The organism is Acidovorax sp. JHL-9 (genome assembly GCF_000426205.1).
Classification (GTDB): Bacteria; Pseudomonadota; Gammaproteobacteria; order Burkholderiales; family Burkholderiaceae_C; genus Acidovorax; species Acidovorax soli.
In genome coordinates, this window is record NZ_AUEX01000015.1 from 55682 (window position 1) to 111560 (window position 55879).

The following is a 55879-nucleotide window of genomic DNA, read 5'->3' on the forward strand; positions in this document are numbered from 1 at the left end:
CGGGCATCAACGATGGCGCCGCTGCCGTGGTGGTGATGAGCGCCAAGAAGGCCGCCGCCCTGGGTCTCAAGCCCCTGGCCCGCATTGCCGCCTTTGGCACCAGCGGGCTTGATCCGGCCACCATGGGCATGGGCCCGGTGCCAGCTTCGCGCAAGGCGCTGCAGCGCGCGGGCTGGAACGCTGCCGACGTGGACCTGTTCGAACTGAACGAAGCCTTTGCAGCGCAAGCCTGCGCCGTCAACAAGGAACTGGCCATCGACCCAGCGAAGGTCAACGTGAACGGTGGCGCCATTGCCATCGGCCACCCCATTGGAGCGTCCGGCTGCCGTATTCTGGTCACGCTGCTGCACGAAATGCAGCGCCGCGATGCCAGGAAGGGCCTGGCGGCACTGTGCATTGGCGGAGGGATGGGCGTGTCGCTGGCGCTGGAGCGCTGAAGGCATCCGCACGCGGCCTGCAAAGGTACCCCTTCAGAAGCCGCGTAGCCACGCGGCTTTTTTGTTGCCGGTGGTGCTTGATGCTGCAGGCAGGGCGCGCGGGCGGGGGAAGATCGACGCAGCCTTGCAGAAAAAACGAATGTTTCGGTGTTTTTCTTCACCGCAGCGTATCAATTCTTGGGTAGAGTGGGTGCAGAGCACATCACAACCAGGAGAAATCAAATGAGCCAGAAAGTAGCGTATGTCACCGGCGGCATGGGCGGCATCGGCACCGCCATCTGCCAGCGTTTGCACAAGGAGGGGTTCACGGTCATCGCCGGCTGTGGCCCCACGCGAGACTTCACCAAGTGGCTCGATGAGCAAAAAGCGCTGGGCTACACCTTTTACGCATCGGTGGGCAATGTCGGCGACTGGGACTCCACCGTGGAAGCCTTCACCAAGACCAAGGCCGAGCATGGCTCGATCGACGTGCTGGTGAACAACGCCGGCATCACGCGCGACCGCATGTTCCTCAAGATGACCCGCGAGGACTGGGACCAGGTGATCGAGACCAACCTCAACAGCATGTTCAATGTCACCAAGCAGGTGGTGGCCGACATGGTGGAAAAGGGCTGGGGCCGCATCATCAACATCAGCAGCGTGAACGGCGAAAAAGGCCAGGCAGGCCAGACCAACTATTCGGCCGCCAAGGCCGGCATGCACGGTTTTTCCATGGCGTTGGCGCAGGAACTGGCGACCAAGGGCGTGACGGTGAATACCGTGAGCCCTGGTTACATCGGCACCGACATGGTCAAGGCCATTCGCCCCGATGTGCTGGAGAAGATCGTGGCCACCGTGCCCGTCAAGCGCCTGGGCGAACCCAGCGAGATTGCTTCGATCATCGCCTGGCTGGCTTCGGAAGAGGGGGGTTACGCCACCGGGGCTGATTTCTCGGTCAATGGCGGGTTGCACATGGGCTGACACCGGCCCCACGCCGGCAACAAAAAACCCCGCATTGCGGGGTTTTTTGTTGAGAGGAATAGGGATGAAGGAGCTGCTGCCGCGATGGTATGGGCGGCAACCGCGCCCTCAAAGGCGGGCCGGTGCGCGTTTGCGGTCGCGTTCGTCTTCGGGCCAGGCGGACAAGATTGCGGTGGTGTTCATACTGGAAAACTCCTGTGATGTACCAACAACGCGCTCGCTTGCGGCTTGGTTGACGTCCAAACGCAAAAAAATGCAACCGTATCACTCGCTATTTTCATGAGAAATTTTGCTTCAAAAATAATAGCTGCTGTTGCTGATACTGCTTGGTCTGAAGCTCAATAATTTCGGTGAAAAATTACAAGATTTTACGTATCAGGCGCTGGTGCTCGCACCCATTTCTTCCAGTTTGGCAGAAATTTCCAGCCAGCGTTCTTCCAGCCGTGCGGTTTCGTCGTGGCCGGTTTTCAGGCGCCGGCCCAGGTCGGCGATTTCCGCAGGCGGCAGCGCCTGGGTGAGGCGTGCTTCCAGGTCGGCCCGCTCGGCGACCAGGGCGGCCAGGCGCTGGTCAATCTGTTCGATTTCGCGTTTCAGGGGCCGCGTTTTCTCTGCCAGCTGTTGGCGTGCCTGGGCATCAAGCTTGCGCTGTTCCTTGGCATCCACGGCGGGTTTGGCCTCGTTTTGGCCTCTGGCGCTTGTCTGGTTTGTGCTGGCAGCTATGGAAACAGGAACGTCAACCGCCGCGGCAAAGGGCGCAGGCGCTGCGGCGGCCTTGAGTGCCGCGCTTTCTGCCGCCGCTTCGGTCTTGGCCAGTTCGCGCTGGCGCTTGGCTTCGTCGAGCAGGTAGCGCTGGTAATCGTCGAGGTCGCCATCAAACGGCCCCACGGCGCCACGCCCGACCATCCAGAACTCGTCGCACACGGCGCGCAGCAGGGCGCGGTCGTGGCTGACCAGCATGACGGTGCCTTCGAACTCGTTGAGCGCCATCGACAGCGCCTCGCGCGTGGCCAGATCGAGGTGGTTGGTGGGTTCGTCGAGCAGCAGCAGGTTGGGGCGCTGCCAGACGATCATGGCCAGCACCAGGCGGGCTTTTTCGCCGCCGCTCATGCTGCCCACGCTTTGCTTGACCATGTCGCCGGTGAAGTTGAACGTGCCCAGGTAGCTGCGCAGGTCTTGCTCGCGGCTGGATTCGCGGCTGTTGGGCCCCAGTTCGCGCGCCAGGCGGATCATGTGTTCCAGCGGGTTTTCGTGCGGGCGCAGCACGTCGAGTTCCTGCTGGGCAAAGTAGCCGATCGACAGGCCCTTGCCCTCGGTCACGGTGCCGGCCAGCGGCGCCATGGTGCGGGCGATGGTCTTGACCAGCGTGGATTTGCCCTGGCCGTTGGCGCCCAGGATACCGATGCGCTGGCCGGCCAGCACGCTGCGGCTGACGTTTTCCAGGATGGTGGTTTGCGTGCCATCTTCGGCGCGGTAGCCAAACGAGGCATCGCTGATGGCCAGCATCGGGTTGGGCAGGTTCTGTGGCTCCTTGAATTCGAAGGTGAATTCGGCGTCGGCCAGCACGGGGGCGATCTTTTCCATGCGGTCGAGCGCCTTGACCCGGCTTTGCGCCTGCTTGGCCTTGCTGGCCTTGGCCTTGAAGCGGTCGATGAACTTCTTGAGGTGGGCGATCTTTTCCTGCTGCTTGGCAAAGCTGGCCTGCTGCAATTCGAGCTGCTGGGCGCGCAGGTCTTCGAACTTGCTGTAGTTGCCGCCGTAGCGCGTGATCTGCGCGTTGTCGATGTGCATGGTGACGTTGGTCACGGCATCGAGGAACTCTCGGTCGTGGCTGATGACGATCATCGTGCCTTCGTAGCGCTTGAGCCAGGCCTCCAGCCAGACCAGGGCATCGAGGTCCAGGTGGTTGGTAGGCTCGTCGAGCAGCAGCAGATCGGACGGGCACATCAGCGCGCGCGCCAGCTGCAGGCGCATGCGCCAGCCACCCGAGAAGCTGTTGACGGGCTTGTCCAGCTCGGACACCTTGAAGCCCAGGCCCAGGATCAGCGCCTGCGCGCGTGGGATGGCGTCGTGGTCGCCGGCATCGGCCAGGTCGGTGTAGGCGTGGGCGATGGCCATGCCGTCGTCTTCGGCCTCGGCCTGGACCAGCTGGGCGCGCAACTCGACCAGGCGGGTGTCACCGCCGACGACGAAGTCGGTGGCGGACTCATCGGTTTCGGGCATGTTCTGCGCGACCTGCGCCATGCGCCACTGGGGCGGGATGTAGAAATCGCCCCCGTCTTCGTGCAGGGAGCCATTGAACAGGGCAAACAGGCTGGATTTGCCGGCGCCGTTGCGGCCCACCAGACCGACTTTTTCGCCGGGGTTGATGGTGGCGTTGACGCCATTGAGCAGCACCTTGGCGCTGCGGCGCAAGGTGACATTTTTAAGAGTGATCATCAGGAAGAGAAAAATGCAACCAAGGCCTGGCGTGTCACCAAAAGCACCTGGTCTTCGCCCGCGCTGGTATCTATCCAGTACACGGGCAGCTGCCCGAAGGCGGCTTCAAAGTGGGCGCGTTCGTTGCCGATTTCGAGAACGAGCACCGCATTTTCGCTCATGCGCGCGGGGGCGTCCTGCAGCAGCTGGCGAATGAAGTCCATGCCATCGGTGCCGCCCGCCAGGGCCAGGGCAGGCTCGGCCCGGTATTCGGCGGGCAGTTGCGCCATGCTGGCCGCGTTGACATAGGGCGGGTTGCACAGGATCAGGTCCCACGGGCCGGGCAGTTGGGCCAGGCCGTCCGACAGTTGCAGTGCGATGCGGTCCTGCAGGCCGTGCCGCTCCACATTGATACGGGCCACGGCCAGTGCATCGGGCGAGATGTCGGCGCCCGTGACCTCGACTTCGGGCCAGGCCATGGCCGCCAGCACGGCCAGGCTGCCGTTGCCGGTGCACAGGTCGAGCACGCGGCGCGTGTGCTCGCCCAGAAAATCATCGATGCTGCCATCGGCCAGCAGCTCGGCGATGAAGCTGCGCGGCACGATGGCGCGCTCGTCCACGTAAAACGGCACGCCCTGCAGCCAGGCCTCGCGGGTGAGGTAGGCAGCGGGCTTGCGGGTGCGGATGCGCTCACCAAAAAGTGCAGCCACCAGCGCCAGCTCATTGGGCGCTACAGGTCGATTTGCCACGGAACCAGGGCCAGCGTCCAGGTTGCTGTCGAGCGGCAGGCCCAGGCGCCACAGCACCAGCCAAGCGGCTTCGTCATGGGCGTTGGTGGTGCCGTGGCCGAAGGCAACGCCTGCGGCGGTGAGCAGATCGGCGCCGGACTGCACGAGTGCAGCCACGGTGGCACCTTGCAGCGCGGGCAGGGCGGCCAGGGCGGTGGCGCCGGTCATGCCGCGGCCGCCTGGGTGGCTGCGAGCGCCGGGTTGGCCAGCTGGTTCAGGTTTTCCAGGGTGCGGCGGTAGATGGCCTTGAGCGGTTCGATGTCGGCCACGACCACATGCTCGTCGATCTTGTGGATGCTGGCGTTGGGCGGGCCCAGTTCGATCACCTGCGGGCAGATCTGTGCGATGAAGCGGCCGTCGCTGGTGCCGCCGGTAGTGGACAGTTCCGTGGCCAAGCCGGTTTCGGCCAGGATGGCCTGCTGGACGGCCGTGACGAGATCGCCTGGCGTGGTCAGGAAAGGCTGGCCGCCCAGCGTCCATTGCAGGTCGTATTCGAGGCCATGGCGGTTGAGCAGGGTGTGCACGCGCTGCTTGAGCTTTTCGGCGGTGGATTCGGTGGAAAAACGGAAATTGAAGTCCACCACCACTTCGCCCGGGATCACATTGGTGGCGCCGGTGCCGCCGTGCATGTTGCTGATCTGCCAACTGGTGGGCGGAAAGAAGGCATTGCCCGGATCCCACTCGGTGGCGGCCATCTCGGCCAGCGCCGGCAGCGCCTGGTGGATGGGATTGCGTGCCAGCTGCGGATAGGCGATGTGGCCCTGGATGCCGCGCACGGTGAGCTTGCCGCTGAGCGTGCCGCGCCGGCCGTTCTTGATCATGTCGCCGGTCTTTTCGACGGACGTGGGTTCACCCACGATGCAGTAGTCGAGCGGCTCGCCGCGCGCCCGGAGTTGCTCCACCACCACCTTGGTGCCGTCCACCGATGGGCCTTCCTCGTCGCTGGTCAGCAAAAAGGCAATCGAGAGGTGCGGATCGGGGTGGGCGGCCAGGAATTCTTCCACCGCCACGACGAAGGCGGCGATGGAGGTTTTCATGTCGCTGGCGCCGCGGCCAAAAAGTTTGCCGTCCTTGTGCGTGGGCGTGAAGGGGTGGCTGCTCCACTGCGCCAGCGGGCCGGTGGGCACCACGTCGGTGTGCCCGGCAAATACGATGGTCTTTGCAGCCTGCTGCGCAGAGGGTGCAAGCGCTGCAGGCCGTTTGGCCCACAAATTGCTGACGCGGAAATGGTCGGGGCCGCTGTCCAGGCGTTCGCACACAAAACCCAGCGGGGCCAGGCGTGCCGCCAGCAGGGCAAGGCAGCCGGCGTCCTCCGGCGTGAGGGAGGGCAGGGAGATGAGCTGTTCGGCCAGGTGCAGGGTGCGGGACATCGGGGAGTTCAGGTGAGGCCGGCTCAGGCGGCTTTGACGTCCAGCACGATTTCGGTGAAAGAAGGCTGGTCGTCGGGGATGTCCCGCGCCTCTTTCTGGGCCCTGGCCGCGTTGGCAGCCAGGGCGAAGTCGTTTTGCAGACGCCACATGAGGTTGGTGGGCGAGTCGGCGTGGGCCAAGCCTTCCTTGCGGTCGATCTTGCCTTCCATGATGTGGTGGGCCAGGGCTTCCTCGAAGGTCTGCGAGCCTTCGGCCATGGATTTTTCCATGGCCTCCTTCACGCCCGAGAAGTCGCCCTTTTCCACCAGCTCGGAAACGAGCTTGGTGTTGAGCATGATTTCCACGGCGGGCACGCGGCCACCTGCCACCGTGCGCACCAGGCGCTGCGACACCACCGCCTTGAGCGCCGATGCCAGGTCACCCAGCATGGTGGGGCGCACCTCGACAGGGTAAAAGCTCAAAATCCGGTTGAGCGCGTGGTAGCTGTTGTTGCCGTGCAGCGTGGCCAGGCACAGGTGGCCAGACTGCGCATAGGCAATGGCCGCCGACATGGTTTCCCGGTCACGGATTTCGCCGATCAGGATCACATCGGGGGCCTGGCGCAGTGCGTTCTTGAGCGCCGTCTGCAGCGACTGGGTGTCGCTGCCGATCTCGCGCTGGTTCACGATCGATTTCTTGTTCTTGAACTGGTATTCCACCGGGTCCTCGATGGTGAGGATGTGCCCGGTCAGTTGTTCGTTGCGGCTGTCGATCATCGACGCCAGCGTGGTGCTCTTGCCCGAGCCGGTGGCGCCCACGACCAGGATGAGGCCGCGCTTTTCCATGATCAGTTCGCGCAGAACGGGCGGCAGACCCAGCGAACCGAGCTCGGGTATGTGCTGCGAGATGAAGCGGATCACCACCGCATAACTACCGCGTTGGCGCATGGCGCTGACACGGAAACGGCCCACACCGGTCAGCGGCACGCCCATGTTGAGTTCGCCGGTTTCTTCCAGCTCTTCGATGCGGTCCGGTGGCACCACCTCGGAGAGCAGGTTGCGCGGCGCGTCGGGCGGCAGGATCTGGTTGTTGATCGGCACGCATTCGCCGTTGATCTTGATCAGCGCTGGCGCGTTGGCCGACAGATAGACATCGGAGGCCTTCTTCTCCGCCATCAGGTGCAGGATTCGTTCCATCGTGCTCATGGTGTTTCCCTCTCGTTGTTCGTGTCGGCTGTGGCGGCAATTGCGCTGGCGTGGGCGGTCAGCCGCGCTCAGTCGCGCAGCAGGTCATTGAGGCTGGTTGTCGAGCGGGTCTTGGCATCCACCTTCTTGACGATGATGGCGGCGTACATGCTGTACTTGCCGCCTTCCTTGGGCAGGCTGCCGCTGATGACCACCGAGCCGGCGGGCACGCGGCCGTAGCTGATTTCGCCGGTGGAGCGGTCATAGATCGGGGTGCTCTGGCCGAGGTACACGCCCATGCTGATGACGGAGTTTTCTTCCACGATCACGCCCTCGACCACTTCGGAGCGGGCACCGATGAAGCAGTTGTCTTCGATGATGGTGGGGTTGGCCTGCAGCGGCTCGAGCACGCCGCCCAGGCCCACGCCGCCCGACAGGTGCACGTTCTTGCCCACCTGCGCGCAGCTGCCCACGGTGGCCCAGGTATCGACCATCGTGCCTTCATCGACATAGGCGCCGATGTTCACGTAGGACGGCATCAGGATGGCACCCTTGGCGATGAAGCTGCCACGGCGTGCCACGGCCGGGGGCACGACGCGCACGCCCGTGGCGGCCATTTCGTCGGCGCTGAGGTTGCCGAACTTGGTGGGCACCTTGTCGTAAAACCCCAGGTCGCCGGCCTCGATGAGTTCGTTGTCCTTGAGGCGGAACGACAGCAGCACGGCCTTCTTGATCCATTGGTGCACGGTCCATTGGCCCACGCCTTCGCGGGTGGCGACGCGCAGCTTGCCATTGTTGAGCTCGGAAATCACATGCTCGACTGCGTCCTGCACTTCTTTGGGAGCGGAGGCGGGCGAGAGGTTGGCGCGGTTGTCCCAGGCGTTGTCGATGAGGGTCTGGAGTTGTTGGGTCATGGTGTCAGGCAGTACGGGATTGGATGAATTGGACGATGCGCAGCGCGGCTTCCACGCATTCTTCGGTATCGGCCACCAGGGCCATGCGCACGCGCTGGGCGCCGGGGTTGCTGCCCTGGGCCTCGCGGGCCAGGTAGCAGCCCGGCAGCACGGTGACATTGTATTGAGCCAGCAAGGCCTGGGCGAACTCGGTGTCGCTCATGCCCAGGGCCTCGGGCACCCTGGCCCAGAGGTAAAAACCGGCGTCAGGCAAGGAGACATCCATCACGCCGGCGAGCAGGGGCGTGACCTGCGCAAACTTCTTGCGGTAGAGCGTGCGGTTTTCCAGCACATGCTGCTCATCGCTCCAGGCGGCGATGCTGGCGGCCTGCACCACCGGACCCATGGCGCTGCCGTGGTAGGTGCGGTACAGCAAGAAGGCCTTCATCAGGGCGGCATCACCGGCCACAAAGCCGCTGCGCAGCCCCGGCACATTGCTGCGCTTGGACAGGCTGGTGAAGGACACCAGGTTCTTGAAGTCGCTGCGCCCCAGTTGGGCGGCCGCCTGCAGCCCCCCCAGCGGGGGCTCGTCGCGGAAGTAGATCTCGCTGTAACACTCGTCCGAGGCGATGACGAAGCCATGGCGGTCGCTCAGCTCGAACAGCTTTTGCCATTCGGACAGCGGCATCACGGCGCCTGTCGGGTTGCCGGGCGAGCAGACAAACAGCAACTGCGTGCGCTGCCACACCGCTTCGGGCACGCTGTCCCAGTCCACCGCAAAATTGCGGGCCGGGTCGCTGGGGGCGTAATAGGGCGTTGCGCCGGCCAGCACGGCCGCGCCTTCGTAGATTTGATAGAACGGATTGGGGCAAACCACCACGGGCTGGCCTTGGGACGGGTCGATCACGGTCTGGGCAAAGGCAAACAGGGCTTCGCGCGATCCGTTCACGGGCAGTACCTGGGTGCCGGCATCCACGGCCAGGCTGTAGCGTTTCGACAGCCAGGCAGAAAACGCCTCGCGCAGGCGCAACTCGCCCGCCGTCGCTGGATAGCTGGCCAGCCCGCCCAGGCTGGCGCTGATGGCATCCTTGATGAACTGCGGCGTGGGGTGGCGCGGCTCACCCATGCCCAGGCTGATCGGACTCAAGGCCGCAGGGGGAGTAATCCCCGCAAAAAGCTGTCGCAGCCGCTCGAATGGGTAGGGCTGCAGATGGGAAAGCAGGGGATTCATGGGGCTGCATTATGGGCGATGCATTGCCCACGTTAACCGTGCCGCCACGCTGCAAAGAGGATCACCAAAGGAAAACCCATGAAGCCTGCATGTGTCAATCCGGTGTCAGTGGTGCTGTGTTGCCAATGTCTACCAGAGCCTGGCGGCCCGCTGAGGTGCCGCTATTTCGGCTGCAGCGGGGCGTGCAACACGCGCCTCATCGCGCGGCAGGGCCTCGCCGCTGCCGTGCGCGGGCCATGGCCGCTGCGATGGCGGCCTGGCGTGCCTCCTGCGCCGTCGAGACTGGCGAAGCCAGTGCAACGCCCGCACCAGAGAGGAGGGGCGTGCCATCATCTGGCCCGGCCTCGGGTGGTTCGGCTTCGGTCTGCGCCAGCCGCTGCTGGCGCGCGGTGTAGCGCTGGCGTGCGGCGTCGGCCTGGGCCTGGGTCCAGGCGGCCCAGCCGGTAGTGCTGCCACTGGCATTTTCCAACTGGATGCAGTCCACGGGGCACACCGGAATGCACAACTCGCAACCCGTGCAATGGGCTGGCATCACGGTGTGCATCAGCTTGTTGGCGCCCACGATGGCATCGGTGGGGCAGGCCTTGATGCACAGGGTGCAGCCAATGCACCAGTTCTCGTCGATGACGGCCACTGTGCGCGGGGCTTCCAGTCCGTGGTCTGGATGGAGCGGCTGCATGGCCTGGCCTGTGATGGCCGCCAACCGGGCCACCCCCTCCAACCCGCCCGGGGGGCACTGGTTGATGGATGCGACTCCTTCGGCAATGGCCTGCGCATAACTGGCGCAGTCGGGGTAGCCGCAGCGGGTGCACTGCGTCTGGGGCAGGGCCGCGTTGATGCGCTCTGCCAGTTCGTCCACGTTCAGCCGCAAGCCAGGCATCAGGCCTTGCGTGCTGTGGAGCGCTTGGCGCCAGGCGTTGCTGGCGCTGGCGCTGCGGTCGTGGCGATGGCGTCGCTGCCCGCAGGCTTCACCCACCGGGTGGCCACACCGGCCGGTGCCGGATTTGAGCGGGCTACCTCCGCGGCCTTGGGCGCAGCGGCCTTGGCAGGCCGCGGGGCAGGGGCCGACTTTGCGGGGCGAGCGCTGGTGGACTGCGGAGCCGCTTTGGCAGCCGCTTTCATCGGCGCGGCAGGTGCCACCTCGGGGGCGCTCGGTGCGGGTGCTGCGCTGACCGACATGGCAGGTTCGCAGGCCGGTGCGGGCGTGGAGGGTCGGGCCCGGGGTGTATCGTGCTGCTGGATGAAGGCGCGTACCTTGGGATACACGATCTCGCGCCAGCGGCGACCGCTGAAAATGCCGTAGTGGCCCGCACCCTTGACTTCGAGGTGGTGCTGCTCCTTGCGCTCGATGCCCGTGCACAGGTCGTGCGCGGCCTCCGTCTGGCCCGAGCCGGAGATGTCGTCGAGTTCGCCCTCTACCGTGAACAGCGCGGTGGTGGTGATGTCCTGCGGGCGCACGCGCTCGATCTTGCCTTCGGGCGAACGCACATCCCAGGTGCCGTTGACAAGGCTGTAGTCCTGGAACACGGTCTTGATGGTTTCCAGGTAGTAGTCCGCATCCATGTCCAGCACGGCGTTGTATTCGTCGTAGAACTTGCGATGGGCCTCGGCGCTGGCGTCGTCGCCCTTGATCAGGTCCTTGAAATAGTCGTAATGGCTGGTGGCATGGCGGTCGGGGTTCATGGCCACAAAGCCGGTGTACTGGAGGAAACCGGGGTACACGAGGCGGCCGGCGCCAGGCAAGTTGTCGGGCACCCGGAAGATCACGTTGTTTTCAAACCACTCGTAGCTGCGGTTCGTGGCCAGGTTGTTCACCGTGGTGGGCGACTTGCGTGCATCGATGGGGCCACCCATCATGGTCATGGTGATGGGGGTGGTCTCGCCCCGGCTAGCCATCAGCGACACGGCGGCCAGCACCGGCACGGTGGGCTGGCAGACACTGATCACATGGCAGTTGCCATAGATGCCCTGCAGGTGGCGAATGAACTCCTGCACATAGTTCACATAGTCGTCGAGGTGGAACTCCCCTTCGGACAGGGGCACCAGGCGGGCACTGCGCCAGTCGGTGATGTAGACCTTGTGGTCCTTGAGCATGGTGCGCACGGTGTCGCGCAGCAAGGTGGCGTAGTGGCCCGACAGCGGCGCCACGATCAGCACCACGGGCTGGGTCTTGAGCTTGATCAGCGTGGCCGGATTGTCCGAGAAGCGCTTGAAGCGGCGCAGTTCGCAAAAGGGCTTGTTGATCTCGACGCGCTCATGGATGGCCACGCCAACGCCGTCCACATCCACCGTGGGGATGTCGAAATCCGGTTTTTCATAGCCCTTGCCCAGGCGGTAGAGCAGGTCGTAGCCGGCAGAAACGCGCTGCGCGAGCGGCATTTGGCTCAGGAAAGAGGAGGGGTGGCTGTACAGCTTGGAGGCCGCTTGGGCAAATTCGGCAAAGGGCTCCATCAGGGAGCGTTGGGTTTCGTAGATCTGATAGAGCATGGGGTGAAACTCCGTTATGTTGCAGTGCAATATAACAGCAACTCGTTACGAGTGTCTGGAGTGAAACCACCAATCCGGAGTCACCTGGGCGACAAGCCGGTGACATGGGGGAATGGCCTGTTTTCTTTGTCTCTGATGCTATAAAAACTATAGCTTTATGTGCAATGCTGTTAATTGCCGACAGCAATTTTATTCTGGTTTTTTCGCATGCAACCTGGTGGCGCCGGGGCGCGCTGCTGTCTTTGCCTGGCTCAAGGGCTTCCGTGCTCCTGCAGCCAGGCTTCGAAGCTTTCCCGCGCCACGTTGCGCAGGGCCGGGCGGAACGCGGTGCTGTTACTGAGGTACAGGCAGTGGCGGATCACGGTGTAGGGGTTGAAGCTTCCCTGCGGGTTCTGTTCTTCAAAGTGCAGCTTGTAGCGCTTGACCACGGCAATGGTTTCACGCAGCAGCGCATTGAAACGCGCGCGCGTCATGCGGGGCGACCAGCTCTGGATGTCGTCCACGAAACTGTCCACCTTGTAGGGTTCGAACTCGAAATCCTTGAAGAAGTGGTTGGCAATCTTGAGGAAGGTGAAGGCGTTGAGCTCGCTGCCGGGGGGCGCTACCTTGTCTGCCACCTGCGCTCCGGCCTCCGGCAGGACTTCGGCGGTTTCGTCGGGCGCCTCCAGCAACTCGGCTGCGGTGGCGTCGCGGATCTGGCGAAACTCGCGGTCGGCCAGCTCGAACAGCGCCGACAGCACATTGATGCGGCGCTTGAGCTGGCCAGGAATCGATTTCTTGTACTTGATCTTGTGGTCCAGCACGCTCCACGAGTCCTGGATGATGGTGCGCACCTGCAACTCGAAAGCATGGTCCGCGCAGGCGGCATGCTCGGGCAATGCCCGCCGGGCAGCGTTGAGCCGCAGGTCCAGGTGCAGGCCCTTGTAGCCAAACGAGGCCTCGGTGCCTTCCACGGCCGCCACCTTGTCGGTGACATCCATCACGTCAAAGTGCGAGCGCACGAGGCGGGCCACCTTGTCGATCTCGTCTTCATACAGGCAAACCACGCGCACCCCGATCAGGTCGGTGATGTAGGGGGCAATCTCATAGGGCTGGTTGGCTTCTTCCAGCATCGGCCGGTACTTGCGTGTGAATTTACGGATGGACTCTTCCTTGTCCTTCACGCGCCCCTCGATCTTGGACACATCCACCTGCCCTGAGGGGGGCAGCAAGGCCGTGAGCAGGGCGACGAAGGACGCGCAGGCCTCCTGCAAACGGGGCAGATTCTGCGCATGGAAGGTATGGAAGCGGGCTTCTTCCCGTTCAAAGTCAAGCGACGGCATAGGGGGCTTTCGAATGCACCTGTACCCCGGATCGTAAGGCCCGCATGCCCTGTGTGGCTGTCGGGGGGGCGGATCTGTTGCCTTGTTTGCATATCGCCACAGGGCAGGGGCAATTCGCGGGGCGCAGACAAATACCTAGGGCCGCGAACTGTCAGCTTGCCCATAATGGCGCCAGGCAGTTTGGGCGTGTGCGCGCCACGGGAATCAGCGGACGGCCTGTCGTGCATTACAACCACCCATTTTTAGATCCATGAGTCAGCCCCACCAGCCCGGCAAGCTACCCGACACCGAAGGCCGCTGGCATCTGCTTGCACTGTTGGGCCCGGTGCTGGCGATTTTTTTGCTGGGGCTCACGTTCCTGTATTGGCAGGCCGCCGAGCGGGAGGCGGGGGCCAAAAGGCAGCAGGCGTTTACCGCCTCGGTGGCCCGCATCGTGGACAGCCTCAAGGACCGGATGGCCACCTACGAGTTGCTGTTGCGTGGTGTCAAGGGCTACTACGACGGCTCCAATGACATCGATCGCGACGAGTTCCAAGCTTATGTGGGGGCGCTGCGCCTGTCGGAAAGCCGACCCGGTCTGCAGGGCCTGGCGTATGCGCTGGACTTGCCGGCCGACCAGTTGGGCGTCCATACGGCGCAAATCCGCGCACGCGGCTCTTCTTCCTACACCGTGCATCCGGCGGGCGCACGCGCACGCTACACACCCCTCACCCACATCGAGCCCCAGTCCAGCGACAACCTCAAGGTGCTGGGGTTTGATATCTCCACCGTGCCGGCTGCCCGGGAGGCGCTGGACCGTGCACGCGACACCGGACAACTGGCGCTGACCTCCCGGCTCCAGCTGCAGCAGGATGTGGGCCGCGATGCCGTCACCGGGCTGGTCATGTACCTGCCCATCTACCAAGGGGATGCCGACCTGGCCTCGGTCGAAGGCCGCCGGCGTGGCATCGTGGGCTGGGTGTCGGCCCCTTTTCGCATGTCCGAGCTGCTGCGGGGGATGGCGCAGCAGCTGGACTCGGACATCGATCTTGCCATCTACGACGGCAACCCGCAGGCCGGGGGCGGTCTGCTGCACGGGCGCGCGAACCTCCCTGCCGCTCCGGAAGGCGCGCCGCCGGGCCTGCGTGCTAGCCGCACAATGGCGCTGGGTGGGCGCACCTGGACACTGGTGATGCAGCCGCTGCCGGCTTTCGAGCAGCGCTTTGAAGACCCGGACAACGGCCTGTTTGCCGCCATGGGCGCTGCCCTGAGTCTGCTGGTGGGCGGACTGATCTGGGTGACGGTTACGGGCCGCGAGCGTGCCATGGGGCTGGCCCGCAGCATGACGCAGGCGCTGCGCAGCACCCGAGACGACCTGGAAAGCATCCTCAACGCTGTTCCCGACCTGTTGTTCGAGGTGGGGCTGGATGGGTACATCCACCACTACCGCGCGGCGCATTCGGCGCAATTGGTTGCACCACCCGAGATGTTTCTGGGCCGGAAGATGGAGGAGTTCCTGCCGCCCGAAGCGGCTGCAGGGTGGCGGGTGGCACTGCAGGCGGCCCACGACACGGGCTATTCGACCGGCCACCAGTACCACCTCGAGCTGGGGCACCAGACCCACTGGTTCGAGCTGTCCATCGCCCGCAAGGAAAGCACCACACCGGGGCAGGAGCCACGTTTCATCGCCTTGTCCCGCGACATCACGCAACGCAAGCTGGCCGAAGCCCGCACGCACCAGCTCGCTTACTTTGACGCACTGACCGGCCTTCCCAACCGCCGCATGCTGCTGGACCGCATGGACCATGCCCTGGCCTCGGCACGCAAATCGGGGCAGGTGGGGGGCTTGTTGTACATCGATCTGGACGACTTCAAGCAGATCAACGACGCCCGCGGACATTCGCTGGGAGATGAGCTGCTCAAGCAGGTGGCGCAGCGCCTCACGCAGTTGCTGCGTCCCGGCGACACCGTCGCGCGCACGGGGGGGGACGAGTTCGTGATGCTCGTCAACGGCATAGCGACCGACATGGAATCCGCCGGGCGCAGCGCCCTGCTGGCGGCCGAGGCCGTGCGCAGGGCGCTGGAGGCGCCCTACACCATAGACACCCACCTGTACAGCAGCACGGGCAGCATTGGCATCACCCTTTTTCCCAAGCGCGGTGAGGAGGTCGAGGACCTGCTGCGCGAGGCCGACACCGCCATGTACCGTGCCAAGGATCTGGGGCGCAACCGCATCCGCTTTTATGAAGCTGACATGCAGGCCGACGTGCAGGAGCGCCTGGCGCTGGAGCAGGACCTGAAAAAAGCCAGCACCGAAGGCCAGCTGGCAGCCTTCGTGCAGTCGCAGGTGGACGCGTCGGGCGCGGTGGTCGGCGGCGAGCTGCTCATGCGCTGGAACCACCCGGTGCGGGGCAACGTGCCGCCCAGCCGCTTCATTCCGGTGGCGGAATCCTCAGGGCTGATACTGCGCCTGGGCGACTGGATGATCCTGCAAGCCTGCGAGACGCTGGCACGCCTGCACGCAGCGGGGCAGGATCTTTCGATATCGGTCAACGTGAGCGAGCGCCAGTTCCGCCAGGACGACTTCGTTGAGCGCGTGCGCGACGTGCTCGCGCAGACTGGCGCCCCTGCGGCCCAGCTCATTCTGGAAGTCACCGAAAGCCTGCTGATCGAACACCTCGACGACACCATCGCCCGCATGACCGAGCTGGGCCAGCTCGGCGTGCGCTTCTCGATCGACGACTTTGGCACCGGCTATTCCAGCCTGGCCTACCTCAAGCGCCTGCCCCTGTTCGAGCTGAAGATCGACAAGAGCTTTGTGCAGGACACCCCCGACGACCCGAGCGACACCGCCATCGTACAGTCCATCATTTCGGTGGCAAGGCACCTCAAGCTGCGCGTGGTGGCCGAGGGCGTGGAAACACGCGCCCAGGCCGACTTTCTGGTCAGCAGCCATTGCGACTGCCTGCAGGGTTACCTGTTTTCCCGGCCAGAACCTCTGCAAGGATGGCTTGCGCGCCAGCTGGGCGGCGTGTAGGAACAGGTTCCAGGTGCGCGGGATCAGGCCTCGACCGGGCTGGCGTGCGCCAGTGCCATCACTTCGTGCGGCGGCAGGCCCTTGAGGCGGTGGTCGCTCCACACCTGGCGCCAGCGGCGTGAGCCTGCCAGCCCATGGCGCAGGCCCAGCATGTGCCGGGCGATGCTGGCCCAGGGCGTGCCATGCGCAGCGGCCTCGCGCGCCATGTAGTCCACCATGGCGGCCTCCACGTCCTCGCGGGTGAGCGTGCTTTGCGGGGCGCCGTAGTACAGCGCATCCCAGCGCGCCAGCCACCAGGGGTTGTGATACGCCTCGCGGCCCACCATCACGCCATCAAGCCCCGCCAGCTGCTCCTGCACGGCCGCATCGGTGTTCAGGCCGCCATTGATGGCAAAGGTCAGGTGTGGAAAATCGGCCTTGAGCTGGCGCACCACCTCGTAGCGCAGCGGTGGCACTTCGCGGTTCTCCTTGGGCGACAGGCCTTTGAGCCAGGCATTGCGCGCATGCACGATGAACACCGTGCACCCCGCAGCAGCCACGGTGCCCACGAAGTCGCGCACGAAGCCGTAGCTCTCGTCCTTGTCGATGCCGATGCGGTGCTTGACGGTAACGGGCACCTGCACCACGTCCACCATGGCCTTCACGCAGTCGGCCACCAGCTGGGGTTCGTTCATCAGGCAGGCGCCAAAGGCCCCGCGCTGCACACGCTCGCTGGGACAGCCGCAGTTGAGGTTGATCTCGTCATAGCCCCACTGTTCGCCCAGCCGCGCGCAATGCGCCAGATCGGCGGGCTCGCTGCCGCCCAGCTGCAGCGCCACGGGGTGCTCTTCGGCGTTGAAGCGCAGATGGCGCTGTACATCGCCATGCACCAGCGCGCCCGTGGTCACCATCTCGGTGTACAGCAGCGTGTGCCGGCTCAGCAGCCGGTGCAGATAGCGGCAGTGGCGGTCAGACCAATCCATCATCGGCGCAACGGACATGCGCCAGGGGCTCAGTGTGGGTTCCACAGTCAAGACAGCAGGGGAAGGGGGGTTGCAGCGGCGCTTGGCAGGACACCATGCCCTGGCAAAGCTGCAGATGTGCAGATGAAAAGCCGTGATTATCCCACCGGTGCCGCGTGGGTGCCTGATGAGGGTTATGCATCAAAACGATCGCCAGTGCTTTATCCATGAGCACTGGCAGCTATCAAATTTGATGGCCGCTGTCAGCGCGATCCGAATTTCTGGTACATGCCCTCGATGGCTTCGGCGAAATGCACCACCAGGTTGTTGCGCTTGAGCTTGAGCGTTGGCGTCATGAAGGTGTTTTCAATCGTCCAGGGCGTGAGCGTCAGGTGCACCGCGCGTGGCACGGCGTAGCGGGGGAAGCTGGCGGTGTTTTTCTCCATGCGCGCCAGCACGGCCCGGTGCACGCTGGCGTGGTTCCGGCTGCCGGTGTCGTGCGGGTTCAGGCCCAGGTCGGCAGCAAGGCGCTGCCATTCATCTTGCTTGAGCACCGCCACGCAGGCGATGAAGGGGCGGTTCTCGCCCACCACAAAGGCCTGTTCCAGCAGCGGGTCGGCCAGCAGCGCCAGCTCCAGGTCGGCCGGGGGCACTTTTTCGCCGGTGGAGGTGACGATGATTTCCTTGATGCGGCCCTTGATGGTGATGCGGCCCTCCACGATCTCTGCCTGGTCACCTGTGCCCAGCCAACCATCGGGGCTCAAAACCCTGGCGGTGTCTTCGGGGCGTTTCCAGTAGCCCTGCATGACGATGGGGCCGCGCACCTGCAGCTCGCGGTTGTCGCCAATGCGCACCTCCACGCCGGGCAGGGCGCGGCCCACGCAGGCGGGGTCGTTGTCGTCGAGCGAATTGACCGATACCACGGGTGCGGTCTCGGTCATGCCGTAGCCCTGCACCAGGGGCAGGCCCAGGCCCAGAAAGCATTTGGCAATGGTGGGTGACAGCGGTGCGCCGCCACTCACGGCCACGCGCACGCGGCCGCCAAACTGCGCCAGCAGCGGCTTGGCCACCAGGGCCTGCAGCAGGGGCCAAGGCAGGGCGGCCATCCATCCGGCGGACTGGCTGCCGGCGTCCGGCGTTGGCGCCGGCAGTCCCTGGGCGGCACAGAACCGTGCCCAGCCCTTGTGCTGCGCGGCTTCATACAGCTGCATTTTCCAGGGCGTGGGCGACAGTTTTTCGAGCAGCCTGGCGTGGATGCGTTCATAGATGCGTGGGACCGACACCAGCACCGTGGGGCGCACGGTTTTCAGGTCTTCGACCAGCAGGGGCACCGAGCGTGCATAGGCCACGCAGCTGCCCGCGGCAATCGGCAGGTAGTAACCGCCTGTGCGTTCAAAGGTGTGCGAGAGCGGCAGGAACGACAAAAAAATGTCGTCCACTGTGGGGGCGATGCGTTCCAGCACCGCCTTCACGTCGCTGACCACGTTGCGGTGCGTGAGCATCACGCCCTTGGGTTTGCCGGTGGTGCCCGAGGTATAGACCAGGGCGGCCAGGTCCGCAGGGCCGGGCGGCGTGGGGGGCGGCGCCTTGGCGGCCAGCTCCGCACCGGCCAGCCATTGCGCCAGCGAGCCCACGGCGGGGCCATCGGCGGTGGCGGCAGAGGGAGCAAACGTGGCATCTTCGTCGGTCACCACCACGGCGCGTAGCGCCGGAAACGCGGTGCCAACGTCCCGGATCTTCTCCCACTGCGCTGCCTGGCCCACGATGAGCAGCGAGGCCTCGCAGTCGGCCACGATATAGGCAATGCTGCCGGGGTTGTCGATGGCGTGCAGGGGCACCGGCACGCAGCCTGTGGCCAGCGTGGACTGGTCGGCGCACATGGCGTTCAGGCCGTTGGGCAGCAAGATGGCCACACGGGCGGCGGCAGGCAGTTGCAGGGCCGCCAGGGCCCGTGACCACTGCGCCACGCGCTGTGCGGTTTGCCTCCAGGTCAGGCGGATCCAGGTATGGGTGGCGGGGTCGAACGCGCGGTAGGCTTCGGCGTCGGGGGTGCGGGCAGTGCGGTAAGCAAGAAGCTGGGGTAGCGTTTCGACGCTGGCGAGATCGGGCGAAGAAGAGGTCATCAGGCGTGGATTGGTGCGCGGGCATGCCGCTGGGGTGCATGGCTGCGGGAAAACCCGAATCATCATACCGACTGCGGTGCAGAGGCCGCTTGGCGGTGCGCCACCGTGGTGCGGGTAGCGCGCGACGGGCCAGACTTGCCGGTGCGCGGCGGTGCCCAGTGCCTGCATTTACCGGGCAGATATGTCTGCATCAACACCGCTTCACGCAGAGCGCCTACAGTGAAAACATATTCTGGAGAGGGGCAATGCGCAACATTCAACGTTTTTTCGGGGCCTTTCTTTGCCTCTTGACGGGGCTGTGGCTGTTGGCCGAACTGATGACCTGGTCGGCGCCTGCCAATTTCTTCGCCTGGCGGGCGGTACTGATGCAGTACAGCGGGGTGCTGTGCATTGGTGTCATGAGTGTGGCCATGGTGCTGGCCGTGCGCCCGGTGGTGTTCGAACCCTACCTGGGCGGCCTGGACAAGATGTACCGCCTGCACAAGTGGTTGGGTATCTCGGGCTTGGTGATTTCGGTGGCCCACTGGCTGCTGGCCCAGGGCACCAAGTGGGCGGTGGGCTGGGGCTGGCTGCAGCGCCCCCGACGCGGCCCGCGCCCCGAACTGCTGGATGCGCCCATCCAGCAGTTCTTTCTGGGCCAGCGCGGCCTGGCCGAGAGCATGGGCGAGTGGGCCTTCTATGCAGCGGCGCTGCTGATGGTGCTGGCGCTGGTCAAGCGGTTTCCCTACCGGTATTTCTTCAAGACACACCGCCTGCTGGCCGTGGCCTATCTGGCGCTGGTGTGGCACTCGGTGGTCTTGCTCAAGTTTGACTACTGGGGCGGCGTGATGGGTCCGGTGCTGGCGGTGCTGATGGCCGCGGGCACGGTGGCGGCCCTGATGGTCCTATTTCGGCGCGTGGCGGTGGGCCGGCAGGTGGTGGGGGAGGTGGCTGCCATCCGGCGCCACGAATCGCTGAATGTGGTGGCGGTGGACATTCTGTGCAAGGGCCGCTGGGCGGGGCACAAGTCTGGCCAGTTCGCCTTTGTCACCCTGCACGAGGACGAGGGGCCGCACCCTTACACCATCTCATCGGCGTGGACGGGCAACGGCCACATCACCTTCATCATCAAGGCGCTGGGCGACTACACCCGCACGCTGGGAAAGCGCCTGCGGGTGGGCGATGTGGTCCAGCTCGAAGGGCCTTACGGCCGGTTCAATTTCCAGGGCGCGCAAAAGCGGCAGATCTGGGTGGGCGCCGGCATTGGCATCACGCCCTTCATTGCCCGCATGAAGGCGCTGGCGGCGCAGCCCGATGGCAAGAGCGTCGATCTGTTCCACCCCACGGCGGTGTATGACGATCACGCCATCGGCCTGATGACCCGCGACGCCGAGGCCGCCGGGGTGCGCCTGCATGTGCTGTGGAGCGAGAGGGATGGCCAGCTCAACGCGGCGCGCCTGACCGGGCTGGTGCCCGAATGGCGCGATGCCGATGTCTGGTTTTGCGGCCCTGCGCCTTTCGGTCGGTCGCTGAAAAAAGACCTGATCGCCATGGGACTGCCCGCATCCCGCTTCCACCAGGAGCTGTTTCAGATGCGGTGACTCCCGCCCCCACAGGCGCGGCGATGGCCATGCTCAGGCCGCGGCTTCCAGCCCCTGGGCAAAGTGCGCCTGCATGGCCTGGATGGTTTTCTGCGCATCGCGCGCCACCATGGCCGCTAGGATGGCGCGGTGCTCGTTCAGCGAATCCTCGATGCGCCCCTGCTTGAGCAGCGAGTTGTGGCGGTTGAGCTTCATCACCTTGCGCAGGTCGGCCACCATCTGGCTGCGCCAGCGGTTGTCGGCCAGTTCCAGCAGCAGCATGTGAAAGCGCTCGTTCACGGCAAAAAATCGCTCGCGCTCACCGGCGGCGGCTTCCAGTTCGGTGTGCAGATCCTGCAGCGTCTGCAATTGGGCGGCGGTCGCCCTGGTGGCCACCACGCCGGCGGCGTCGCTCTCCAGCAGGCTGAGCAGGTGGTACACGTCGCGCAGGTCTTTTTCGCTCATCTCGGTCACATAGGCGCCACGGCGCACCTTCATCGTGACCAGGCCTTCGGCGGCCAGCACTTTCAGCGCCTCGCGCAGCGGCGTGCGGCTGATGCCGAACTCTTCGGCAATCTTCAGTTCGTCGATCCAGCTGCCGGGCTCCAGCTCGCGGCGGAAGATGCGCTGGCGCAATTGCTCCGCCACTTCGACATACAGGGCGCGGGGCGTGAGGGTGAGGGCAGACATGGGACGGATTGTAAGCGGACAATAATATTTTGAATGAATAATTATGAATGATGTAAACTCGCCGCCACATCGGGGCATGCCCTGAGACCGTCCAACGCCATCTTCGGAGAAGCCTTCGCCATGAGTGACAAACCCCACAACAACGCGCCCGAGTTCGCTGCCGCTTCGCTGGAGGCCTGGGCCAAGGCTGCTGCCAAATCGGCCCCTGGTGGCGATGTGAATGCCCTGAACTGGATCACGCCCGATGGCATCACCGTCAAGCCGCTGTACACCGCCGAAGACACGGCCAGCCTGCCGTATGCCAACACCTTGCCCGGCTTTGAGCCCTATCTGCGCGGCCCCCAGGCCACCATGTATGCCGTGCGCCCCTGGACGATCCGCCAGTACGCAGGTTTCTCCACCGCCGAAGAATCCAATGCCTTCTACCGCAAGGCCCTGGCTGCTGGCGGCCAGGGCGTGTCGGTGGCGTTTGACCTGGCCACCCACCGGGGCTACGACAGCGACCACCCGCGCGTGACGGGCGATGTGGGCAAGGCCGGTGTGGCGATTGATTCGGTCGAGGACATGAAGATCCTGTTCGACCAGATCCCGCTCGACAAGGTATCGGTCTCCATGACCATGAACGGCGCCGTGCTGCCCGTGCTGGCAGGCTACGTGGTGGCGGCGGAAGAACAGGGCGTCTCGCAAGACAAGCTGAGCGGAACCATTCAGAACGACATTCTGAAAGAGTTCATGGTGCGCAACACCTACATCTATCCGCCCAAGCCGAGCATGCGGATCATTGGCGACATCATTGGCTACACGGCCAAGAACATGCCCAAGTTCAATTCGATCTCGATCTCGGGCTACCACATGCAGGAAGCCGGGGCGAATCAGGCGCTGGAGCTGGCTTTCACCCTGGCCGACGGCAAGGAATACGTGAAGACCGCCATGGCCTCGGGTCTGGATGTGGACGATTTCGCCGGGCGCCTCTCCTTCTTCTGGGCCATCGGCATGAACTTCTATTTGGAAGTGGCTAAGATGCGCGCCGCGCGCCTCTTGTGGTGCCGCATCATGAAAGAGACTGGTGCCAAGAACCCCAAGAGCCTGATGCTGCGCACCCACTGCCAGACGTCTGGCTGGTCGCTCACCGAGCAAGACCCCTACAACAACGTGGTGCGCACGACCATCGAAGCCATGGCGGCCGTGTTTGGCGGCACGCAGAGCCTGCACACCAACGCGCTCGATGAAGCCATCGCCCTGCCCACCGAGTTCAGCGCCCGCATCGCACGCAACACGCAGCTCATCATCCAGGAAGAAACCCACATCACCAACGTGATCGACCCCTGGGCTGGCAGCTACATGATGGAAAAGCTGACCCAGGACATGATGGACGCTGCCTGGAAGATCATCGAAGAAGTCGAGGCCATGGGCGGCATGACCCAGGCGGTGGACAGCGGCTGGGCCAAGCTCAAGATCGAAGCCGCTGCCGCCGAGAAGCAAGCCCGCATCGACAGCGGCAAGGATGTGATTGTTGGCGTCAACAAGTACAAGCTGGCCAAGGAAGACAAGGTCGATATTCTGGAAATCGACAACGTGAAAGTGCGCGATGGCCAGATCGCCCGTCTGCAGCAGATCCGCGCCACCCGTGACGCAGCCAAGGTGCAGGCGGCATTGGACGCGCTGACGGCAGCCGCCGAGAGTGGCGAAGGCAATCTGCTCGACCTGTCGATCCAGGCCGTGCGCTTGCGCGCCACAGTAGGCGAGGTGAGCGACGCGCTGGAGAAAGTTTTTGGGCGCCACCGCGCCGATACACAAAAGGTGACCGGTGTGTACGCAGCTGCCTACGACTCGGCCGAGGGCTGGGACAAACTCAAGACCGAAATCAACGCCTTTGCCGAAGAGCAAGGCCGCCGCCCCCGCGTGATGATTGCCAAGCTGGGCCAGGACGGACACGACCGGGGCGCCAAAGTGGTGGCCACCGCGTTTGCCGACCTGGGCTTTGACGTGGACATGGGGCCGCTGTTCCAGACGCCCGAGGAATGCGCCCGCCAGGCCATTGAAAACGACGTGCACGCCGTGGGCGTGAGCACCCTGGCCGCCGGTCACAAGACACTGGTGCCCGCCATCATCCAGTCGCTCAAAGACCAGGGCGCGGACGACATCATCGTGTTTGTGGGCGGGGTGATCCCCGCGCAGGACTATGACTTCCTGTACGAGTCGGGCGTGAAGGGCGTATATGGCCCGGGCACGCCGATTCCGGCCAGCGCGAAGGATGTGCTGGAGCAGATTCGCAAGGCGGTGGCGTGACCCCTGCGGCGCTTCTCGATGGGGTGGTGCATGGCACGGCTGCGGTGCAGCGCCGCGCCATGTCCAAGGCCATCACCCTGCTCGAATCCACGCGGCCAGACCACCGCGCGCAGGGCGACACCCTGCTCACGCAGCTGCTGCCCCACACCGGCAAGGCGTTTCGCCTCGGCATCAGCGGCGTGCCCGGCGTGGGCAAATCCACCTTCATCGAGGCGCTGGGCCTGTATCTGATTGGGCAAGGCCATCGCGTGGCGGTACTCACCATCGACCCCTCCAGCACCGTCTCGGGCGGCTCCATCCTGGGCGACAAGACGCGCATGGAGCACCTTTCGGTGCATGACAAGGCCTACATCCGCCCCAGCCCCAGCAGCGGGACGCTGGGCGGGGTGGCCGAGAAAACGCGCGAGGCCATGCTGGTCTGCGAGGCGGCCGGCTACGACGTGGTGATTATCGAAACCGTGGGCGTGGGCCAGAGCGAGATCGCGGTGAACGGCATGACCGACATGTTCGTGCTGCTGCAGCTGCCCAACGCGGGCGACGACCTGCAGGCCATCAAGAAGGGCGTGATGGAAATCGCCGACCTCGTGGTCATCAACAAGGCCGACATCGACAAGAACGCCGCCACCCGCGCCGAGGCGCAGATCACGTCGAGCCTGCGCCTCTTGGGCCAGCACGGCAACCCCGAAAACGCGCACCACAATGAAACCCTGTGGCACCCCAGGGTTGTGCAGATCAGCGCGCTGCTGGGACAGGGCGTGGATGCCTTCTGGGCCGCTGTCACGCAGTTTCGCCAGCTGCAGACCGCCAATGGCCGCCTGGCCGCGCGGCGCGAAAAGCAGGCGCTGGCCTGGATGTGGGAGCGCATCGACGCCGGCCTCAAGCTTGCGTTTCGCCAGCACCCCCAGGTCAAGGAGCTGCTGCCCCAGCTGCAAGCCGATGTGGCCGCGGGGCGCATCGCGGCTTCCACCGCGGCAAGAAATCTGCTGCTGGCGCAATCCAGTCAATCGCCAGTAGCCACCAAATAAGTAGCAAACAACCGAATTCACCAAAGGACGACCATGCAAGACATCCTGGATCAACTGGAGAAAAAGCGTGCGCTGGCACGACTGGGCGGCGGGCAAAAGCGCATCGATGCGCAGCACGCCAAGGGCAAGCTCACCGCGCGCGAGCGCATCGAGTTGCTGCTGGACGACGGCACGTTCGAGGAATGGGACATGTTCGTCGAGCACCGCTGCACCGATTTCGGCATGGAAGGCAACAAGATTCCGGGCGACGGCGTGGTGACGGGTTACGGCATGATCAACGGCCGCCTGGTGTTCGTGTTCAGCCAGGACTTCACCGTATTCGGCGGGGCACTCTCCGAAACGCACGCCGAGAAGATCTGCAAGGTGATGGACCAGGCCATGAAGGTCGGCGCGCCGGTCATCGGCCTCAACGACTCGGGTGGCGCCCGCATCCAGGAAGGCGTGGCCAGCCTGGGCGGCTATGCCGATGTGTTCCAGAAAAACGTGCTGGCCAGCGGCGTGATTCCGCAGATCAGCATGATCATGGGCCCCAGCGCCGGCGGGGCCGTGTATTCGCCCGCCATGACGGACTTCATCTTCATGGTGAAAGACAGCTCGTACATGTTTGTGACCGGCCCCGACGTGGTGAAGACCGTGACGCACGAAGAAGTGACGGCCGAAGAACTGGGCGGCGCCGTGACGCACACCACCAAGAGCGGTGTGGCCGACATGGCGTTCGAGAACGACGTGGAGGCGCTGATGATGCTGCGCCGCCTGTACAACTACCTGCCGCTCAACAACCGCGAGAAGGCCCCGGTGCGCCCCAGCAACGACCCGGCCGACCGCATGGACCTGAGCCTGGACACCCTGGTGCCCGACAACGCCAACAAGCCCTACGACATGAAGGAGCTGATCCTCAAGACGGTGGACGACGGCGACTTCTTCGAGCTGCAGCCCGAATACGCCAAGAACATCATCATCGGCTTTGCCCGCATGGAAGGCCAGACCGTGGGCATCGTGGCCAACCAGCCGCTGGTGCTGGCCGGTTGCCTGGACATCAAGTCGAGCATCAAGGCCGCGCGCTTCGTGCGTTTCTGCGACGCATTCAACATTCCCGTGGTCACGTTCGTGGACGTGCCCGGCTTCATGCCCGGCACCAGCCAGGAGTACGGCGGCATCATCAAGCACGGCGCCAAGCTGCTCTACGCGTACGCCGAGTGCACCGTGCCCAAGATCACCGTCATCACCCGCAAGGCCTACGGCGGCGCGTACGACGTGATGAGCTCCAAGCACCTGCGTGGCGACGTCAACTTCGCCTGGCCCAACGCCGAGATTGCGGTGATGGGCGCCAAGGGCGCGGTGGAAATCATCTTCCGCGAGGACAAGAACGACCCTGTGAAGCTCGCCGCCCGCGAGGCCGAGTACAAGGAGCGCTTTGCCAACCCGTTTGTCGCCGGCGCGCGCGGCTTCATCGACGATGTGATCCTGCCGCACGAAACGCGCAAGCGCATCTGCCGCAGTCTGGTCATGCTGCGCGACAAGAAGCTGGAAAACCCATGGCGCAAGCACGGCAACATCCCCCTTTGAGCGGCACTGCCACAGCCCTTGGGGCGTCGTTGCCAGACCTTGTCGTAGCGCTGCTACTGGCTGCGGTCTGGCGCCTAGCCCCAACCGCTTCGCTGGGCTGTGCCAGCACCTAACCCCATACGTTTCGGGTAAGAGCCCTTGGAAAGAGACACAACATGTTCACCAAAATCCTGATTGCGAACCGCGGCGAGATTGCTTGCCGGGTGATCGCCACCGCCAAGAAAATGGGCATCGCCACCGTCGCCGTCTATTCCGACGCCGACAAGGAAGCCCGCCACGTCAAGCTGGCCGACGAGGCCGTGCACATCGGCGCGGCGCCTTCGCGTGAGTCCTACCTGCTGGCCGACAAGATCATTGCCGCCTGCAAGCAGACCGGCGCGCAGGCCGTGCACCCGGGCTATGGCTTCCTCTCGGAAAACGAAGCCTTTGCCAAGCGCTGCGAAGACGAGGGCATTGCCTTCATCGGACCCAAGGCGCATTCCATTGCCGCCATGGGCGACAAGATTGCGTCCAAGAAGCTCGCCAACGAGGCCAAGGTCAACACCATTCCCGGTTACAACGACGCCATCAGTGGCCCGGAGCAGGCCGTGGAGATCGCCAAGGGCATTGGCTACCCCGTGATGATCAAGGCCAGCGCCGGCGGCGGCGGCAAGGGTTTGCGCGTGGCATTCAACGACAAGGAGGCGTTCGAGGGTTTCGCTTCCTGCCAGAACGAGGCACGCAACAGCTTCGGCGACGACCGCATCTTCATCGAGAAATTCGTGCAGGAGCCGCGCCACATCGAGATCCAGGTGCTGGGCGACAGCCACGGCAATGTGATCTATCTGAATGAGCGCGAATGCTCCATCCAGCGCCGCCACCAGAAGGTGATCGAAGAGGCGCCTTCGCCCTTCATCAGCGATGCCACCCGCAAGGCCATGGGCGAGCAGGCCGTGCAGCTGGCCAAGGCGGTGAAGTACCAGAGCGCCGGTACGGTGGAGTTCGTGGTCGGCAAGGACCAGGACTTCTACTTCCTGGAGATGAACACCCGCCTGCAGGTGGAGCACCCGGTGACGGAATGCATCACCGGCCTCGACCTGGTGGAACTGATGATCCGCGTGGCCGCTGGCGAGAAGCTGCCCCTCACGCAAGCCGACGTGAAGCGCGACGGCTGGGCCATCGAGTGCCGCATCAATGCCGAAGACCCGTTTCGCAACTTTCTGCCGTCCACCGGCCGCCTGGTGCGCTTCCAGCCGCCCGAAGAGAGCATGTTCCAGTCCGACACCAGCAAGAAGCTGGGCGTGCGCGTGGACACGGGCGTGTACGAAGGCGGCGAGATTCCCATGTACTACGACTCGATGATCGCCAAGCTCATCGTGCACGGCAGCGACCGCGACGACGCCATCACCAAGATGCGCGCCGCGCTCAACGGCTTCGTCATCCGGGGCATCAGCAGCAACATCCCGTTCCAGGCGGCGCTGCTGGCGCATCCGAAGTTCGTGACGGGCGACTTCAACACCGGCTTCATCGCCGAGAACTACGGCAAGGGCTTTGCGGCCGAAGACGTGCCCCACAGCGATCCGCTGTTTCTGGTGGCCCTGGCCGCCTACATGAACCGCCGCTACCGCGCGCGCGCCTCGGGCATCAGCGGCCAGCTGGCCGGGCACGAGGTGAAGGTGGGCGAAGAGTTTGTGGTGGTCACGCTGGGTGCAGAAGGAAAAAACCAGCACCACGACGTGGTGGTGACCGACTTCGAAATGGAAGGCAAATTGCGCTCCAGCGCAGTCGCTGTGGGTGATAAAAGCTATCAGATCAGCAGCACGGCAACCCTGGGGCAAATCCGCGTTCAGGGCCAGTGCAATGGCATGGGCTTCACGGCCCAGGTGGAGCGCGGTGTGGGCAAGAACCCGCTGGCGCTGCGCATTGCACACAACGGCACGCAGATCGAAGCGCTGGTGCTGTCGCAGCTGGGCGCCAGGCTGCACCAGCTCATGCCGTTCAAGGCGCCGCCCGATCTGTCCCGGTTCCTGCTCTCGCCCATGCCTGGCCTGCTGGTCGATGTGGCGGTGCAGCCGGGCCAGAAGGTGCAGGCCGGCGAAAAGCTGGCCGTGATCGAAGCCATGAAGATGGAGAACATCCTCTTTGCCGCGCAAGATGGCGTGGTGGGCAAGGTCGTTGCGGGCAAGGGCGAGTCGCTGGCGGTGGACCAGGTGATCCTGGAGTTTCAGTGAAATATGCTGCTGGCGCTTGATGGGAAAGCGCTGGAAGCTATCAAAAACAGAGTATTCAAGGGCATTTCTCCATGGCAAGCACAATCACACCCCGCCCCTTCAGGGTGCTGGGAATCCAGCAGGTCGCCATTGGCGGCACCGACAAGCAGCGCATGAAATCCCTCTGGGTGGACATGCTGGGCCTCACCCAGACCGGTACCTTCCAGAGCGAGCGTGAAAACGTAGACGAAGACATCCTGGCCATGGGCCAGGGCGCTTTCAAGGTCGAAGTGGACATCATGCAGCCGCTCGACATCGACAAAAAACCCGCCGTGCACACCACGCCGCTCAACCACATCGGCCTGTGGATCGACGACCTGGCCGCCGCAGTCGAGTGGCTCACCGCGCAGGGCGTGCGCTTTGCACCCGGTGGCGTGCGCAAGGGCGCGGCCGGCTACGACATCTGTTTTCTGCACCCCAAGAGCAACGACGAGTTTCCGATTGCGGGTGAGGGCGTGTTGATCGAGCTGGTGCAGGCGCCGGCTGAGGTGATTGCCGCACTGGGTTAAGGTATGGCCCTGCAGCACTGCCGGGCGCGCGCGCCCGGGTTGGTGAAACACCTATGGATGGATTGGGAAAATGGATCGACGGCAGAATATCGACCGACGCAGCGGACAAGACAGAAGGCAGCAAGAGCAAGGCCCACCGACCAGCTATGAACGGCGCCGCAGCATCGAGCCTCGCCAGCCTGAATTGACCGAGCTGGAGCTGAGCGACGAAGAATTGAAAGCCCTGGGCTTCATTCCCGCTTCGCCCGACCAGCCCAGCCCGCCCAAGTAAAGTCCGCCCCAGCAAAACCCGTCGTGCCAGTGGTACTGGCAGACATTTTTTCTTCTGCGCGCGCATTGATTTGCCCCGCCCCTGAAAGACCCTACATGCCCTCTACCGCCAACACCTCCACCAGCCAGCCCCTGCAGCTGCACCGCCGCGTAGTCCCTGCTGCAGCCCAGGGCCCCTGGACGGTCGATGCCATCCAGGCCCTGCTCGACAAACCCTTGATGGATTTGCTGTTTGAGGCGCAGACGGTGCACCGCCAGCACTGGCCTGCGGGTGACATCGAACTGGCGACGTTGCTGTCGGTGAAAACCGGTGGCTGCCCCGAAAACTGCGGCTACTGCCCGCAGGCGGCCGAGTTCGATACCGGCGTGAAGGCCGAAAAACTGATGGAAGTGGATGAAGTGGTGCGCGCCGCCCAGGCCGCCAAGGACGCCGGCGCCACGCGCTTTTGCATGGGCGCCGCCTGGCGCGCGCCCAAGGACCGCGATATTGAAAAGGTCAGCGCCCTGATCGGCGCCGTGAAGGGCCTGGGCCTGCAGACCTGCGCCACGCTGGGCATGCTCGAATCGCACCAGGCGCAGGCTTTGAAGGATGCGGGGCTCGATTACTACAACCACAACCTCGACACGGCCCCCGAGTACTACACCGACGTGGTCAGCACCCGCGCCTACCAGGACCGGCTCGATACCCTGCAGCATGTGCGCAGCGCGGGCATCAGCGTGTGTTGCGGCGGCATCGTGGGCATGGGTGAGGCGCCGGTGCACCGCGCGGGGCTGATTGCGCAGCTCGCCAACCTGCAGCCGTACCCCGAATCGGTGCCGATCAACAGCCTGGTGCGCGTGCCCGGCACGCCGCTGGCCGACAGCGAACCCGTCGATCCGTTCGACTTCGTGCGCGTGATTGCCGTGGCCCGCATCACCATGCCCAAGGCCCGCGTGCGCCTGTCGGCGGGACGCCAGCAGATGGGTGAAGCCGTGCAGGCCCTGTGCTTCATGGCCGGAGCCAACTCGATTTTTTACGGCGACAAGCTGCTGGTGACGGGCAACCCCGATGTGGATGCCGATGTGCAACTGCTGGCCAAGCTGGGCCTGAATGGCCACCGCACCACCACCACCGAGACGGATGACCTGCAGGCGCATGCGCAACCCCAGGGCGCTTGCGCCTGAACCCCGCGCACCCATCGCGATGCGCGAGCATCTGCGGACTCAGGCGGCATGGCCTTCGGCCATGGTGTCCCAGGCCTTGAGGGCTTCGGCGGCGTACATCAGCGACGGACCGCCGCCCATGTAAACACTCACGGCCAGCATCTCTTCGAGTTCGGCGCGTGTGGCGCCCAGCTTGAGCAGGGCCTTGACATGAAAGCCGATGCAGCCCGAGCAATGCTGGCTCACGCCAATGGCCAGGGCGATCAGTTCCTTGTGCTTGGCGCTGATCGCGCCTTCGGCCATGGAGGCCTGCGCCAGCTGCGCAAACCCGCGCATGGCGTCGGGCTGGGCCTTGCGGAAGGGCGCCAGGTTTTCATTGATGTGGTGTATCAGGCCGGCATGGTCAAACGTGCTCATGAAGGAATTTCCATCAAAAAAAGGGGCAATGCCCACGGATCGGAAACAGCGCTGCCGGGGCCTTGCCCCTGTGCTGTGTCCGCGCTGTTATTTCTTCAGGGGGCAGGTGTTGATGCCCAGCAGGGAGTAGGCAGGGCAGGAACGGAACAGGCCGGTGGCCAGGGGTACCACGCCCAGCCAGCCCCACCAGCCCACGGTGCCGGTGGCTGCCAGGGCGATCAGCACCAGGCCTGCCACGATGCGCAAGACGCGGTCAAGGCTTCCCACATTGATCTTCATGATTTTTCCTTTGCTTGGGGTTGCTGCAGCCCCCTCTGCGGGCCGCTTTGCGAAAAGGCGATGCGACAAATAGCCGCTTCGCCGGCTTACTCGAAAGAGGGTGTCACGGGCTTCACCACGGGTTTGCCAGCGGCCAGCCAGGCATCAAACCCGCCGGCAATCGATTGCACCTGCAGATAACCCATGTCCTGCATGGCGCATGCGGCCAGCGCGGCGCGGCCACTGGTCTTGCAGTACAGCACCACCTTGAGATCGCGCGATGTGAGCGCCGGCGTGCTGCTGAGCTTGAACTCCAGCAGGCCGCGCGAGGCATGGATGGCGCCAGGCAGGTGCCCGGCCTGGAATTCGTCGGCCTCGCGCACATCGATCAGCACGTCGGCGTCGCGGATGGCCTGCTCGGCCTGGTCCACGGAGATTTCCTGGACGCGGGTCTTGGCAATGGTCACCAGGTCGTGGGCGGTTTTCATGGCAGTTCCTTGGGGTGCATGGGAGTTGGAAAGGGAAAAAGAAAAACCTCAGCCGCGGCGGATGGGCCGCTGCAGCTGCAGCGACACGTTGCCCACCGAGCCGCCATTGAGCACCTGCGCGTAGCCCTGCTGGCGCAGCCACTGCGCCGCCATGCCCGAGCGCGCGCCCGACAGGCAGCACAGCACCAGGGGCGTGGATTTGTCGGGCAAGGCCTGCGCGCAGTCGGTGTCCAGGCGGTCCAGCGGCAGGTTGATGGCGCCGTCCACATGGCCGGCGGCAAATTCGCCGGGCGAGCGGACATCGACCACGAGGCAATGGGCGGGCTGTGGGAATGCGTTGGGTTCCATGGCGTCTTTAGGGGATGAAGGGGGTTACTTGGCTGCCGCAGCGTCCACGGTGGCGGCGTGCAGGGCGTGCTCGTCCAGTTGCCCGGCCAGCGCCAGCAGGCGCAGGCGCTCCAGCATGAGGGAGGTGCGCAGCTGTGCCAGGGCCAGCTCGGCGGCGGCTGCGTCGTTCTGGGCATTGAGCAGATCCAGCGTAGTGCGGTCACCCACCTGGCGGCCCAGCTGGGTGGCGTCCAGGCGGGCCAGGCTGGCACGCAGGGCGGCGTCCTGTGCCCCGGTGCGCGCCTGGCCCGCCTGCAGGCGCAGCCAGGCCGCACGGGTTTGCTGCGCCACCTGCTGACGGGTGCGGTCCAGTTCGGCTTCGGCCTTGGCCTGCAGGTGCAGCAGCTCTTGCTCGCGTGCGCCGCGCTGGCCGCCGGTGTACAGCGGCACGGTGATCTGCACGCCCACCAGGTGCTGCTGGGCGGTGTTGCTGCCCTGGCCGTAGCGGCCCGAGCCGCTCAGGTGCTCGCGGCTGGCCTGTGCCACCAGGTCCACCGTGGTGCCCGCACCCCGGGCGTATTGGGCGACATCCTGGCGCGCCACTTCCACAGCCAGGGTTTGCTGGCGCAGGCCGGGGTTGCGGGCTTGCGCCTGATCCAGCCATTGCGGCAGGTCCGGCATGGCCTGTGTGGCAGAGAGGGCAGGGGCGGGCGCTAGCTGCAAGGCATCGGCCGGCCAGCCGGTGGTGTTGGCCAGGGCGCGCTGGGCAATCTGCAGATCCACTTCGGCGGCCAGCATCTGTGCGTCGATGGCGCGGGCGCGGGCGGCCGCTTCGTGGGTGTCGGTCACGGGGGCGTCGCCCAGCTGGAAGCGGTCTTGCGCCTCTGCCAGCGCCTTGTTCACGGCCACTTGCTGGCGCTGCAGCAGGCGCAGCGCATCCTGGGCCAGGGCCACGGCAAAGTAGCGTTCGGCGGTCTGCAGCATCAGGGCCTGTTCGGTGGCCTGCCATTGCACATCGGCCAGGTCGGCCGACAGCCCAAGCTTGCGGCCCAGGGCCGTGCGTTCGGGGCTGTACAGCGGCATGCGCGCTCCCACGCTCCAGCGCCCGCCCAGGCTGTTGTCCACCGAGGTATTGAACCCCACATGGGACGAGGTACCCAGGCCCGGCGCAGAGAACGAGGCACCACCGGCAGAGGTCTGGGAGCCCATGGCGCCGCCCGTGGCCGTGGCGGCCACCGTGGGGCGCCACAGCGCGCTGGCCTGGTCGCGCCGCGTCTGGCCGGCCCGCAGCGCGGCCTGCGCCACGGCCATGTCGGGGTCGTGCTGGCGCGCGGCCTGCCAGGCTTGCAGCAGGTCGCCCGCCTGGGCGCCCGTGATGCCCAGCGTCAGCAAGGCGGCCCACAGGGGCTTGATGCGCATGGTGCGATCTCCGTTCAGTTGCCTGCCACCGCGCCCAGCTTGCGCATGATGGTTTCCATCAGGCACCACCGGGTGAAACCGCTTTGCAGCAGGTTGGCGCCGACAAAGGCCGTGAACCACAGCCAGTTGGCGCTGTGGAAGATCGGGCTGCCGGCCACGCCCAGGGCCAGCGACAGCAAGATAAAAGAGCCGCCGATGATGCGAACGAGTTGCCAGGAAGTCATGGTGAAGCTCTGTAGTTGAATGATGGAAATAAAGCCGCAGAAGACGGCGGACTCATTGGGGAGCGGCTGGCTCCTGCAGGCGCTCGATGCCCAGGATCTTGAGCACGTATTTCTCGTAGACCGGGTCGGTGTTGCCGGACTTGATCTTGCCAAGGAAATATTTCTCGAAGGCGATCTTGCCCAGGTGCACCCATTTGCCCTTCCTGAACCAGTTGACGTTGCGCGGCGGAATCTGCGGCAGCGCCACAAAGGCCGCGCCGGTGTCGCCCATGTCGGCCAGGCAGATGGCGTTCCAGGTGGCGGTGGCCGTGGCAGGCTTGCCCTCCAGGTCGGCCGCGATGTTGTGCACGATGGCCGAGACCATGGTCTCGATCATGTAGCCGGTCTTGGGCGCGCCGGTGGGCACGGGGGTCACCTCCACGGGCGGAATCGCCACGCACACGCCCGCCGCAAAGATGTTGGGGTAGGCCTTGCTGCGCTGGTGTGCGTCGATCAGCACGAAACCGCGTGGGTTGCACAGGTTGGGCACGGCGGCCACGGCATCCACGCCCTTGAAAGCGGGCAGCATCATCGAAAGCTTGAACGGCAGCTCGTGCTGCTTGAGCAGCTTGCCCTGGTCGTCGAGCTGGTCCACCATCATCTTGCCGTCTTCCACGCGCGTGGTCTTGGCGTTGGTGATCCAGTGGATGTCCTGGCCGCGCAGCTCGCTCTCCAGCATGCTCTTGCTGTCGCCCACGCCGCCCAGGCCCAGGTGGCCGATGTAGGGCTCGCTGGTGACATAGGTGATCGGCACCTTGTGGCGCAGCTTGCGCTTGCGCAGGTCGGCCGACACGATGAAGGCGAACTCATACGCCGGGCCAAAGCAGCTGGCGCCGGGCATGGCGCCGATCACCATGGGGCCGGGGTTTGCGAGAAACTTTTCGTAGTCGGCCCGGAAATGCTGGGCATGGTCGACCGTGCAGATGGAGTGCGTGTGGCCATCGATCGGGCCCGCGCCCGGAACTTCCTCGAAGGCCAGCCGGGGGCCGGTGGTGATGACCAGGTGGTCATAGGCCACGGTCTGGCCATTGGCGAGCGCCAGGCTATTGCCTGCTGCATCGATCGTCTGAACAGGGCTGGCAATGAAGTCGATGCCCTTGCGCTGCAGCAGGGGAGCGATCTGCAGCACGATATCGTCGCGTTTTCGCCAGCCCACTGCGATCCAGGGATTGGACGGCACGAAATGGAAGTAGTCCACCGCGCTGATCACGGTGACGCGATGCTGCGAGGGCAGCTTGTTGCGCAGCTCATAGGCGGCGGGCATTCCGCCGATGCCTGCTCCGATAACGACGATGTGGGCCATGGTCTGTCTCCTGTGGTGCCTGGTTGAGAATCCGTGCAGATCAGTGCGGCGCAGCCTCTGTCGGGCTGCTGCCAGCGGGGGGAACGGAAGAGACGGGTGCGGCGTCCTGGCCGTTGCCGGGGTGGCGCACCTGCTTGCGGTAGGCCGCGTAATACAGCGTGGGAATGACCACCAGCGTGAGCACGGTGGAGACAAAGATGCCAAAGATCAGCGAAATGGCCAGGCCATTGAAGATCGGGTCATCGAGGATGAAGAACGCGCCAATCATGGCCGCCAGCCCCGTCAGCACGATGGGCTGGGCCCGGGTGATGGCCGAGTGCACGATGGCTTCCTTGAGTGGCGCGCCCTCGCGCACCTGCAGGTTGATGAAATCCACCAGCAGGATGGAATTGCGCACGATGATGCCGGCCAGCGCGATCATGCCGATCATGCTGGTGGCCGTGTACTGCGCGCCCAGCAGGGCATGGCCCGGCATCACGCCGATGATGGTCAGCGGTATGGGCGCCATGATGATCAGCGGCGTGAGGTACGAGCCGAACTGTGCCACCACCAGCAGATAAATGAGGATCAGGCCCACGGCATAGGCGGCGCCCATGTCGCGGAAGGTCTCGTAGGTGATCTGCCACTCGCCATCCCACTTGATGGCGTAGTCGCGCAATGCGTCGGGCGGTTGGCGCACAAAGTATTCCACCAGCGTGCCGCCGCCCGGGACCTGGATCTTGGTGATGTCGCCGCGCATCTGGAACATGCCGTACAGCGGGCTGTCCACCTTGCCGGCCATGTCGGCCACCACAAAGTTCACTGGCAGCAGGTCCTTGTGGTACACGGGCTGTTCGCGCACGGTGTCGCTCACCGTGACCAGCTCGCTGATGGGCACCTGCTGGCCCGAGGCGCCGCGTACGGTCAGCTGCAGCAACGCGGCCAGGTCGCCATGGCTTTCTTCGGGCAGCTGCACCACCACGGGCGCGGGGTATTTGCTGGCGTCGTGCAGGTAGGTGGTGGCCTCGCCCGCCAGGCCCGCGCGCAGCGTGCCCACGATGGCCTGCTGCGGTATGCCCAGCAGCGCGGCCTTGCGCCGGTCGATCAGCAGCAGCTTGCGCGGAGCGCTGGCGATGCTGTTGTCGTCCACATCCACCAGGCCTGTGGTCTGGCTGAAAACGGCGCGCACGGCCTTCGCCACCTGGCGGCGCCCTTCGGCCTCGGGGCCATAGATTTCGGCCACGATGGGCGACAGCACCGGCGGACCCGGTGGTACTTCGACCACCTTCACGTTGGCACCCAGGCGCTGCCCGATCTGCTGCAGGGCAGGGCGCACGCGCGTGGCAATCGCATGGCTCTGGTCCTTGCGGTGCGATTTGTCCACCAGGTTCACCTGGATGTCGCCCACATCGCCTCCGGCGCGCAGGTAGTACTGGCGCACCAGGCCATTGAAATTGATGGGGGCGGCCGTGCCTGCGTAGGCCTGGTAATCGGTCACCTCGGGCACCGTGGCGAGGTACGCGCCCAGCTCGTGCAGCACCGCAGCGGTCTGCTCCACCGGGGTGCCGGCAGGCATGTCCACCACCACCTGGAACTCCGATTTGTTATCGAACGGCAGCATCTTGAGCAGCACCAGCCCCGTGGCGGGCAGGGCCACCGACAGCGCAATCAGCGCGGCCACGCCCAGGCCGAGCAGGCGGCGGTTGCGGCTGCCGCGCTGGTCATCGAGCAGCGGCGTGAAGATGCGCGTGAACAGGGGGGTGATGCGGGCCGCCATGCCGGAGGGCGCGGCATGCGCCGCTGCGCCGCCGTGGTGCGCCTTCATCCACAGGCGCGCCAGCCAGGGCGTGACCACGAAGGCAATCGCCAGCGACAGCAGCATGCCCATGCTGGCATTGATGGGGATCGGGCTCATGTAGGGGCCCATCAGGCCCGACACAAAGGCCATGGGCAGCAGGGCGGCAATCACGGTGAACGTGGCCAGGATGGTGGGGCCTCCCACTTCGTCCACTGCGCCCGGGATGATCTGTGCGAGCGTCTTGCCCGGAAAGAGCTGCTGGTGGCGGTGGATGTTCTCGACCACCACGATGGCATCGTCCACCAGGATGCCGATGGAAAAGATGAGCGCAAACAGCGATACCCGGTTGAGCGTGAAGCCCCAGGCCCAGGAGGCGAACAGGGTCACCGTGAGCGTCAGCACCACCGCCGTGCCCACGATGGCGGCCTCGCGCCGGCCCAGCGCGATGAAAACCAGCGCCACCACCGATGCGGTGGCAAACAGCAGTTTCTGGATGAGCTTTTGCGCCTTGTCATTGGCCGTGGCGCCGTAATTGCGCGTTTCGGCCACTTCAACGCCGTCCGGAATGACGGTGTTGTGCAGCTGGTCCACCCGCTGCATGACGGCGTTGGCCACGTCGATGGCGTTTTCACCCGGTTTCTTGGTCACCAGCAAGGTGACGGCGGGGTATTCGCCGCCACCGCTGGATTCGGCCTTGCCGTGCCACACGTAGCGGCTCGCGGGCAGGGGGCCGTCACTGACTTCGGCCACGTCTTTCAGGAACAGTGGCTTGCCCCCGCGCACGCCCACCATCAGCTCGGCCACGTCGCGGGCCTGCGTGAGAAGCGGGCCCGCCTCTACCGCCACCGCCTGGTTGCCGGCGATCAGATCGCCCAGGGGCATGCCCATGTTGGCCGATTGCAGCGCACTGCGCAGGTCCTGCACGGTGGTGCCGGTGCTGGCCATGCGGGCAGGGTCCAGGCGCACCATCACGGCCCGACCGGGGCCGCCGACCGTCTGCACTTCGCGCGTGCCGGGTACGCGCTTGATTTCAGACTCCATGCTGTGCGCCACGCGCTCCAGCGCAAAGGCGCCGGTGTCCGCATCCTTGCTGAAAAGCGTGAGCGTGACGATGGGCACATCGTCGATGCCCTTGGGTTTGATGAGGGGCTCCAGCACCCCCAGGTCGCGCGGCAGCCAGTCGGTGTGGCTGCGCAAGGTGTCATGCAACTGCACCAGGGCCTCGGTGCGGGCCACGCCCACCTTGAACTGCACGGTGAGAACCGCCACACCCGGGCGCGAGACCGACATCACATGCTCGGTACCCGCCATCTGCGACAGCACCTGCTCGGCCGGCGTGGCCACCATCTGCTCCACATCGGCCACCGAGGCGCCGGGGAAAGGAATCAGCACGTTGGCCATGGTGACGTTGATCTGTGGCTCTTCTTCGCGCGGCGTCACCAGCACGGCAAACACGCCCAGCAAAAATGCCACCAGTGCCAGCAAGGGGGTGATCTGGGCGCTCTGGAACAAGGCCGCGATGCGGCCCGAAATGCCCAGGGCTTTCGGGGTGGGGGTGTGCATGTCGGCCATCTCAGCGCACCTTGGCGGCTGCCTGCGGATCGGTGGCCACCTGGTCGCCCTGGCGCAGTCCACTGAGCACCTCGACCTGTGCGCCGTCCACGCGGCCCAGGCGCACCTGGCGCAGCAATGGCCTGCCCTGGGCATTGAGCACATAGACCCCCGTCATTTCCGCGCGGCGCACCACGGCGCTGGCCGGAATCTGCACGCGCTGCACGCCCACCGCTGCGGGCGCTGCCGGCAACCACAGGCGGGCAAACATGCCGGGCACCGCACCCTTCAGGTCTGGCGGCAGTGCCACGCGCAATTGCACGGTGTGCGTGGCGGCATCCACCGTGGGCAGCAGCTGGATCTGGCTGGGCTGCACGGTGGTGCGCGCCGCCGCGAGCGCGGGAAGTTCGACTTGCAGGGGCTGTGCACCGGCCAAGGCTGCGGCAGCCATTTGCGGCACCATGGCGGTCACGCGCAAGGCAGCAGGGTCATGCAGCCTGACCAGCGGGCGCCCGGGCATCGCCATGTCGCCCAGGGCCACGGGCACCTCGCTCACCACGCCGGAATAAGGGGCCTTTACGGCGTAGAAGCCTGATTGCGTCATCGCGGCCCCTGCCTGCGCCTGCAGTGCCTGCACCTGGGCCTGGCTGGCCTGCAGTTGCGCCTGGGCGCGGTCCAGCGCGGCCTGGCTGATGTATTGCTTCTGGTAGAGCTGTTTCTGCCGCTCGAATTCCTTGCTGGCCACCTGCATGCTGGCGCGGGCGGCATTGACCTGCGCAGCGCTGGCGGCGGCGTTCTGCGTGGCCGCCCGGGCATCAAGGCGCAAGATTTCCTGCCCCGCTTGGACCGTGTCGCCGACCTTCACGCCGAGCGAAACAATCGCACCCTGCACCTGGGCCGACAGCGTCGTATCGCGCACGGCCTCCACCACACCATCCACGCTGGCATGCTGGCCTGCGCCAACGGCCTGCACCACATAGGTTTTGAGCGGCGCGGCATCTGCGGCCCAAGCGCCTTGCACGGCCATCAGGCTGGACAGAAAAGCAGCCGTAGCGAGTCGAGGTATCAGCATCCGGTTCTCCGCTCCGTGTGGGATGTATCTTGCAGTACGTTCATTATTTAACTAAATAGCTAATTAGTCAATTGATGTATCATAACCGCCAGTCTGATCCTTGCGTTGCTGGAATCTCCGGCCGTTCAGACCCAGGAGTGACTTATTTATGAAAGACATGCCCCCCCAAGCGCTGGAAGCGGTGGCCGGTTACTTTCAGGTGCTGGCCGAGCCCACGCGCCTGCGCATCCTCAATATCCTGCGAGACGGGGAGCGCAACGTGGGTGATCTGGCGCAAATGTGTGGCTACACGGCGGCCAATGTGTCGCGCCATCTGTCCCTGATGACCAAACAAGGCCTCGTCGCACGCGAAGGGCGGGGCACCAGCGTGTACTACCGTTTTGCAGACGAATCGGTGTATGCGCTGTGTGATCTGGTATGCGACAACATTGCCCGGCAGCTGAAACGATCGGCCGCCAGCAGGGCGCTGTTCACCGTGGCAACGGATTCAGAATAGCGAGCTGCGCAGGGGCAAGCGCAAAGCTGGCCAGGTTTTGCGGGTTCTTTCCAGGCCATCCGCAGGATGCTTCTGCATCTCGCGGGACCGTGGCAAGCGTCACGTTTGCGTCACGCGATGCGGAAACACCAGGGCAAAGCATGTATGCCCCTTGGACGATGTGGCGGTGACGCTTCCTCCGTGGGCTTCGGCGATGGCACGGGTGATGGCCAGGCCCAGCCCGCTGCCCTCGGAATCGGGATGCGCCCTGGCGGGATCGGCCCGATAGAAGCGGTCGAACAGCCGCGGCAGCATCTTGGGGTCGATCTCGGAGCCCGTGTTTTCCACGGACACCACCGTGGAATCCGCGGTGTCCGTGATGCGGACCGTGATGGTCCCGCCTTCAGGCGTGTGGCGCAGTGCGTTGGACAGCAGATTGCTGGCGGCGCGGCGAAACATCAGGCGGTCGCCCTCCATGGCGCCATCGCCCTCCAGCCGCAACCGGATGCGCTTTTCCTCCGCGACGGCTTCATAGAACTCCAGCAAGGCCAGGGCGTCCTGGCGGGCCGAAAACCGCTCCTGGTGCGGAAGATCCACACCGCGCTCGGTCTTGGCCAGGAAGAGCATGTCGGCCACCATGCGTGCCAGGCGCTGGAACTCCTCGGCATTGGAGGCCAGGATGTCCCGGTAGGTCGCCGCGTCGCGCTTGGTGGCCAGGGCGACCTGGGTTTGCGTCAGCAAGTTGCTGATGGGGGTGCGCAGCTCATGCGCCAGGTCCGACGAGAAATCGGTCAGGCGCTGGAAATCCTCTTGCAGCCGATCCAGCATGCGGTTGAGTTCTTGCGCCAAATCGGCCATCTCTACGGGAACGGCTTCTACTGGCATGCGCTCGCCCAGCTTCTGGCTGGTGACCGCGGCCGCGCGGGACCGCATCTCGCGCAGCGGGGCCAGCCCCTGGCGCGCAGCGAGCCAGGACAAGAAAGCGCACAGGACGATGGCGGCGGCCACATAGAGGGCCAGATCGCGCCGCAGGTCCTGTAGAAACTGCGCATGATGATCCGTATCGGTCGCAATCAGAACGCGCAATGTCGCCTGTGAATAGGCGGGCGTGGCCTCGAAACGCAAGGTGTGATAGATGCTGCTGCCGCGCTTCCAGGTGCTGAACGGCTCAACCTCCATCTTGGGCGCTGCCCGTGCGCTTTGCGCATCCGCAGGGAATCCTTTTGAATGGAAGAGAAGCTCTCCCTGCGCATTCGTGATCTGGGCATAGAGGCCATGGTGGTAGCCCAAGGCCTCGTCCAGGCGCCTGCGTGCATCCTGCGCTGAAGGGGCATTGCGCAGGATATCCTCGATCAAATGCTGCTTGTCCCGCAGCGCGATTTGATCGAGCGTCACGAAATGCCGCCCGGTGGCGACCAGGAACAAGATGCCCAGGCCGAGCACGACCGCAGCGGCCACCACGGTGAAAAAGAGCGTCAGGCGCTGCGTCAGCGGGAGCCTGCCCCAACGGGCGTGCGACAGCACTCAGGGCTCCTCGGGCAGATCCAGCACATAGCCCATGCCGCGCACGGTCTGGATCAGCTTGACGGGATGGCCTTCATCGATCTTCACGCGCAGGCGGCGCATGGCCACCTCGATGACGTTGGTGTCGCTGTCGAAGTTCATGTCCCATACCTGTGATGCGATGAGCGAACGCGGCAGCACCTCGCCATGGCGGCGCATCAGCAGCTCCAGCAGGCCGAACTCCTTGGCCGTCAGGTCCACGCGCCGGCCATTGCGGGACACCCGGCGGCGCAGCAGATCGAGCTCCAGATCGGCCACGCGCAGCGTGGTGCCTTCGCTGCCGGCATGGCCGCGGCGCAGGATGATGCGCACCCTGGCCAGCAGCTCGGCAAACGAAAACGGCTTGACGAGATAGTCGTCGGCCCCCAGCTCCAGGCCCTTGACCCGGTCCTCCACCTGGTCGCGGGCGGTCAGGAACAGCACCGGCATTTCCAGGCCCCGGTCACGCAAGGATTGCAGCACCTGCCAGCCGTTCAGGCCCGGCAGCATGACATCCAGGATCACCAGGTCGTACTGGCCATGGATGGCCATGTGCAGTCCATCGGCACCATCGGGCACCAGGTCTGAGCCGTAGCCCGCCTCGCTCAATCCCTGGCGCAGGTAGGCCCCGGTCTTGGGCTCATCCTCGACGATCAATATCCTCACGCGCGCGCTCCTTCGGTGTGCTGGTATGAGAGTGTGCCGAGCTTGAAGCCGTCTGGCATGGAGATAACAAAAATGTAATTTTCAGAACACCTGGATGACAGGATGGGTATTCCAGAATCCCTCCATCGTGAGATTTGAGATTCATCGAGAGGAGCCCATGGCCGTTTCTCACCAACCGCCAGCGTTGAGGGCGTTCATGCCTTGGACATTGGCGTTGCTTGCCGGAGCCACCTTCGCGCAAACCCCTGGGAATGCCGAGGCATCCAGGGCCGCTTTGCCGACGCAGTTGCAGTACTCGTCGGCCATGAGCGACTACCAAGCCTACAAGGATCAGCCGGTGCAGTCCTGGCGGCAGGTCAATGACCGCGTGGGCGCGATCGGTGGCTGGCGCGCCTATGCGAAGGAGGTCCAGACAGGCGTGCCCGCGTCCGCCCAGGATGCGGCTCCTGCGAAGGATCCGCACACCGGACATCACGGCGGAGGCAAGCCATGATGCGTTTGCGTGCCACACATGCCAGGCTGGCGTTGTCTGCACTCGGCCTCGCGGTGCTGACGGGCTGCGCCAGCGTCAGCCTGGACCAGAACATCGCTCGTGTGAATGACGAAGCGGGCAGCTTCACGGAGGGCAAGCTCGCATTGGCGCGGACCCAAGATGAGCGCAACCAGCGTGCACAGGTGGCCCAGAGTCTGCTGGCCCAGCCTCTGGGGCAGAAGGAGGCGGTACAGCTGGCGCTGGTGAACAGCCCGTCCCTGCAGGCGCTGCTGGCGCAAGGTTGGGCGGACTCTGCCAGCGCCGCACAAGCGGGCCGGATCGCCAACCCTATTTTCAGTTTTGAGCGCATGACGGCCGGCCCCGAACTGGAACTGGCTCGCGCGCTTTCCTTTGGCTTGTGGGATTTGCTGACACTGCCGTCGCGGTACGGTGTCGCCAACCGGCTGATGGAGCAATCCCAGCTGCGTTTGAGCAGCGATGTCGTGGATCAGGTCACGCTGGTGCGCCAGGCGTGGGTGCGTGCCGTCGTCGCACAGCAATCGCTCCAGTATGCCCAGCAGGTCTATGCCAGCGCGGAGGCGGGAGCGGAGCTGGCCAAGCGCATGCAAGCCGCGGGAAACTTCAACCGCATCACCCGCGCGCGCGAGCAAGCCTTCTACGCCGACGCAGCCACCCGGCTGAGCATGGCCCAGCACCAAGTCACCTCCAGCCGGGAAGAGCTGGTGCGTTTGCTCGGGCTGGATGAAGGACAGGCGCAGGCGCTCAAGCTGCCCGATCGCTTGCCCGATCTGCCCAGGCAGCCACTGGATCCGCAGCAAGTTGGCGCACAGGCCACCCGAGCGCGCCTGGACATACGCCTGGCGCACTCTGCGATGGACGCGGCCGCCAAGGCACAGGGCTTGAACAGCGTGACCAGTTTCACGGATATCGAGCTCACCGGGCGGCGCAACACGACTTTCGACAGCGCCGAAGGCACCCGCTCCACCGCGCGGGGCTGGGAAATCGCGGTGCGCCTGCCCATCTTTGATTGGGGGGGAATGCAGCGCGCGGCGATGAACGCCCGCACCCTGGCGGCGGCGAACCGGCTCGAAGCCACGGTGCGCTCCGCGGGTTCCAGCCTGCGTGAAAGCTATTCCGCCTACCGCACCGCCTATGACGTGGCGCGCCACTACCGCGATGAAGTCGTGCCGCTGCGCAAGGTGATCTCGGAAGAGAACCAGCTGCGCTACAACGGCATGCTGATCAGCACGTTTGAGCTGCTGGCCGATGCGCGCGATCAGGTCGGCGCCGTTGTCGCCGCCATGGACGCGCAGCAGCAGTTCTGGCTGGCCGATGCCGCCTTGCAGGCATCCGTGATCGGACGCCCCACCAGCACCCGCTTGTCCGCCACATCCAGCGCGCCCACCGGCGGCGATGCCGGCCATTGATACAAAGACGATTGCAATGACATCCAGAAGAGACTTTTTCAAGTTCGCCGGTATTGCCGGCGGGGCCGTGGCTGCCAGTTCGGTCAGCCGCGTGGCCATGGGGGCCTTGCCTGAACCGGTGATCCAGTCCAGCCCGGACACCATGGCGCCGCTCGTGCCCCATTCTGGTCGACCGTACAACCCCGTGGTGACGCTCAACGGCTGGACCCTGCCGTGGCGCATGAACCAGGGCGTCAAGGAATTTCACCTGGTGGCCGAGCCCGTGGTGCGTGAAATGGCGCCCGGCATGAAAGCCCACCTGTGGGGCTACAACGGCCAGAGCCCCGGACCCACGATCGAGGTGGTGGAGGGTGACCGTGTGCGCATCTTCGTCACCAACAAGCTTCCCGAGCACACCAGCATCCACTGGCACGGCCAGCGCCTGCCCAATGGCATGGATGGTGTTGCCGGCTTGAACCAACCCGCCATCCAGCCGGGTGAAACCTTTGTCTATGAGTTCGTAGCGCGCCGGCCCGGCACCTTCATGTACCACCCGCATGCGGACGAGATGGTGCAGATGGCCATGGGCATGATGGGTTTCTGGGTCACGCACCCGAAAGCCAGGCATCCCCTGATCGACGAGGTGCAGCGGGATTTCTGCTTCCTGCTCAGCGCCTACGACATCGAGCCCGGGGCCGCGACGCCCAAGGTCGCGGAAATGACGAACTTCAATATGTGGACATGGAACAGCCGCATCTTCCCGGGTATCGATTCCTTGAATGTCCGCCTCCATGACAAGGTGCGCATCCGCATCGGCAATCTCACCATGACCAATCATCCGATGCATGTGCATGGCCACGAGTTCGTTGTCACGGGCACCGATGGCGGCCCCACGCCCAAGAGCACGCGCTGGCCCGAGGTGACCACCGACGTGGCGGTGGGCCAGATGCGCCAGATCGAGTTCGTGGCCGACGAGGAGGGCGATTGGGCCTTCCACTGCCACAAGAGCCATCACACCATGAACGCCATGGGGCACAACATTCCCACACTCATCGGCGTGGACCACAGCGGCCTGGCCAGGAAGATCAACAACCTCATCCCGGACTACATGGTCATGGGCGAACGTGGCATGTCGGACATGGCCGAGATGGAAATGCCCATTCCGGACAACACCATCCCCATGATGACGGGCCAGGGGCCGTTCGGCTCGGTGGAAATGGGCGGCATGTTCAGCGTGCTCAAGGTGCGCCGCGGTCAGAAGCCCGGCGACTACAAAGACCCTGGATGGTTCAAGCACCCCGAAGGCACCGTGGCGCGCAAGTACACCGGTCCCTTGGCCGAGCCGGCGCGCTTCGGTGCCGAAGGTGGGCAGTCCATGCCACGTGTTCGCAAGCCTGCCGCGCCGGCCGAAGTGAATGTACGCAAGCCGGCATCGCACGGCGGGCATTGAGTTTTCCCTGTCATTCTTGAACTGGAGTTCATCCATGAAATTCACCCGATCCACCGTTTCTCAAGGCATCGCCGTGGTGGCGCTTGCCGCATCGGGGGCCGCGTTCGCCAGCGGCAGCCATGCGGGCGGCCATGGCCATGATGGGGAGGAAACGGCCATCGGCAAGCCCGGCGTGGCCGCCAAGGCCAGCCGCACGATCACGGTCGAGATGCGCGACAACATGCGCTACTCGCCGTCGAACATCCGGGTCAAACAGGGCGAGACCGTGCGGTTCATCGTCAAAAACCTGGGACAGATCAAGCATGAAGTCAGCCTGGGCACCGAGAAGGAACTGCTGGAGCACCTGGAGCAGATGAAGAAATTCCCCGACATGGAACACGACGAACCCAGCAAGGTCACGTTGCAGCCCGGCAAGCAGGGCGAGATCGTGTGGCAGTTCACCAGGGCCGGCACCGTGAACTTTGCCTGCCTGATGCCGGGCCACTACGAAGCGGGCATGAAGGGCGCCATCCAGGTGGGCCGCAAGTGATGGCCTGAAACCAGCGTACCAGCCCATAGATCCATCCATTCATCGAGAGGACACCATGAACACCATCCAAAACATTCTTGCCATCTCCGCTCTTGCCATGGGCATGGCCATGCCCGTCAGCAGTTTTGCGCAAGCGATGATGGATCACGGCAAGATGGCCATGCCCCACGCATCGGACGCCATGACCGACGGCGAGGTCAAGAAGATCGACGTGGACAACGGCAAGGTCACCCTCAAGCATGGGGAGATCAAGAACCTGGACATGCCCGGCATGACCATGGTCTTCACCGTCCGCGACAAGGGCCAGCTTGCCAAGCTCAAGGCCGGCGACAAGGTGCAGTTCGTGGCCGTCCAGGAGGGCGGGAAGATGGTCGTCACCGACATCCAGCCCGCGCGCTGAGTAAAGAAGCAAGCACACCGTGCCGCCGGTCGCGGCAACCTGAGTCAACTCTCACCGCAGGAAGGAAGCATCATGATTCACATTCGCCACTCACTGATCGGCCTCTGCATCGCCGCCACCTCCGCAGGCGTATTGGCACAAGGCACCGACGAGCACAAGGCTCACCACCCGGCGGACGCTGCCGCCCCTGCGGCAACTGCGGCGCCGGCGCCCACCGCGGTACAGCCATCACCGGGCCGGGCCATGGGCTCGGGCGACATGGCCGGCATGGACCGGCAAATGCAGGCCATGCAGGCCATGCACGAGAAGATGGTTGCCGCCAAGACGCCCCAGGAGCGCCAGGCACTGATGGCCGAACACATGAAGACCATGCAGGACGGCATGCGCATGATGGAGTCCATGCGTGGGCAAATGCCCGCGGGCAACCCATCCGCCGGCATGGCAGGCATGCAGGGTGACCCAAAGATGATGGAAAAGCGCATGTCCATGATGGAGTCGATGATGCAGATGATGATGGATCGAATGGCCACACCACAAACCTCGGCGCCCGGCACCCAGTGAGGAGCGCGCCATGGCCCACGACCATGCATCCCACGCGCAGAGCGCACAGAGCGAGCAGCCCGGCGGGTTCTGGCGCTCGCGCTATGCCCTCGGCCTGCTCGTGTTCGGCGCCGTCGCCGGCTACTTTCTATGGACCGAGCACCGCGCCCACCTGGCGCAATGGTGGCCCTATGCCCTCTTGCTGGCCTGCCCGCTGATGCATGTCTTCATGCACAAGGGCCATGGTGGCCACGGCGGGCACGGTGGTGGTTCCGGGGTGTCCGAACAGGGCACGGGACAAGATTCCAAGAGGAGCTGAGGCCATGGAGCACGCTGAACCGTCGTATGGCCTGTGGACGCTGGTGGTGCTCAACGTGGCGATCTTCGCCATGTTCGCCTTCAGTTTCTTCAAGCCGGCCAGCGCGCGCGATTGGCGCAGTTTCGGGGCGTTCACGGCCTTCATCGTGGCGCTGTTCGTGGAGATGTACGGTTTCCCGCTGACCCTCTATTTCCTGTCGGGCTGGCTGGGGCAGAGGTTCCCTGGCGTGGATCTGCTGAACCACAACGCCGGCCACCTGCTGGAGCTGCTGTTCGGCTGGGGCGGGGATCCGCACCTGGGGCCTTTTCATATTCTTAGCTACCTGTTCATTGGCGGGGGCTTCTGGCTGCTGGCCGCGGCCTGGCCCGTGCTCTATGAGGCCCAGCGGCAGGGGCGGCTGGCGCACACCGGCGTTTACGCCCGGCTGCGGCATCCGCAGTACATCGCTTTTGTCCTGATCATGTTCGGGTTCCTCCTGCAGTGGCCGACACTGCTGACGCTGCTGATGTTCCCGGTGCTGGTGGCCATGTATGCCCGCCTGGCGCACAACGAGGAGCGGGAAAGCGCAAGCCGCTTCGGACAGGCCTGGACAGAGTATGCGCAGCAGGTGCCACGCTTCATTCCGCGCTGGGGCACAGGGACGCCGCAGTGAGGAATACATCGGATAACAAGAACATGACCATGGAATCGGGGAGGCTGCGATGAACTTGAAACCGCCTGCCTTGTGGGTGGCAGGATTGCTGGTCGCGCTGTTGGTCGCCGGGGCGGGTTACCTTTCCCTGCGCGCCACCGGCCGGCCAGCGGCGGTGGCACAGCACAGCCTGCGTCCCGATGATCCCCAGGTGCTGCGCGTTGGCGCCAGCATCTACACGCAGCAATGCGCCACTTGCCATGGTGCCAAGGGCGAGGGCCAGGCCGACTGGCGGGAGCGCGGAGCCGATGGCCTGTTGCCGGCGCCGCCCCACGATCCCAGCGGCCACACCTGGCACCATCCCGACGAGCAGCTGTTCGCCATCACCCAGCAGGGCCTGGCCCAGCTGATCAATCAACCCGACTACCGCACGGCCATGCCCATCTACGGTGGCATGCTGAGCGACGAGGAGATTGTGGCCGTGCTGTCCTGGATCAAGGCGCAGTGGCCGCCCGAGATCCGGCAGCGCCATGATGAGATCAATGCACAGTACCGCAAGTCTTTGTCTCGATAGTCCACCGGGCGCGGGACGGTGCGGGCCGGATGCGTTCACCAGGAAATCGGCTGGACTTTTCCATGATGGCAAGGCCAAGCATCGAGTCAACTCAAAAAAGGCATGGGTATGAATCATCACCCGCATCACCAAGACCACGCTGGCGGCGAAGGGGTTCCGGCGGGAACCATCTATACCTGCCCCATGCACCCGGAGGTGCGCCAAGACCAGCCGGGGCGTTGTCCCCAATGCCAGATGCACCTGGTGCCCGAGGACGAGGTGCACGTGGGCCACCATCATTCGCATGGGCGTGGCGGAGGCGGGGGCCCGCCATTGCCAGAGCCCATTGCCGAGCCGGTAGCGGCGGTGCCCGCCGGCACCATCTACACCTGCCCCATGCATCCTGAAGTGCAGCAGGATCACCCCGGCAACTGCCCCAAGTGCGGCATGACGCTGGAGCCCATCATTCCGCTGGATGCGCAAGACAACCACGAGCTCCAGGATTTCCAGCGCCGCTTCTGGTGGACGCTGCCGCTCACGGTGCTCGTCACGGTGCTGGCCATGTTCGGCCATCGTCTGGGTTGGTTCGACATGGCGAGGCAGAGCTGGATCGAGTTGGCGCTGTCGCTGCCCGTGGTGCTGTGGACCGGCGGGCCGTTCTTCGTGCGCGGCTGGCAGTCCGTTGTGCAGCGCAGCCCCAGCATGTGGACTCTGATCGCCCTGGGCACCGGGGCGGCCTTTGTCTACAGTGTCGTTGCCACGCTGGCACCGCAGGTGTTCCCCGCCACGTTCGTGGCCATGGGCCGCGTGGCCGTGTACTTCGAGGCCGCCGTGGTCATCATTTCGCTGACCACGCTGGGGCAAATCCTGGAGCTGAAGGCACGCTCGCAGACCTCGGCCGCACTCAAGTCGCTGCTGGGCCTGGCGCCCAAGACCGCGCGGCGCATCAACGCCGATGGCAGCGAGGAGGACGTGCCGCTGGCCCACGTGCATGTTGGCGACCTGCTGCGCGTGCGCCCCGGCGAGAAGGTGCCCGTCGATGGTGTGGTGACCGAGGGGCACAGCGCAGTCGATGAATCCATGCTGACGGGCGAACCCCTGCCCGTGACCAAGCGTGCGGGCGACGCGCTGATCGGCGCCACGCTCAATACCAGCGGCGCGCTGGTGATGCGCTCCGAGAAGGTTGGTGCGGCCACCATGCTGGCGCAAATCGTGCAGATGGTGGCCACCGCCCAGCGCTCCAAGGCACCCATGCAGCGCATGGCCGACGTGGTGGCGGGCAAGTTCGTCGTGGTGGTCGTGGCGATCGCCGTCGCCACGTTCTTCGTCTGGGGTCTGTTCGGCCCCGAGCCCCGTTGGGTGTTTGGCCTGATCAACGCGGTGGCGGTGCTGATCATCGCCTGCCCCTGTGCGCTGGGGCTGGCCACACCCATGTCGGTGATGGTTGCCACGGGGCGCGCAGCGACCCAAGGTGTGCTGTTCCGGGATGCGGGCGCCATCGAAAAAATGCGCGAGGTGGACACGCTGATTGTGGACAAGACCGGCACGCTCACGGAAGGCAAGCCCGCCTTCGACACCGCGGTCGGTGCCGCCGGCTTCACCGCAGACGAAGTGCTGCGCCTGGCAGCCAGCCTGGACCAAGGCAGCGAACATCCCTTGGCGCAGGCCATCGTCAGTGCCGCACGCGCCAAAGGGCTGGAGCTGGTCCAGCCGGTGGATTTCGAGTCAGGCAGCGGGATCGGCGTGCGCGGCCTCGTCGCTGGCAAGCACCTGGTGCTGGGAAACACCGCATTGATGGCGCAGGAGGGCGTGGCGACGGATGCGCTCAAAACCGACGCTGAGCGCCTGCGCAGTGAAGGCGCCAGCGTGATGCATCTGGCCGTGGACAGGCAACTGGCGGGCATCCTGGCCGTGACCGATCCCATCAAGGCCACCACGCTGGAAGCGATCAAGGCTTTGCACGCCAGCGGCCTGCGCATCGTGATGGCGACGGGAGACGGCCTGACCACGGCCAAGGCCGTGGGGGCCAGACTTGGCATCGACGAGGTGCATGGCGAAGTCAAGCCCGCCGACAAGCTGGCGCTGGTGGAACGGCTCCAGAACGAGGGTCGCATAGTGGCCATGGCCGGCGATGGCATCAACGATGCGCCTGCCTTGGCCAAGGCCGATGTCGGTGTGGCCATGGGCACCGGGACCGATGTGGCCATGAACAGCGGCCAGATCACGCTGGTCAAGGGCGATTTGCGGGGCATCACTGCGGCGCGTGACATCTCTACCGACACGGTACGGAACATGCGCCAGAACCTGCTGTTCGCCTTCGTTTACAACGGCATTGGGGTGCCGATTGCGGCGGGCGTGCTGTACCCGTTCACGGGGTGGTTGTTGTCCCCGCTGATCGCGGCGCTGGCCATGAGCTTGAGCTCGGTGTCGGTGATCGGAAATGCGCTGCGTCTGCGGCACGGCAAGAAATGATGCCGGAGTTCGGAGCCGTAGTGCGCCCAAGGTTTTCTGATAGAGATGTCATTTTTGAAACATCTGCGTGTCAGCCTTGGGCTCGCAAAATGCATAGCGTGCATTCGCGCAAAGTAGGCGGATGCCAAAGCGAAGTGCAATAACCTGAAATTCAGCGGCGGAGGGTTCGATGCTGCGTGAGGAACTGATGCTGAACGTGGATCGGGCCGAAGAGGCAACGCTGTTCAATGCCGACTCGCGGTATGCCTGTGGTGCGGTCGTGGTGCCTGGCATGCGCAAGATCGTGCATGCAGCGACGAAGGCCATCAACGGGGAGCACCGATGAACAGCTACGAACTACCACCGGGCGCCCCGGGCCTGGTTGCCGCGCTTGCTGTCGGTCTGGTGGTTGGCCTGGAACGCGGCTGGCACGAGCGCGAATTGCCGGAAGGAGGGCGTGTTGCAGGTTTGCGCACCTTTGCGCTGACCGGACTGCTCGGCGGTGTGCTGGGGCACCTGCAGCCAGTTTTCGGTGCCTGGCCTTTGCTGGGTGCGCTGCTCGGAATCGCCTTGCTGCTGACGGTGTCCTACGCCCGAAATGCCAAACTGACTGGCAACCTGAGCGCGACGACTCCGGTGGCGATGCTACTGACTTTGGCCCTGGGCGCCTTTGCGGCACACGGCAACATCACCCTGGCATTGTCGGCAGCGGTGGTGAGTGCTGTGTTGCTGGACCTCAAGCCGACCCTGCACGGTTGGTTGCGCTTGATCGATCACCGCGAGTTGACGGCATCGTTGCAGTTGCTGGTGTTGTCCACGGTCATCCTGCCCTACCTGCCGAACACGGGTCTGGGACCCTATGCCGCGCTCAATCCGTACCAGCTTTGGTGGGCCGTCATCCTGATTGCAGGCCTGTCGCTGACGGGGCACTTCGCCATGCGGATCACCGGTGTGCAAAGGGGCGTGCTGTGGACGGGGATTCTGGGAGGGCTGGCCTCATCCACGGCCGCCACGATGGCCTTGGCCCGCTATGCCCGTGTGCAGCCTTCGCTGGCCGGCGCGGCGGCTGCCGGGGCGTTGGCCTCATGTGGCGTCATGTTTTTTCGCATGCTCATTCTGCTGGGCGTCATCCAGCCCAAGTTGCTGCCCAGCTTCGGCAGCGCCCTGGTAGTCACTGGCGTGGTGCTGCTGAGTATTGCACTGTGGCGGTGGCGCACGCTCGACCGCACTGCAGCGGGGGAGGGCTCTGTCGGTGCGATGGCGCCATTCGACCTCGGCACTGCGCTCGGTTTTGGTGTGCTGCTCGCTGCCATGAGCGTCCTGGTGCCAGCGGCAAAGCAGTGGCTGGACACCAGCGGCCTCTATGTGTTGTCGGCGGTGTCTGGCCTGGCGGACGTAGACGCGATTTTGATCTCGCTCGCTCGGTTGCATGGTTCCGGAGGATTGTCAACGGCGACCACCGTCACGGCGATCGGCCTTGCAACCTTGGCCAACATGGTGACCAAGGCCGGTATCGCCTGGACGACGGGTGGGGCGCAGGTCGGTAAACCGGTGGTTCTCGGCTACCTGGGCGCGATGGCGTTCGGAGCGGTCGCATTGGCGTTGAGCGTGAAACTTTCGTGAGCCTCCACCGGCCATGTCGCCAGAGTTTTTGTGTTGGAACAATAGGGATCACCGCTATGGAAAAGTCATTTCATCGCTTCTCTGAACTGTTTGCCCAGCTTGGACTGCGCATGGACGCGGCAGGCATTGGGGAGTTCTTGGAGGCCCACGCTCCGCTGCCGGCCGATGTGCTGCTGGCCGATGCGCCATTCTGGACGCCCTCTCAGGCGACTCTGTTGCGTGAAGAGCTTCTGGAAGACGCGGACTGGGCAGAAGTCATTGACCGGTTGAATGCTGCCTTGCGTGCACCGAGGCGGCGGTCATGATGCCTGTGAGGAGTCGCCTGGCGCTGGGTGTGGTGTTGGTGTCTCTTGCGCTGAGCCCGATGGCTTACGCGCAGGAGGCCAAGCTGGGTTCGAGTGTCGAAGGCTTGCTGCAGGCAGCCAGGGAGCGAAACCCCGAAATCGCCAGCATGCGTTTTGATGCGGATGCGGCCGCAGAACGCATCGTGCCTGCGGGCGCCTTGCCGGACCCCAAATTCCGGACCGAATTGCGTGACATCACGCGCATGGGGGGGCAAAACCCCACCCTGTTGCCTGGGCGCGTCGGAAGCACCCGTTATCTGCTGATGCAGGACCTGCCCTGGGTGGGTAAACGCGGTTTGAAGCGTGAGGTGGCTGAGTCGCAAGCAGAAGCTGCGAGACACCGCGCTGCAGGCGCCTGGGTTGAACTGGCTGGCAAGATCAAGACGGCTTATGCCGAGCTTTATTACCTGGACCAGAACGAACGCTTGTCGCGGGAAATTCTCGACCTGATGGTACAGCTGGAAAAAGTCGCCCAGGTCCGCTACACGGGCGGGCTTGCTGCGCAACAGGATGTGATCCGTGCGCAGGTGGAGCAGTCCACCATGCGCAACGAGCTGATTGCACTGGAGGCTGAGCGCCGCCAACTCCAGGCCAGGTTGAATGCGCTCGTGGGGCGTGCGAGCTCGGAGCCTTTGGCTGCACCCGGGCAGATCCGTGCCTTGCCAGCGCTGGAGCAAGTCAGCTTCATGGCTTTGGAGGCGCGTGCCCGGATGAACAATCCGCTGCTGCGCACGGAAGAGTCCCAGATCAGGGCTGCCGAGAAGAGCCGCGAGTTGGCCTACAAGAACCGCTATCCCGACTTCAACGTTGGTATCTCCCCGATTCAGTACAGAGGCTCGGTCAAAGAGTGGGAGTTGATGGTCGAGATGAACATTCCCCTGCAGCAAGACGCGCGGCGCGCCCAGGAGCGGGAGGCCGAGGCGATGTTGGCCGCAGCGCGCTCACGCCAGGAAGTCGCTTCGAATCAAATCCTGGCAGAGCTTTACGCCGACGTGGCTGCTTTCGAGTCCGCCCGGCGTACTCTGGCGTTGACCACGGACAGCCTTTTGCCGCAATCCGAGTTGACCTTGCGCTCGGCGCTGGCCGGATACCAGACGGGCAAGGTGGATTTCGCAACCTTGCTGGACGCGCAGCGCCAGATTCGCCAAACCAAATTGAATCAGATCAAGGCCGCAGTAGACGCACAGAAGCGGCTTGCCACCATTGAAAGCATCGTCGGAGAAGAACAATGACAACCGGTTTCAAGGCAGGCGTACTCCTGTCTGTCGTCGCAGCGGGGTTGGCGGCGGGCGGTGGCTATTGGATGGGGCAGCGCCAATCCGAAGCCCACAGTGGTGACCGGACTGCGTCGCCAGGTGCTTCTGCCGTTACCGCCAAGAAGGAGCGCAAGGTACTTTTCTACCGCAATCCGATGGGGCTGCCCGACACATCTTCCACACCGAAAAAAGATCCGATGGGGATGGATTACATCCCGGTCTACGAGGGAGAGCCGGAAGAGGAAGAAACGAATGCCAACCAAATTCGCATCAGCACCGAAAAGATTCAGAAACTCGGCGTTCGCAGCGAGGCGGCAAGTCTGCGTTCTCTGGACAAGGTGGTACGTGCCACCGGCCGCATTGAACCAGACGAGCGCCAGACCTTCACCATCGCTGCCAAATTCGAGGGCTATGTCGAGCGTCTGCATGCCAATGTTACGGGGCAGGCGGTCAGCAAGGGGCAGCCACTCTTCGAGGTCTACAGCCCCGAACTGGTGTCTGCTCAGCGCGAATACACCATCGCGGCACAGGGTGTCGACGCGTTGAAGGACGCCTCCGGTGAGGCACAGCGCGGCATGCGTGAGCTGGCCGACTCCAGCCTGGCGCGGCTTCGCAACTGGGACATCTCGGACGAGCAAGTCAAGGCCTTGGCCAAATCTGGCGAATCACGCCGCACGCTGACATTCCGCTCACCGGTGGCTGGGATCATCACCGACAAGAAGGTAGTTCAAGGCATGCGTTTCATGCCGGGCGAAATGCTCTACCAGGTGGCAAACCTGTCCTCGGTCTGGGTCATCGCGGATGTTTTCGAGCAAGACATCGGCTTGGTCAAGTCGGGGGGCAAGGCCAAGGTGCAAATCAATGCCTACCCAGACAAGGTGTTCCAGGGGGCTGTCAGCTATGTGTACCCCACCTTGAAGCCTGAAACTCGAACGGTGCAGGTGCGCGTCGACCTGTCGAACACGGCTGGCCTGCTCAAGCCGGGCATGTTTGCCCATGTGGAACTTCCGACCGCCAGCAAGGGCGCTGTTTTGACAGTGCCGACTTCGGCCGTGATTGACAGCGGCACACGCCAGATCGTCCTGGTGCAGCGCAAGGAAGGCCGGTTCGAACCCCGCGACGTCAAAGTAGGCTCGCGCAGCGACGACCGCATTGAAGTCATCGAGGGTGTGCGCGAGGGGGAGCAGGTGGTCATCGCCGCCAACTTCCTGATCGACGCCGAGAGTAACCTCAAGGCAGCCGTGGGCGGCTTTGGGAGCGCCTCACATGGAGCCAAGCCGGACGCACAAGGCGCCCCAGATGCGGGTAAGCCAGCGGCCTCCGTCGGACACCAGGGGGAGGGCAAGCTGGAGGAGCTGGACACGAAGAATGGCACGGTGACCATTGCCCATGGCCCCATACCTGCCCTCAAATGGCCAGCGATGTCTATGGAGTTCAAGGTTTCCAACAGCGGGTTACTGGCGGGCATGAAGCCTGGCGCCTTGGTCGCCTTCGAGTTCGTCGAGCGCGGGCAGGGCGAATGGGTGATCACCTCCGTGAAACCCGTGGGGGGCCTGTCCGAATTTCTGTGTGTGAGGCTCATTGAACCTTCACCGATTTCGTGAAGCTGGTTGACTATCTTACGTGCTCGATTTCGTGAACCGATCTTCGTAGAGGATCGCGAATTGGTTCATCGCTGATTTCCAGTGGTTGGCCGCCCGTCCCCAGTCCTCGGTGATGTTGCGCAGTGCCAGCCAGATCAGCTTGGTGGCCGCGTCATCGCTGGGGAAGTGCCCGCGCGTCTTGATGATCTTTCGCAGCCGCGCATTCACGCTCTCAATCGCATTGGTCGTATAGATCACGCGCCGCACCTCTGGCGGGAAGGCGAAGAACGGAATGAC

General features: G+C 64.6%; 51 protein-coding genes (1 of these 51 only partly in view). 27 read left to right on the top strand and 24 right to left on the bottom strand.

Features of this window, described 5'->3' with window-relative positions:
• Together K225_RS0111470 and phbB are read left to right on the top strand one after the other, a co-directional pair.
• Window positions 1–437, top strand: the 3' end of a protein-coding gene (locus tag K225_RS0111470; protein ID WP_026436546.1) for an acetyl-CoA C-acetyltransferase. 742 nt of this gene lie to the left of the window's left edge; only the last 437 of its 1179 coding nucleotides appear in the window; its start codon lies off the left edge, out of view; its stop codon occupies window positions 435–437.
• Window positions 438–659: 222 nt separating this feature from the next.
• Window positions 660–1397 carry an acetoacetyl-CoA reductase gene (phbB, locus tag K225_RS0111475; protein WP_026436547.1) on the top strand — a complete coding sequence of 246 codons (738 nt, stop codon included), beginning with the start codon at window positions 660–662 and terminating at the stop codon, window positions 1395–1397.
• 375 nt (window positions 1398–1772) lie between these two features.
• Here phbB and K225_RS0111480 read toward each other — a convergent pair whose 3' ends face one another.
• The 9 genes from K225_RS0111480 to K225_RS0111520 form a co-directional block, all read right to left on the bottom strand.
• Window positions 1773–3833, bottom strand: coding sequence for an ABC-F family ATP-binding cassette domain-containing protein (locus K225_RS0111480; RefSeq protein WP_026436548.1), 2061 nt, complete (start codon window positions 3831–3833; stop codon window positions 1773–1775).
• Window positions 3833–4768, bottom strand: coding sequence for a 50S ribosomal protein L3 N(5)-glutamine methyltransferase (gene prmB, locus K225_RS0111485; RefSeq protein ID WP_051248891.1), 936 nt, complete (start codon window positions 4766–4768; stop codon window positions 3833–3835). Before prmB ends, K225_RS0111480 begins: the two co-directional genes overlap by 1 nt.
• A complete protein-coding gene (gene dapE / locus K225_RS0111490) occupies window positions 4765–5970 on the bottom strand; it encodes a succinyl-diaminopimelate desuccinylase (protein ID WP_026436550.1) in 1206 nt (401 codons plus the stop codon). Before dapE ends, prmB begins: the two co-directional genes overlap by 4 nt.
• A gap of 23 nt (window positions 5971–5993) precedes the next feature.
• Complete coding sequence (locus tag K225_RS0111495; protein WP_026436551.1) at window positions 5994–7154, bottom strand: PilT/PilU family type 4a pilus ATPase; 1161 nt, start codon at window positions 7152–7154, stop codon at window positions 5994–5996.
• Window positions 7155–7222: 68 nt separating this feature from the next.
• Window positions 7223–8047 (bottom strand): 2,3,4,5-tetrahydropyridine-2,6-dicarboxylate N-succinyltransferase, encoded by an 825-nt coding sequence (gene dapD, locus K225_RS0111500; RefSeq protein ID WP_026436552.1) that lies wholly within the window; start codon window positions 8045–8047, stop codon window positions 7223–7225.
• A gap of 4 nt (window positions 8048–8051) precedes the next feature.
• Window positions 8052–9257 carry a succinyldiaminopimelate transaminase gene (gene dapC / locus K225_RS0111505; protein WP_026436553.1) on the bottom strand — a complete coding sequence of 402 codons (1206 nt, stop codon included), beginning with the start codon at window positions 9255–9257 and terminating at the stop codon, window positions 8052–8054.
• Between the two features lie 196 nt (window positions 9258–9453).
• On the bottom strand, window positions 9454–10137 hold the full coding sequence (gene rsxB / locus K225_RS0111510) for an electron transport complex subunit RsxB (protein ID WP_034712498.1): 684 nt from the start codon (window positions 10135–10137) through the stop codon (window positions 9454–9456).
• Window positions 10137–11744 (bottom strand): polyhydroxyalkanoate depolymerase, encoded by a 1608-nt coding sequence (locus tag K225_RS20735; RefSeq protein WP_034712501.1) that lies wholly within the window; start codon window positions 11742–11744, stop codon window positions 10137–10139. The genes rsxB and K225_RS20735 overlap by 1 nt, the downstream gene beginning before the upstream one ends.
• Before the next feature lie 251 nt (window positions 11745–11995).
• Window positions 11996–13066 (bottom strand): GTP pyrophosphokinase family protein, encoded by a 1071-nt coding sequence (locus tag K225_RS0111520; RefSeq protein WP_026436555.1) that lies wholly within the window; start codon window positions 13064–13066, stop codon window positions 11996–11998.
• 250 nt (window positions 13067–13316) lie between these two features.
• Here K225_RS0111520 and K225_RS0111525 point away from each other — a divergent pair, with 250 nt between their 5' ends.
• Window positions 13317–16082, top strand: coding sequence for an EAL domain-containing protein (locus K225_RS0111525; RefSeq protein WP_034712504.1), 2766 nt, complete (start codon window positions 13317–13319; stop codon window positions 16080–16082).
• Between the two features lie 23 nt (window positions 16083–16105).
• On the opposite strand, the gene dusA is transcribed toward K225_RS0111525, so the two are convergent.
• Together dusA and K225_RS0111535 are read right to left on the bottom strand one after the other, a co-directional pair.
• Entirely contained in the window at window positions 16106–17089 is a 984-nt protein-coding gene (dusA, locus tag K225_RS0111530; RefSeq protein WP_369794856.1) for a tRNA dihydrouridine(20/20a) synthase DusA, read from the bottom strand.
• Window positions 17090–17286: 197 nt separating this feature from the next.
• On the bottom strand, window positions 17287–19146 hold the full coding sequence (locus K225_RS0111535) for a long-chain fatty acid--CoA ligase (RefSeq protein ID WP_026436558.1): 1860 nt from the start codon (window positions 19144–19146) through the stop codon (window positions 17287–17289).
• 245 nt (window positions 19147–19391) lie between these two features.
• On the opposite strand from K225_RS0111535, the gene K225_RS0111540 reads away from it, so the two are divergent.
• Entirely contained in the window at window positions 19392–20726 is a 1335-nt protein-coding gene (locus K225_RS0111540) for a ferric reductase-like transmembrane domain-containing protein (RefSeq protein WP_026436559.1), read from the top strand.
• 33 nt (window positions 20727–20759) lie between these two features.
• Here K225_RS0111540 and K225_RS0111545 read toward each other — a convergent pair whose 3' ends face one another.
• Entirely contained in the window at window positions 20760–21395 is a 636-nt protein-coding gene (locus K225_RS0111545; RefSeq protein ID WP_026436560.1) for a GntR family transcriptional regulator, read from the bottom strand.
• 120 nt (window positions 21396–21515) lie between these two features.
• Here K225_RS0111545 and scpA point away from each other — a divergent pair, with 120 nt between their 5' ends.
• The 7 genes from scpA to bioB all read left to right on the top strand — a co-directional run bounded on the left by scpA (window position 21516) and on the right by bioB (window position 30467).
• The gene (gene scpA, locus K225_RS0111550) at window positions 21516–23684 is read left to right on the top strand and encodes a methylmalonyl-CoA mutase (RefSeq protein WP_026436561.1); all 2169 of its coding nucleotides are present in this window, start codon (window positions 21516–21518) and stop codon (window positions 23682–23684) included.
• Window positions 23681–24709, top strand: coding sequence for a methylmalonyl Co-A mutase-associated GTPase MeaB (gene meaB / locus K225_RS0111555; protein ID WP_026436562.1), 1029 nt, complete (start codon window positions 23681–23683; stop codon window positions 24707–24709). Before scpA ends, meaB begins: the two co-directional genes overlap by 4 nt.
• A 33-nt stretch (window positions 24710–24742) precedes the next feature.
• On the top strand, window positions 24743–26275 hold the full coding sequence (locus K225_RS0111560) for an acyl-CoA carboxylase subunit beta (protein ID WP_026436563.1): 1533 nt from the start codon (window positions 24743–24745) through the stop codon (window positions 26273–26275).
• A 155-nt stretch (window positions 26276–26430) separates the two neighbouring features.
• Window positions 26431–28485, top strand: coding sequence for an acetyl/propionyl/methylcrotonyl-CoA carboxylase subunit alpha (locus tag K225_RS0111565; RefSeq protein ID WP_026436564.1), 2055 nt, complete (start codon window positions 26431–26433; stop codon window positions 28483–28485).
• Between the two features lie 71 nt (window positions 28486–28556).
• Window positions 28557–29033 (top strand): VOC family protein, encoded by a 477-nt coding sequence (locus tag K225_RS0111570; RefSeq protein ID WP_026436565.1) that lies wholly within the window; start codon window positions 28557–28559, stop codon window positions 29031–29033.
• Window positions 29034–29103: 70 nt separating this feature from the next.
• Window positions 29104–29304, top strand: a complete 201-nt coding sequence (locus K225_RS21705; RefSeq protein WP_081679666.1) for a hypothetical protein — start codon at window positions 29104–29106, stop codon at window positions 29302–29304.
• A 95-nt stretch (window positions 29305–29399) separates the two neighbouring features.
• Window positions 29400–30467, top strand: coding sequence for a biotin synthase BioB (gene bioB, locus K225_RS0111580; RefSeq protein WP_026436566.1), 1068 nt, complete (start codon window positions 29400–29402; stop codon window positions 30465–30467).
• Window positions 30468–30506: 39 nt separating this feature from the next.
• Here the strand turns inward: bioB and K225_RS0111585 are convergent, their stop codons facing one another.
• From K225_RS0111585 to K225_RS0111625, 9 genes are all read right to left on the bottom strand, one after another.
• The gene (locus K225_RS0111585; RefSeq protein WP_034712508.1) at window positions 30507–30863 is read right to left on the bottom strand and encodes a carboxymuconolactone decarboxylase family protein; all 357 of its coding nucleotides are present in this window, start codon (window positions 30861–30863) and stop codon (window positions 30507–30509) included.
• Between the two features lie 87 nt (window positions 30864–30950).
• Window positions 30951–31142 carry a DUF2892 domain-containing protein gene (locus tag K225_RS0111590; protein WP_026436568.1) on the bottom strand — a complete coding sequence of 64 codons (192 nt, stop codon included), beginning with the start codon at window positions 31140–31142 and terminating at the stop codon, window positions 30951–30953.
• Window positions 31143–31228: 86 nt separating this feature from the next.
• Complete coding sequence (locus tag K225_RS0111595; RefSeq protein WP_026436569.1) at window positions 31229–31609, bottom strand: rhodanese-like domain-containing protein; 381 nt, start codon at window positions 31607–31609, stop codon at window positions 31229–31231.
• A 48-nt stretch (window positions 31610–31657) separates the two neighbouring features.
• Window positions 31658–31957 carry a rhodanese-like domain-containing protein gene (locus K225_RS0111600; protein WP_026436570.1) on the bottom strand — a complete coding sequence of 100 codons (300 nt, stop codon included), beginning with the start codon at window positions 31955–31957 and terminating at the stop codon, window positions 31658–31660.
• 24 nt (window positions 31958–31981) lie between these two features.
• The gene (locus K225_RS0111605) at window positions 31982–33355 is read right to left on the bottom strand and encodes a TolC family protein (protein ID WP_034712511.1); all 1374 of its coding nucleotides are present in this window, start codon (window positions 33353–33355) and stop codon (window positions 31982–31984) included.
• A gap of 14 nt (window positions 33356–33369) precedes the next feature.
• A complete protein-coding gene (locus K225_RS0111610; protein WP_026436572.1) occupies window positions 33370–33579 on the bottom strand; it encodes a DUF2892 domain-containing protein in 210 nt (69 codons plus the stop codon).
• 52 nt (window positions 33580–33631) lie between these two features.
• Complete coding sequence (locus K225_RS0111615; protein WP_026436573.1) at window positions 33632–34921, bottom strand: NAD(P)/FAD-dependent oxidoreductase; 1290 nt, start codon at window positions 34919–34921, stop codon at window positions 33632–33634.
• Between the two features lie 40 nt (window positions 34922–34961).
• Window positions 34962–38270, bottom strand: coding sequence for an efflux RND transporter permease subunit (locus tag K225_RS0111620; protein ID WP_026436574.1), 3309 nt, complete (start codon window positions 38268–38270; stop codon window positions 34962–34964).
• Between the two features lies 1 nt (window position 38271).
• Entirely contained in the window at window positions 38272–39321 is a 1050-nt protein-coding gene (locus K225_RS0111625) for an efflux RND transporter periplasmic adaptor subunit (protein ID WP_026436575.1), read from the bottom strand.
• A 148-nt stretch (window positions 39322–39469) separates the two neighbouring features.
• Here K225_RS0111625 and K225_RS0111630 point away from each other — a divergent pair, with 148 nt between their 5' ends.
• Window positions 39470–39817 (top strand): helix-turn-helix transcriptional regulator, encoded by a 348-nt coding sequence (locus K225_RS0111630; protein WP_026436576.1) that lies wholly within the window; start codon window positions 39470–39472, stop codon window positions 39815–39817.
• Between the two features lie 99 nt (window positions 39818–39916).
• Here K225_RS0111630 and K225_RS0111635 read toward each other — a convergent pair whose 3' ends face one another.
• The gene (locus tag K225_RS0111635; RefSeq protein WP_026436577.1) at window positions 39917–41320 is read right to left on the bottom strand and encodes a heavy metal sensor histidine kinase; all 1404 of its coding nucleotides are present in this window, start codon (window positions 41318–41320) and stop codon (window positions 39917–39919) included.
• On the bottom strand, window positions 41321–42004 hold the full coding sequence (locus K225_RS0111640; protein ID WP_026436578.1) for a heavy metal response regulator transcription factor: 684 nt from the start codon (window positions 42002–42004) through the stop codon (window positions 41321–41323).
• A 157-nt stretch (window positions 42005–42161) separates the two neighbouring features.
• Between K225_RS0111640 and K225_RS0111645 the strand changes: the two genes are divergently transcribed.
• The 15 genes from K225_RS0111645 to K225_RS20740 all read left to right on the top strand — a co-directional run bounded on the left by K225_RS0111645 (window position 42162) and on the right by K225_RS20740 (window position 55603).
• Window positions 42162–42497 carry a hypothetical protein gene (locus K225_RS0111645; protein ID WP_034712532.1) on the top strand — a complete coding sequence of 112 codons (336 nt, stop codon included), beginning with the start codon at window positions 42162–42164 and terminating at the stop codon, window positions 42495–42497.
• Window positions 42494–43924, top strand: a complete 1431-nt coding sequence (locus K225_RS0111650; protein ID WP_026436580.1) for a TolC family protein — start codon at window positions 42494–42496, stop codon at window positions 43922–43924. Before K225_RS0111645 ends, K225_RS0111650 begins: the two co-directional genes overlap by 4 nt.
• A gap of 16 nt (window positions 43925–43940) precedes the next feature.
• Window positions 43941–45353, top strand: a complete 1413-nt coding sequence (locus K225_RS0111655) for a multicopper oxidase family protein (RefSeq protein ID WP_026436581.1) — start codon at window positions 43941–43943, stop codon at window positions 45351–45353.
• A 34-nt stretch (window positions 45354–45387) separates the two neighbouring features.
• Complete coding sequence (locus tag K225_RS0111660) at window positions 45388–45882, top strand: plastocyanin/azurin family copper-binding protein (RefSeq protein WP_026436582.1); 495 nt, start codon at window positions 45388–45390, stop codon at window positions 45880–45882.
• 55 nt (window positions 45883–45937) lie between these two features.
• Window positions 45938–46282: a copper-binding protein gene (locus K225_RS0111665; protein ID WP_026436583.1), complete on the top strand. Its 345-nt coding sequence runs from the start codon at window positions 45938–45940 to the stop codon at window positions 46280–46282.
• 72 nt (window positions 46283–46354) lie between these two features.
• Window positions 46355–46843 carry a hypothetical protein gene (locus K225_RS0111670; RefSeq protein WP_026436584.1) on the top strand — a complete coding sequence of 163 codons (489 nt, stop codon included), beginning with the start codon at window positions 46355–46357 and terminating at the stop codon, window positions 46841–46843.
• A 10-nt stretch (window positions 46844–46853) separates the two neighbouring features.
• The gene (locus tag K225_RS0111675) at window positions 46854–47141 is read left to right on the top strand and encodes a DUF2933 domain-containing protein (protein WP_026436585.1); all 288 of its coding nucleotides are present in this window, start codon (window positions 46854–46856) and stop codon (window positions 47139–47141) included.
• Window positions 47142–47145: 4 nt separating this feature from the next.
• On the top strand, window positions 47146–47793 hold the full coding sequence (locus K225_RS0111680; protein WP_026436586.1) for an isoprenylcysteine carboxylmethyltransferase family protein: 648 nt from the start codon (window positions 47146–47148) through the stop codon (window positions 47791–47793).
• 49 nt (window positions 47794–47842) lie between these two features.
• Entirely contained in the window at window positions 47843–48346 is a 504-nt protein-coding gene (locus K225_RS0111685; RefSeq protein WP_026436587.1) for a cytochrome c, read from the top strand.
• Window positions 48347–48454: 108 nt separating this feature from the next.
• On the top strand, window positions 48455–50797 hold the full coding sequence (locus K225_RS0111690; protein WP_026436588.1) for a copper-translocating P-type ATPase: 2343 nt from the start codon (window positions 48455–48457) through the stop codon (window positions 50795–50797).
• A gap of 169 nt (window positions 50798–50966) precedes the next feature.
• The gene (locus K225_RS22455) at window positions 50967–51122 is read left to right on the top strand and encodes a hypothetical protein (protein ID WP_202900046.1); all 156 of its coding nucleotides are present in this window, start codon (window positions 50967–50969) and stop codon (window positions 51120–51122) included.
• Complete coding sequence (locus tag K225_RS0111700; RefSeq protein ID WP_026436589.1) at window positions 51119–52399, top strand: MgtC/SapB family protein; 1281 nt, start codon at window positions 51119–51121, stop codon at window positions 52397–52399. Before K225_RS22455 ends, K225_RS0111700 begins: the two co-directional genes overlap by 4 nt.
• Before the next feature lie 56 nt (window positions 52400–52455).
• On the top strand, window positions 52456–52704 hold the full coding sequence (locus K225_RS0111705; protein ID WP_026436590.1) for a DUF2789 domain-containing protein: 249 nt from the start codon (window positions 52456–52458) through the stop codon (window positions 52702–52704).
• On the top strand, window positions 52701–53975 hold the full coding sequence (locus tag K225_RS0111710; protein ID WP_026436591.1) for a TolC family protein: 1275 nt from the start codon (window positions 52701–52703) through the stop codon (window positions 53973–53975). The genes K225_RS0111705 and K225_RS0111710 overlap by 4 nt, the downstream gene beginning before the upstream one ends.
• Complete coding sequence (locus tag K225_RS20740) at window positions 53972–55603, top strand: efflux RND transporter periplasmic adaptor subunit (RefSeq protein WP_051248893.1); 1632 nt, start codon at window positions 53972–53974, stop codon at window positions 55601–55603. Before K225_RS0111710 ends, K225_RS20740 begins: the two co-directional genes overlap by 4 nt.
• A gap of 15 nt (window positions 55604–55618) precedes the next feature.
• On the opposite strand, the gene K225_RS0111720 is transcribed toward K225_RS20740, so the two are convergent.
• A partial coding sequence (locus tag K225_RS0111720) for a transposase (RefSeq protein WP_026436592.1) occupies window positions 55619–55879 on the bottom strand: 261 nt, incomplete at its 5' end.

Excerpts from the sequence above, each read along its gene's own strand:
- phbB (WP_026436547.1), top strand. The coding sequence starts at position 660 with ATGAGCCAGAAAGTAGCGTATGTCACCGGCGGCATGGGCGGCATCGGC.
- K225_RS0111480 (WP_026436548.1), bottom strand. The coding sequence starts at position 3,833 with ATGATCACTCTTAAAAATGTCACCTTGCGCCGCAGCGCCAAGGTGCTG.
- prmB (WP_051248891.1), bottom strand. The coding sequence starts at position 4,768 with ATGACCGGCGCCACCGCCCTGGCCGCCCTGCCCGCGCTGCAAGGTGCC.
- dapE (WP_026436550.1), bottom strand. The coding sequence starts at position 5,970 with ATGTCCCGCACCCTGCACCTGGCCGAACAGCTCATCTCCCTGCCCTCC.
- K225_RS0111495 (WP_026436551.1), bottom strand. The coding sequence starts at position 7,154 with ATGAGCACGATGGAACGAATCCTGCACCTGATGGCGGAGAAGAAGGCC.
- dapD (WP_026436552.1), bottom strand. The coding sequence starts at position 8,047 with ATGACCCAACAACTCCAGACCCTCATCGACAACGCCTGGGACAACCGC.
- dapC (WP_026436553.1), bottom strand. The coding sequence starts at position 9,257 with ATGAATCCCCTGCTTTCCCATCTGCAGCCCTACCCATTCGAGCGGCTG.
- rsxB (WP_034712498.1), bottom strand. The coding sequence starts at position 10,137 with ATGCCTGGCTTGCGGCTGAACGTGGACGAACTGGCAGAGCGCATCAAC.
- K225_RS20735 (WP_034712501.1), bottom strand. The coding sequence starts at position 11,744 with ATGCTCTATCAGATCTACGAAACCCAACGCTCCCTGATGGAGCCCTTT.
- K225_RS0111520 (WP_026436555.1), bottom strand. The coding sequence starts at position 13,066 with ATGCCGTCGCTTGACTTTGAACGGGAAGAAGCCCGCTTCCATACCTTC.
- K225_RS0111525 (WP_034712504.1), top strand. The coding sequence starts at position 13,317 with ATGAGTCAGCCCCACCAGCCCGGCAAGCTACCCGACACCGAAGGCCGC.
- K225_RS0111535 (WP_026436558.1), bottom strand. The coding sequence starts at position 19,146 with ATGACCTCTTCTTCGCCCGATCTCGCCAGCGTCGAAACGCTACCCCAG.
- K225_RS0111540 (WP_026436559.1), top strand. The coding sequence starts at position 19,392 with ATGCGCAACATTCAACGTTTTTTCGGGGCCTTTCTTTGCCTCTTGACG.
- K225_RS0111545 (WP_026436560.1), bottom strand. The coding sequence starts at position 21,395 with ATGTCTGCCCTCACCCTCACGCCCCGCGCCCTGTATGTCGAAGTGGCG.
- scpA (WP_026436561.1), top strand. The coding sequence starts at position 21,516 with ATGAGTGACAAACCCCACAACAACGCGCCCGAGTTCGCTGCCGCTTCG.
- K225_RS0111560 (WP_026436563.1), top strand. The coding sequence starts at position 24,743 with ATGCAAGACATCCTGGATCAACTGGAGAAAAAGCGTGCGCTGGCACGA.
- K225_RS0111565 (WP_026436564.1), top strand. The coding sequence starts at position 26,431 with ATGTTCACCAAAATCCTGATTGCGAACCGCGGCGAGATTGCTTGCCGG.
- K225_RS0111570 (WP_026436565.1), top strand. The coding sequence starts at position 28,557 with ATGGCAAGCACAATCACACCCCGCCCCTTCAGGGTGCTGGGAATCCAG.
- K225_RS21705 (WP_081679666.1), top strand. The coding sequence starts at position 29,104 with ATGGATCGACGGCAGAATATCGACCGACGCAGCGGACAAGACAGAAGG.
- bioB (WP_026436566.1), top strand. The coding sequence starts at position 29,400 with ATGCCCTCTACCGCCAACACCTCCACCAGCCAGCCCCTGCAGCTGCAC.
- K225_RS0111585 (WP_034712508.1), bottom strand. The coding sequence starts at position 30,863 with ATGAGCACGTTTGACCATGCCGGCCTGATACACCACATCAATGAAAAC.
- K225_RS0111590 (WP_026436568.1), bottom strand. The coding sequence starts at position 31,142 with ATGAAGATCAATGTGGGAAGCCTTGACCGCGTCTTGCGCATCGTGGCA.
- K225_RS0111595 (WP_026436569.1), bottom strand. The coding sequence starts at position 31,609 with ATGAAAACCGCCCACGACCTGGTGACCATTGCCAAGACCCGCGTCCAG.
- K225_RS0111600 (WP_026436570.1), bottom strand. The coding sequence starts at position 31,957 with ATGGAACCCAACGCATTCCCACAGCCCGCCCATTGCCTCGTGGTCGAT.
- K225_RS0111605 (WP_034712511.1), bottom strand. The coding sequence starts at position 33,355 with ATGCGCATCAAGCCCCTGTGGGCCGCCTTGCTGACGCTGGGCATCACG.
- K225_RS0111610 (WP_026436572.1), bottom strand. The coding sequence starts at position 33,579 with ATGACTTCCTGGCAACTCGTTCGCATCATCGGCGGCTCTTTTATCTTG.
- K225_RS0111615 (WP_026436573.1), bottom strand. The coding sequence starts at position 34,921 with ATGGCCCACATCGTCGTTATCGGAGCAGGCATCGGCGGAATGCCCGCC.
- K225_RS0111620 (WP_026436574.1), bottom strand. The coding sequence starts at position 38,270 with ATGGCCGACATGCACACCCCCACCCCGAAAGCCCTGGGCATTTCGGGC.
- K225_RS0111625 (WP_026436575.1), bottom strand. The coding sequence starts at position 39,321 with ATGCTGATACCTCGACTCGCTACGGCTGCTTTTCTGTCCAGCCTGATG.
- K225_RS0111630 (WP_026436576.1), top strand. The coding sequence starts at position 39,470 with ATGAAAGACATGCCCCCCCAAGCGCTGGAAGCGGTGGCCGGTTACTTT.
- K225_RS0111645 (WP_034712532.1), top strand. The coding sequence starts at position 42,162 with ATGGCCGTTTCTCACCAACCGCCAGCGTTGAGGGCGTTCATGCCTTGG.
- K225_RS0111650 (WP_026436580.1), top strand. The coding sequence starts at position 42,494 with ATGATGCGTTTGCGTGCCACACATGCCAGGCTGGCGTTGTCTGCACTC.
- K225_RS0111655 (WP_026436581.1), top strand. The coding sequence starts at position 43,941 with ATGACATCCAGAAGAGACTTTTTCAAGTTCGCCGGTATTGCCGGCGGG.
- K225_RS0111660 (WP_026436582.1), top strand. The coding sequence starts at position 45,388 with ATGAAATTCACCCGATCCACCGTTTCTCAAGGCATCGCCGTGGTGGCG.
- K225_RS0111665 (WP_026436583.1), top strand. The coding sequence starts at position 45,938 with ATGAACACCATCCAAAACATTCTTGCCATCTCCGCTCTTGCCATGGGC.
- K225_RS0111670 (WP_026436584.1), top strand. The coding sequence starts at position 46,355 with ATGATTCACATTCGCCACTCACTGATCGGCCTCTGCATCGCCGCCACC.
- K225_RS0111675 (WP_026436585.1), top strand. The coding sequence starts at position 46,854 with ATGGCCCACGACCATGCATCCCACGCGCAGAGCGCACAGAGCGAGCAG.
- K225_RS0111680 (WP_026436586.1), top strand. The coding sequence starts at position 47,146 with ATGGAGCACGCTGAACCGTCGTATGGCCTGTGGACGCTGGTGGTGCTC.
- K225_RS0111685 (WP_026436587.1), top strand. The coding sequence starts at position 47,843 with ATGAACTTGAAACCGCCTGCCTTGTGGGTGGCAGGATTGCTGGTCGCG.
- K225_RS0111690 (WP_026436588.1), top strand. The coding sequence starts at position 48,455 with ATGAATCATCACCCGCATCACCAAGACCACGCTGGCGGCGAAGGGGTT.
- K225_RS22455 (WP_202900046.1), top strand. The coding sequence starts at position 50,967 with ATGCTGCGTGAGGAACTGATGCTGAACGTGGATCGGGCCGAAGAGGCA.
- K225_RS0111700 (WP_026436589.1), top strand. The coding sequence starts at position 51,119 with ATGAACAGCTACGAACTACCACCGGGCGCCCCGGGCCTGGTTGCCGCG.
- K225_RS0111705 (WP_026436590.1), top strand. The coding sequence starts at position 52,456 with ATGGAAAAGTCATTTCATCGCTTCTCTGAACTGTTTGCCCAGCTTGGA.
- K225_RS0111710 (WP_026436591.1), top strand. The coding sequence starts at position 52,701 with ATGATGCCTGTGAGGAGTCGCCTGGCGCTGGGTGTGGTGTTGGTGTCT.
- K225_RS20740 (WP_051248893.1), top strand. The coding sequence starts at position 53,972 with ATGACAACCGGTTTCAAGGCAGGCGTACTCCTGTCTGTCGTCGCAGCG.